Here is a 57127-nt window from a genome sequence, read left to right on the forward strand (position 1 = left end):
CTGAAAGAAGCGCTCGACAAAGTTATGCCAACAGAGTGCAGCAGCTATATGCGGCATTCCGGCTATGGCCCAACTTGATCTCGGATTACTCTAGGACGTGGGGGCCGGGCCGGTCCACCGCACCAGCATCGCCGTCAGGTCGTCGGCGCGCGGGGCGTCGCCGACCCAGGCATGCACGTCCGCCAGCAGCATGGACAGCGCCTCGTCCACCGTCCGGTCCGCGCCGAGGGCGTGCGTCGCGACATCGGTCAGGCGGTCCGACCCGTACACCGCGCCGGTCGGGCTCATGGCCTCGGTGATGCCGTCCGTGGTCAGCACCAGGGTCTGGCGCGGTCGCAGGGTGATCCGGGTTTCCTGGTAGTCGATGTCGTCCAGGAAACACAGCGCGGGTCCCCCGGCGGTGGTCACGACGGTGGCCTGGCCGCCATCGGCATCCACCAGCAGCGGCGGGCCATGGCCGGCATTGCACAGCGTGACCGTGCCGTCGCGCAGGTCCAGCACGCCCATCAGCGCGGTGCAGAACAGCATCTGGGGGTTTTCGCGGTCCAGGTCGCGGTTGGCCTGGCCGACGGCCGCAGCCGGCGAGCCCTTGGCGCCGTGGGCCGCGCTTTTGGACAGGGCCTTGCAGATGGCCATGAACAGGCTGGCCTGGATGCCCTTGCCGGAGACGTCGCCGACCACGAAGACCAGGCGATCGGCGTCGATGGGGAACAGGTCGTAGAGATCCCCGCCGACGGTGCGTGCCGGCTCCAGGGCGGCTGCGACGGCGACGCGCGGCTCCCTCGCCAGCACCCGGCGGGGATCGGGCAGCAAGGCCCGCTGGATGTCGCGCGCCGCGTTCATCTCGCCTTCAAGGCGGGCGCGGGCCTCGCTTTGGGTGCGCAGGTCGGCGGCCAGGCGCAGCTGCTCGCGCCGGCTCTCCGCCAGCCCGTTCGCCATCAGCACGGCCAGCACCAGCCCCTGGCCGACGGCCGGCAGGGTGCCGTCGATCAACAGGGCGGCCTGGGCGTGCGCCTGCTGGGCGCCGACCATGGTGGTCCCGGCGACCAGCACGAACAGCGGCCAGGTGTGCCGGACGTGCGGCCCCACCGCGCACAGCACCAGCGCGCCGCCGAGGCACAGGAGCGCCTCGATCCAGGGCACCCAGGCCGGGCGCCGCAGGGCGAGGCCCTGGACCAGCGCCTCCAGCGCCTGCATGTGCACCTCGACACCCGGGACTTCCGAATCAAGCGGCGTGCTGGCCAGGTCGCCGAGGCCGCTGGCCACCACCCCCACCAGCACCAGGCGCCCGGTGAACACCGAGGGATCGACGCTGCCGTCGAGGATGTCCACCGCCGACAGGTAGCGTTCGGGCGTCACGGGACCGAAGGGCACCCGGAACCCGCCGTCGCGGTCCAGGGGCACCGTCATCGGACCCAGGTGCAGGGAGCGCACGCCGCCCTCGGTGCTGGTCACGGTGGCGACGGGGTGTCCGATGACGATGCGGATCATCTCGGGCGCCAGGCCCAGGGCGATCTCGCCGTTCAGGTTGGCCAGGAACGGCAGGCGCCGGACCACGCCGTCGGCGCCCAGCAGCGGGTTGATGACGCCGTGGGCGGCGGCGCTGGTGGCGATCACCGCATGGCTGGCGATGGCGCTGTTGGCCTGGACCGCCAGGCGCCGATGGCTGTCCGGCCCCCGGCGCAGCACGGGGGTCAGGGGGGGGATGGCGTCGGGATTGGCCCAGCTTTCGGAGATGGCGGCGAAGCCCAGCACGGTCGGGGCCTTCGTCAGGGCCAGGGCCAGCAGGTGGTCGGTGTCGGGCGCGCCGCGCAGACCGTCCCGCAGCCGCGCGGGCAGGTCGGTGAGGGTTTCGGCCAGGGCCTTGGGCGACATGCGGTCCGGCTCGGCGAACAGCACGTCGACGCCGATCACGGTCGGGTCGGCCTGGGCGACGCGGTCCATCACCCGCGCGGTCAGCGACCGGGGCCAGGGCCATTGCCCCAGGGCGTCGAGGCTCTTGTCGTCCACCGCCACCACCACCACCGGGTCATCGACACGGGGCCGCGGCGACAGTGCCTGATAGAAATCGAACACGACGTTGCGCGGGATTGTCAGCACGCCCGGCTCCAGGGCCAGGACGGCGGCCAGCACCAGACCGAGGAGCGCGGCGGGCAGCCGTCCCCCGCGCCGCAAGAATGGCCGGCGCCGGGGGGGCGGATCCGGATCCGGGGTCGAGGCCGGGGCGGGGCCCGGATCGGCCGACCGTGGGGCGGCGGCCCGGTCAGATATCGAGGACGAGTCCGTCATGGGCCGTCACCACCTGCAGCGGGCGGCCACCGCCGCGATTGATTTCCTCGTAGCGCCGGGTCTGGTCCAGGATCCGGTCCAGCGTCGCGTCGTCGTGCATCGGCTCGTGGTGGAACAGAACCAGGCGCGAGACGCCCGCCATGCGGCACAGATCCACGCCGATGACGTTCGAGGAATGGCCCCAGTCCTCCTTCAGCGAGAACGTGTCGGCCAGCGAGTACATGGCGTCGAACACGACGGTGTGGGCGCCGGCCAGGCGGCGCACGAAGCCGTCCACCTCGGCCTTGTCGGCCATCTTGTGCTCGCTGTCGGTGGAGTAGACGACCGACCGGCCGTCTCGATCCACGCGATAGCCGAAGGACTCGCCGTCGTGGAGTTGCCGGAACGGTGTCACCGTGGCGCCGGCCACCGGCACGGGCTCGTCCGGGGTCAGGGTGATGAAGGCGATGTCCGCCTTGAACACCGAGAAGTCCACGGGAAACGACGGCTGCTCCTGTTGCCGGCGGAGCGCCATCTCCATGGTCTCGTGGCAGCCGTGAATGCGGATGCGGTTGCCGGGAATGAAGGCCGGCGCGAAGAAGGGGAAGGCGAGGATGTGGTCCCAATGCAGGTGGGAGAGGAAGATGTTGTAGGTCCGGGGGGTGCGGGCGCCGTGCCGGGCCAGGCAGTCGAGGCCGAAGCGGCGCGCCCCGCTACCCAGGTCGAACAGCAGGGACTCGGCATGGCCGGTGTCCACCTGGACGCAGGACGACTCACCCCCGTAGGTGCCCCGCAGGCCGAAGGGCAGCCGGGTGTCCAGGAACGCGTCCAGGTCGTCGGCCGGCGTCAGGCCGGCGCGCACCGCCGCCGCCACCGCGGCGCGCACCTTGCCGCGCACGCCCTGGGCGTTCAGGGCCGTGGGCAGGGAGCCGCGCGTGCCCCAGAAGACCACGCGCAGCGCCGGTTCGGTCCGATCGGCCGGGGCGTCGCCGTCCGGGGCGTCGCCGGGGTCACCTGGCGCCGGACGGGCCGTGTCGGAGGCGTCCTCGCCGATCAGGTAGGGCATGGCCTCGGCGCGGTCGGGAAACACCCGCAGCACCCGGTTGATGCCGGCGATCTCGAACACCTCGGCGACCAGATCGGCCAGGCCGCACAGGGCGATGCGCCGGCCGTCGGCGTGGAGCGTCTTGAAGCAGGCCACGATGGCCCGCAGGCCCATGCTGCTGGCATAGGGAACGGCGTGCAGGTCCACCAGGATGTGGCCGCCGTCGGCCTCCGCCTCCGCCAGCGCCGCGTCCAGCATGGGGGCGCTGTCCTGGTCGACGCGCCCCTCGGGGGTCACCACCGTGATGGTGCCCCGACGCGTGACGGTGATGTTCATGGGCCTTGTCTCCCTTTTCGTATCCACACGCCAGGAAAACCTTGCCTTCTCTTCCCTCGTCGACCTGTTCTCCGGCCGCCCTCTTGTGCCTTGGGGCCGGTGCCGGGTGCCCGCCGGTGCCGTGCCGGCGGGGTTCGTTCTTGGTCGGGCCTCCTCACTTCACCGGAAGATCATACACGCCATCCCAGTCCTCTCCCGGCGGAGTCCGGATCGCCGCCTCGACTCGCGGCAAAAGGGCGCGCGCCACCGGGTCTTGCGCCGCCAGATCGGCCAGCAGGGCGCGCGCTTCCGCGAAATCCCGCGCCCAGTAGCGGCTCAGCGCGCGTTCGTAGCGCCGGTGGGGGGCCTGCGCCTCTTCGTCGTCGGCGGCGGGGCCGCCGGTCGTCTCTCCCAGGGGTTCGTAAAGGGTGACGGCCTGCTGCCGGCCCTTGACGCGGATCTTGTCCACCAGGCGGAACCGCAGCGTCTCGGAGCACTGCTCGCGGGTCTTGTGGCTGACCAGGATGCGGCTGCCGAGTTGCTTGTTGGCGCTTTCCAGGCGCGCGGCCGTGTTGATGCCGTCGCCGATGACCGTGAAGCTGAGCCGGCGCTCGGCGCCGATGTTGCCCACCAGCATGGCGTCGCTGGAGACGCCGACGCGCAGGTCGAGGGATGGGGCGCCGGTGGCGCGGGTCATCTCCCGCGATAGGGCCATGACCGTCTCGCGGGCCTCCAGGGCGCCGCGGACGGCGCGGTCGGCGTGGTCGGGCTGATCGCCGAAGGTGCCGAAGGTGGCCACCACGGCGTCGCCCGAATACTGCGCCACGTAGCCGCCCTGTGCCTCCACCCTCTCGGCCACCGCGCCCAGCACCCGGTTGAGCAGCCGGCCCACCTCCTTGGGGTCGGCGAACTCCGACAGACTGGAGTAGTTGGCGATGTCGGCGATCCACACGGACAGGTCGCGGACCTCGCCGCCCCGGTCCAGAGAGCTTTCGTCCTCGGCGATCTTCTGGACCAGTTGCGGCGCCACGTAGCGTCCGAACGCCTCGCGCATGCGCTTGTGCTGGCGTTCCTCCAGCAGGTAGCGCACCGCGTAGGCGCCCAGCGCGGCCATCGCCAGCGCGCCCATGGGCAGGCCCAGCGGCAGCCACGTGCCGCCGACGAGGCCGACCAGGGCGGCGGCGCCCAGGATCGCCAGCCCGGCGGCGACCAGTCCCAGGGCCAGCCACAGTGGCGCATGGAGCACCGCCACGACCCCGGCGGCGCCGCTGACCCCGGCGACGACATGCCGGCTCCAGGCGGGGATCTCGCCGGGGGTCCGGCCGGTGAGCACGGCGTGGGCGGCGGCGGCATGCACGTGCACCCCGGGGACCGACAGCACCTTGGCATCCGACGCCGGGCGCGGCGTAAGCGCGCAGCCCGCATCCGGGTCGCCGGGCGTCCCGGCCGGCTGGAGCGCGGGCGCGGGGGCCTCCGGCGGCGCCAGGAACCGGGCGCTGGTCCACTTGCGGTCCTCGCTGGGAATGGTGCTGCCGAAGAACACCACGGTATCGGCGAAGGCGGCCGCCAGCGTCGCCGGGTCCGCCTTGGCGCAGCGCAGCACGTCCACCAGCGCGTAGGTGGGCAGGGCTTCGAGATGACGATCCGGGGCCAGCAACACCTGGCGCGGCAGGCTGGTTTCGCCCGCCCGCGCCAGCGCCGCGCCAGCCAGGGTGAACAGCGGCTTGGCGTCGTCCCGGGGAGCCAGGCGCAGCAGCGGCCGGGAGTCCCCGGGGGGCGGTGGCTGGAGCCAGTAGACCATGTTGACGCGGCGGATGATGCCGTCGCCGTCGGGGATCAGCTCCTGAATCCCCAAGCGTCCGGCCGGGCGAGCGGCCAGGGGACCCCAATAGGCGACGTCCGGCGCCACGGCGCGGTCACGCCCGAGCACCACCCGGGTCCCGTTGGCGGCCAGCGCGGTCTGGAAGCTGCGGTCCCAGCCGTCCAGGAACGCCCCGCCGCGAAAGGCGAAGACGAAGTCGAAGGCCAGCGCGCGCGCCCCGGCGGCGAACACGGCCTCGGTCAGGGCGCCGAACTGCGGTTGCATCATGGCGCGGGGACTGCTGGCCAGGTCCGGGGCCGCCAGGCTGCGCGGGTCGAGGGCGACCACCGCGACGGGTGATCTGTCTCGCGCGCGAGCCTCTTCGTCGGGCAGGAGGGCGGCCCGCCCCGTCACCACGGCATCCAGAAGCAGACCATCGAGACGCGAATGGGTGCCCATGGCGAGGCTCGCCAGGGCCGACAGAACCGCGCCGACCAGGACCGTCGCCAGTTTGTAGGGCCTGACCGTCATGGCCTGGACTCATCCTGCGGTGGCGGCGCCGGATCGCCGCGGGCGGGGCGTGCCGCCCGATCGCATCAGACCCGATCGCATCAGAACGGCATGGCCCGCAGGACGACACCACCCGGCACGCTCTCGCTTTCCAGGTCGAACGAGTCCGGGCATTCCGAGGCCTCGCGTTTCAGCACGGTTCCGCCCTTGTGGGTGATCACCTCGCCCAGCACCAGCATGCCGCCGGCCACGCGCACCAGGTCGCAGGTCTTCAGGTCGATGAACTCGATCTCCGCTTCATCGCTGAGGGCGATCTCCGTGCCTTCCGGCAGGGTGGTGTAGGCTTCCACCATCGGTTCGGTCGTGCCGATGGTGTCCAGCACCATGGCCGCCCCCGGCTGGTCCTGGCCCGGGGCCTGGCCCGGGTCTTGGGCCAGGGCCGGAGAGGCGGCCAGGGCCACGCTCGCGGCCAAGGCCAACGCGGCGATCCCGGGCGGGGTGCGGTGCGTCATCATGCGACTCCGTGCGTGATCGATCCGGCCGCCCGCGTCCAGGCCCGGATCATCGTGGGGCGTGACGCTGATCCTACCGCGTTGTCGCGGTCATGTCCGCTGTCACGTGGGCCGGCTTCGGACACCGGCGGTCCTGGTCAATGACGGTCGGTGCCAACGCCCGATCGGCCGCCACACCGTCGAGTCGGGGGATATCCGACCCACCGAGTCGCCCTTCGCCCGACTCGGGGCGAGTCCGCGTCGCCGGGACGGAGGACCCCGATTTCAGAGGGTTGCGGAGGATGCTGGACAGACAAGCGCCCCCGTCATACCAGAAGGCGGTGGTGTCGCACCCTGGGTGATCAAAGGCTTGGAGGCCGTGTGGCCTCCTGGTCCGGACGGTCCGGGCGATCACCGGGACCTCCGGCCGACGATGGCGAGGGGACCGGGGTGAGATGTCCTGAGAAACTGGGGGAGAGGCGCGACGTCATCGTCGAATGGACCAAACGGTCGCCGGAACCGGCGCCCGGGTCGTCGGCCATCGCCACGGGTCTTGTCACGTTCTGGAAGGGGTGGGGAAACCATGCGATCCAAGCTGTTGCGGTACACGGCCATCGCTGTTGTCGGGGCGGGCTTGCTGTCAGCCTGTCAGACCACGGGGTCAAACAAGTACGGTTACGACTACTCGGCCGATGTCTGTAAGGTGCAGCGCGACCGGCTTCTGGAACAGCAGGACTACTTCGCCGAGGACCTGATCAAGGGTGTGGTCGGCGGTGCCGCCGTGGGCGCGCTGGCCGGTGTGCTGGGGGCCGCCATCACCGGTGGCGACATCGGCGAGGGGGCGGCCATCGGCGCGATCAGCGGGGCCGTGGCCGGCGCCGGCGCGGCCTACTTCAACCATGTGCTGAAGGAGTCCGGCAACCAGTCGCGCCTGCTCAGCACCATCCTGCTGGACATGGAATCCGATGCCGAGCGCCTGGCGCGGACCCAGCGGGCGCTGGATGCCCTGATCGCCTGCCGTCGCGGCGAGGCCCAGACCATCCGCGCCAACGTGCGCGCCGGCACCATCGACGCGGCCACCGGCCGGACCCAGATGGCGACGCTGAACAAGAAGCTGCGCGAGGACCTGCGGGTGGCGCGCGAAATCAACGGCAACGTCGCCGAGCGCCGCACCGAGTTCCGCGTCGCCGCCGTGCAGGTGGGTGCGGTGCCCGGCAGCCGGCCCCCGCCGCGCACCTCGGTCAGCAGCGCGCCGCCGGCCGCCGCCACCGCCGCGCGGCCAACCGTGCAGGTGACCGCCGAGAACAAGCCCACGCAGGCGAAGATCGGACAGACCTACACCACGCTGGAAAAGCGCAGCGTGGCGGTGGACAGCAAGGTGACCGAACTGGCCTCGCTGGAGCAAAGCACGGCCGGGGATGGCGGGTTCAGCACGAGCTGGCTGCCCGGCGCGCCGGCCATCAGTCTGGCCGTGACGCCGATGCCCGCCAAGGTCGGCGCCTGCGGGGTCTGCTCCGGGTCGTGAGCCTGGCCTCCCGGTCGTCCCGGGTCCGCGTCCCGCCGGCAACGGCCGGGGCGCGGCCGGGATGGCGGGCGCGGACGGACGCGCGCGACGCGCGGGATCGACACAAAAAGTCCTCAATGATGGGGATATCGTGGTGTCTGTGACGGTCAAGGGCCGGCGGGTGCGCGGTGGAGACGGCAAACCAGGGGGGGCTGGTATGGCGGTCGGTGAACAAGGGCGCGCGGCGCGTGGATTTGACGGGATCGTGATCCCTCGCGGGGGGCGGTGGTGGCTTCTCTCGCGGCCGTGGGGTCCGGTCCCTGTGCTGCGCCTGGTTCCCCTGTTGGTCCTGCTGCTGGCCGTCGCGCCGGTGGCCCTGGCCCAGACCCAAGGCAAGTCCAAGACGCAGTCGGAGACACCAACGCCGGCAGGGACACAGACGCCGGTGTCCCTCTCGGCGCCGCCGGCCGAGGATCCCTTGCCTCCCGGCCTTCCGGGCGACCCCTTCCTGGTGCTGGATACCGGCATGCACACGGCGCCGGTCAGCGATCTCGTGGTGGACGCGGCCAACGGGCTGGTGGCCACCGCCGCGCTCGACAAGACCGTGCGGCTCTGGGACCTGGAGACCGGCCACCTGACCGGCCGCCTGACCGTGCCGTTGGGCGAGGGGCCGGAGGGCATCCTCCATAGCCTGGCCGTCGCCCCCGATGGCGGGCGCATGATCGCCGGCGGCTTCACCGGCTTCAGCTGGGACGACGGCGCTTTCAGCCTGTACACCTGGGGGTTGCCCGACCGGCGGATGATGCGCCTGAAGAACCTTCAGGCGGCCATCGCCCACCTGCGCTATCGCCCCGACGGCGAAATCTTCGTGGTCGGTTTTCTGTCCGGCGAGGGCATCGGCGTGTTCTCCAGCGGCGGACAGTACCTGGGCCAGGACCGCGACTATGACGGCGCGGCGGTGCGCCAGATCGCCTTCGCCGACGACGGACGGCTGGCGGTGAGCAGCGACGACGGCGTGGTCCGCCTGTACGACCGGGATCTGGCGGTGATCGCCAAGCGTGTCCTGGACGGCCCGGGGGTGCCCTTCGGGCTGTCGTTCTCCCCCCAGTCCGATGTCCTCGCCGTGGGCTTCTCGGGCGCCGCGCGGGTGGACCTTCTCGACGGCGCCACCCTGAAGAGCCGCGCCGGCCCCCCGCCGCCGCCCGGTGCCTCCGGCGATACCCCGTTGGTGCAGTGGATCACCGACGGCGGACGCCCGCTGGTGGTCGCCGCCGGAACCCGTGCCAGCGCCGACGGAGACAGTCTCGCCGTCGCCTATGATCCCGGCGCGGGCGCCTGGACGTGGAGCGTCGATATCGGCCGGGACTCGGCCTCGGCCCTGGCGGCGCGGCCGGGCGGCGGCCTGGTGTTCGCCACCGCCGATCCGGCCTGGGGGCAGGTGTCGGGCGACGGCCGCCTGCAGGTGCTCCATCAGGCCGGCATCGCCGACTTCCGCGATGTGGCCGACGGCACCTTCGGGCTGTCCGCCGATGGCCGGCGGTTGGTGATCGGCACCCGCCAGGGCGGCGTCGATCCGGTGACCCTCGACCTGGACCGGGGACGCGTGACCCCGGGCGGCGCCATGGACGCCGGCCTGCGCGGCCCCGACCTCAGTCTGCCGGCCGACTCCGAGGCCGACTGGCGCAACCGCACCGATCCCGTGTTCGGCCGCGTCGCCGTGGCCCTGGACCCGGGCGAGGCCGCCCGCAGCGCCGCGCGCCTGTCCGGGGGCGGCTATGTCCTGGGCAGCGACTTCACCCTGCGGCTGTTCGATGCCCGGGGCGCCGAGCGCGCGCGCAAGGACATTCCGGCCGCCGCCTATGGCGTGATCCCGGCCCGCGAGGCCCCCGTGGTGGTGGCCGCCCTGGGGGATGGCACGGTGCGCTGGTACTCGCTGGCGCCGGGCGACGATCTGGCCGAACTCGCGGCGGTCTTCTACCACGGCACGTCGCGGCGCTGGGTGGTGTGGACGCCCGAGGGCTTTTTCGCTCACTCCCCCGGCGGTGGACAGGATCTGGTGAGCCATGTGCTCAACCGCACCAAGGCCAAGAGCCCGCTGGTGGTGGACTTCGCCCAGGTCTATCGCCTGTTCCACCGTCCGGATCTGGTGTGGGCCTATCTCGCCGATCCGGCGGGCCAGCGCGACCGGCTGCGCGTCGCGCGGGCGGAGGTCGGCGATCTGCGCCAGTTGATGCGCCAGGCGCCCACGCCGGAGGTGGCCCTGGTGGCCCTGTGCGAGCCGACCACCGACGAGCGCACGCGCGGCTTCGTGCCGGTCGCGGTGTCGGCGAACGGAGCGACCCGGCCCGCCGCCGGTGGCAAGCCCCAGGGAGCCGGGACCGCGACCGCGCGTTGCCGGCCACCGGCGACCCTGACCCGGGCCTTTCGCCGCACCGGAGACCAGCGCTCCGAGGCGGTGGCCGCCGCCGCCGGCGAGACCTCCCTGGGTGTCCTGACCCTGGCGCCGGGGCAGGCGCGCGTGGGGCTGCGCTTCTCGGTCACCGACACCGGGGCCGGCATCGGCGCGATCGACGTGTTCCATGACGGGCGCAACGTGGGACGCGCCACCGCGACCACCCGCGCCTTCCGGCGCACCGGGCACGCCCAGCCGACGGCCGGGCCGGCGGCCGCGACCCATCGTCCGTCCGCCGCCGGGGGGGCGGGGGACGGTGAGGGTCCGCTCGTTCTGGAACGCGAGGTGGCCCTGGTGCCGGGTGTCAATCCCATCGAGATCCGCGCCTACAACGCCGCCGGTGTCTATGGCAAGGCGACCGTCACCCTGATGGTGCCCGATGCCCCCGAGGACAGCGCGCCGGCCGTCCCGGCCGCGCCGCCGGAGCGCCTGTGGCTGGTGTCCGTGGGGGTCAACGACTACGCCAACGATGCCAACGACCTGGCCTTCGCGGTGCCGGACGCGCGCGCGGTGGCCGCCGAGATCGGCACCCGCGCCGGTCCGTTCTATGACAGCGTCGAGGTGGTGGAACTGTACGACGAGGACGCCACGCGCCCGCGTCTGGAGGCCGCCCTGGCCGATCTGGCGGGTTCGGTCGAGCGCTCGGACAGCGTGATCCTGTACCTCGCCGGGCATGGCATGACCAACGACGACGGCCTGTACCAGTTCCTCACGCCGGAGGCGTTCACGGTCGAGGGCGAGACCGGCCTGGACCAGAACCGGCTGGTGGAGCTTCTGGGCGAGATCAACGCCGGCCGCAAGATGGTGTTCCTGGACACCTGCCACGGGGGCGCTTTCGAGGTCGGCACCATCTCCGGCAACCTGTACAACGAAACCGGCAACTTCATCCTGGCCGCCGCCGCCAGCCAGGAAGAGGCGCTCGACTCCTACGACGGGTCCAACGGCGTGTTCGCGCATGCCATCCTGTCGGGCCTGCGCGGCTATGCCGCCGTGGGCCGCGAGCGCACCGTCAGCGCGCTCACCCTGGGCGAGTTCGTGCGCGAGGAGGTGAGCCACCTGGCCGCCGAGAAGGGCCACGCGCAGCGCGCCGTGTTCCAGGGCGACGATACCAACCGCTTCCCCTTGGGCAAGGCCGACGATCCATGATGCGCCCTCCGTCCCCTCCGCGATCCCGCCTGTCGATGACCGCCGTCGCGCTGGTCGCCTCGGCGACGGCCCTGGCTGCCGGCCTCGCGCCCGCCGTGGCCTGGTCGGCCGACCGGGCGCTGTTCATCGGCATCGACGACTACGCCTTCGATCCCCTGGACCTGCCGCCGGAGTCCTCGACCCGCGATTCGCGCGCGCTCGCCGATCTGGCCCGCGACCACCTGGGGTTCCCGGCCGATGGCATCCGCCTTCTGGAGAACGAGGAGGCCACCCACGACGGCATTCTCCAGGCCATCGACGACTGGCTGATCGCCGGCACTCAGCCGGGCGACCGGGTGATCCTGGCCTATTCCGGCCACGGCACGCATGTGGACGACGATGACGCGGACGAGGCCGACGGCCAGGACGAGGCCCTGGTGCCCTGGGACACGGGGCTCGATCCGGCCACCGGCGCGCCGGTCAACCTGCTGCGCGACGACCTGCTGCGGGCGCGCCTGACCCGGCTTCGGGACCGGGACGTGCTGGTGCTGGTCGATTCCTGCCACTCGGGAACCATGACGCGGGCCTCCGGCGCGCCCGACGATCCGGATCGCGTGATCACCCGCGACGCCGTGGGCCTGCGCGAGGCGGCGCGGCGTGCCGGCGCGTCCATGGAACCGGCCGGGGGCGGCGGGGTCGCGCCCGGCGTCCCGACCCGCGCCGCCGGCGGCAAGACGGTAGGTGGAGGCGAGGGCGAGGGCGAGGGCGAGGGCGAGGGCGAGGGCGAGGGGCTGGTGCCCATCGAGTCCATGACCCACGCGCGCGTGTTCTCCGCCGCCGCCGCCCACGAGGTAGCCTACGTCGACCCCGGCGTGACACCCCAGCAGGGCGTCTTCACCCGCGCCCTGATCAGCGCCGTGGCCGAGGGCGCCGCCGACAGCAACGGCAATGGCATCCTCAGCAATGCCGAGGTGCTGATGCACCTGCGCCGGGAGTCTCAGGGGTTCTGTCGGCGCACCCGCCAGTGTCCCAGCCTGACGCCGACGCTGGAGACCGCCAGCGCCTTGATTGGCCGCGATTTCCGGAGCGGAGCGCAGGCCGACGACCGCCAGCAGGCGACCACCGACCGGCTGGCGTCCGCGCCCTCGGCCGACCTGACCCTGACCATCGAGCCCGCCGAGACCGCCCATCTGGGCGATCACGTGCGCTTCCACGTCACCTCCTCCATGGACGGACACCTGGTGGTGCTGGACATGAACGCCGCCGGCGAGGTGGTGCAGCTCTACCCCAACATGTTCTCCACCGCGTCCGGCGGCACCAGCACCATCGACGCCGGCCAGACCATCACCATCCCCGATGACTCCTACGGGTTCGTCTTCGAGGCGCTGCCGCCGGTGGGCCGGGGCACCCTGGTGGCCATCGTCAGCAGCGCGCCCCTGGCCCTGGACGGGTTGCTGGAAGAGAACGACCGTCTTGGGACCATCGCCGATCCGGATGCCTATGTGGATCGCCTGGCGAGCGCCCTGTTGTCGGGCGCCGCCGGACCCGGAAGTGGCCCCAAGGGCAAGGAGTCGCCCGGTGACCTCTCGTGGGGCTACACCACCGCGGCCTATGCCATCGAACCCTGATGAACCCCGAGGCGCATGACCATGGACAGCACGGTTTCCGCCCAGCCTGGATACGCGGTCCGGCCCGCCGGTCCCCGCCTGACGCGTGCCCGGGCGCCGGTGGCGGCGCTGGTCCTGGCGGTGGCCGCCTGGGTGGGGAGTGGGCCGGGCGGGATGGGGATGGCCCGGGCCGCCGAGGCATCGCCGGCCGGGACCATGCCAGCCCCGGAGACCGAGACGGGAACCGTGAGCGCCGCCATGGACCGGCTGGGCTGGCGGCTGGTGTCCAGCCTGGGAACGGAGGACGCCGGGGCCAACGTGCTCGTGTCGCCCTGGGGCCTGGCCAGCGTCATGGCGGTGCTGGACATGGGGGCCACGGGGACGACACGGGGCGCCTTGACCGAAGCCTGGACCGGCCGTGCCCAGGCCGCCGGCGCGGTGCTGGCCTCCATGAGCACCCTGCGCGGCCAGGTCAGCGGGGCGGACCGTGGCGACACCGAAACCGAAGCCGAAGCCGAAACCGATACGGGGGCCGAGCGGGCCTTCGCCGATGCCAACGGCATCTGGATCGCCGAGCCGATGGCGGTCCAGGCGCCCGTGGCCGAGGCCGCCGAGGCCGCCCTGGGGGTCCAGGTGGCCAGCGTGGACTTCACCGACCCGGCCACCGTCGCCGCCCTGAACGCCTGGGCGACCGCGCGCACCGATGGCGCCATTCCGGTCCTGCTGGCCCGCGCCGATCCCGCGCGCCAGGCGGTGGTGGCCAACGGGCTGCACTTCGCCGCGCCCTGGACCCATCCCTTCGCCCGGGCCCAGTCTCACGACGGTACCTTTGTCACCGAGGCCGGGGACCGTCTGCCCGTGACCTTCATGCGGGGCGTGCTGCCCGACCTGATGGTGGAACGGACGGTCCGGTATGACCGCGTCGCGCTGCCGCTGGCCGGGGGCGACGTGCTGCTGCGCCTGACCCGGCCCACCGATGGCCATACCCTGGAGCAGGCCCTGTCCGACATCCGGGCGGCGGCGTCCGGGGACGCACCGGCCGCAAGCCCGCGTCGCGTGGACCTGACGTTGCCGCGCTTCGCCGTCACCGCCGGCGGCGACCTGACCCCGGCCCTGCGCGCCGCCGGGCTGGGCCTGCTGTTCGACGGCAGCGGCGACTTCTCCGACCTGGCGCCCGGCCTGACCCGCTTCGACAGCCTCAGCCAGCGGGTCCGGCTGTCGGTCGACGAGGCGGGCCTGGAGGCGGCCGCGCTGACCGTGGCGTCCAGCACGCGCGGCCTGCCCAAGGAGGCCGACCTGATCCTGGCATTCGACCGGCCGTTCCTGGTGGACCTGGTGCATGAACCCTCGGGCGCGGTGCTGCTCTGCGGGGCCGTGCATCGGCCCGGCGAGGACGCGCCGGGGGATCCATGACACACCGCGAGACTTCTCCCCACCCCGTCAGGAGGACGACATCATGCTAGGTTCGCTGTTCCGCTGGCCGGGTCCCGCGCGGCTGATCCTGACGCTGGCCCTGTTGTCGGGTGCCGGGCTGACGGCGGCGCCCGCCGCCGTGGCCTGCGACGACGTGACCGCGCGTACCCAGGCGGCCTATCAGGCCGGCGATCTGGAGGCCCTGCGCGCCGCCCATGCCGAGGCCGAGGCCACCCCGGCCTGCACCGACGAGACGCTGGCCTGGATCGGCAAGGCCATCATCACCACGGCCCTCAAGACGGTGCAGCAGGACGTGACCGCCGGCGGTTCCCTGGCGACGCATGCCGGGATGTTGCGCGCGACACGGTCGTACGGGCGCGACTGGCGGCTGGAAACCTGGCTGGGGGATATCGCCTTCGAAGGCGGCGACTTCACCGAGGCGGCGCGCGCCTACCAGGAGGCGCTCAACACCCTCAACGACGAGGGCCTGACCCCCCGCGCCCCGGATGTCGGCGTGATCGAGGAGGTCTACAAGAAGGCGGAGATGGCGCGGCTGGCCGCCGACGACTACGTGGGGGCGCCGGTGACCCGCTCGGGCGAGCCCGGCGGACTGGCGGCGACCAGCTATCGCGGCTTCCAGCCGTCGTCCCGTCTGGTGCCGGTGGAGTTCGAGTTCGGCTCCACCCTGGTCACGCCCAAGGGGCTGCGGGCCTTGCGGGAGTTGCGCGACGTGCTGGTGGCCACGGGCGCGCGGTCCGTGACCCTGGTCGGCCATACCGATCCGGTGGGCGGCATGGCGGCCAACGACCGGCTGTCCATGAACCGTGCCCGGGCCGTCGCCGACGTCCTGCTTAACGAGGGCTTCCAGGGCGAAATCCTGATCATTGGCCAGGGCGAGCGGGAGCCGCTGGACTGGATGGCGCCGATGACCCGCCGCCAGTACCACCAGACCCTGCGGCGGGTGGAGGTGCGCCTGTGATGTCCCCCGGGTGGCGTGGCGCGTGGACCGGCGCGGCGGCGCTGGCGGCGGTGTCGCTGGGGGGGCTGCCGGCCGTGTCGTGGGCGGCCACCGACGACGGGGCGCTGCGGGCGCTGGTGGTCGGCATCAACGCCTACAGCGCGATCACGCCGCTGGAGGGCGCGGTGAACGACGCCCGCGCCATCGCCGAGTCCCTGCGGACCGTGGGCGTTTCGGATGTCACCGTGCTGCTGGATCAGGCGGTGTCCCGCGACAGCCTGATGGGCGCCTGGGACGACCTGATCACGCGGTCCCAGCCGGGCGACGTGCTGCTGTTCACCTATGCCGGCCACGGCGGCCAGGAGCCGGAGCGGGTGCCCGGCTCGGAGGAGGACCGGAAGGACGAGAACTTCCTGCTCACCGGCTACAGCGACGCCGCGCCCGACAACCACGAGCGCATCATCGATGACGAGATCAGCGCCCTTTTGCGCCGCGCCCAGGGTCGCACCGTGGTGTTCATCGCCGATTCCTGCCATTCGGGAACCGTGACCCGGGCCTTCGATCCGCGCGCGGCGACACACCGCACCCGCTTCACCAACGTCGGCCCCATCGAGGACGACATGCTGCCGCCGCCGCCGTCGCCGACCGATGCGTCCAACGCCGAGCGGCCGGGGGAGACGGGCGACGCCGGATCGTTGGCGCACGTGCTGTTCGTGGCCGGCGTCGACGAGGACAAGCAGGTCCCCGAGGTGACCATCAAGGGCCGTCAGCACGGGGCGCTCAGCTACAGCGTCGCCCGGGCCCTGATCGGCGAGGGCGATCGCGACGGCGACGGCCGGGTGACGGTGGCCGAGTTCCAGCACTACCTGCGCCAGGGGGTACGCGTGTACACCGATGGGCGCCAGTCCATTCGCCTGGACGTGGGCGCGGACGTGCCGGTGACCCGCTCCCTGGCCAGCGTGGCCGGCGGGGCGGTGCCCGGCATGGGCGGAGATCCGGTCGATGGCGGCGGTTTCGCCCTGGCGCCGGTGCCGGCCGCGCTGCCCACGACGCCCGAACCGGTGGCCCTTCACATCCTCGACGACGGAGGCGTGTCGGACGCCCACCAGGTGATCGACGAGGCGCCGGTCCGGCTGGTGCCGGATCCCTCCGACGCCGATCTGGTGTGGGACCTGGGGGCCGGCGCCCTGGTGTCCAGTCTGGGCGATGTGGTGGCGACCCTGCCGGCGGGACCCGAGGACGAGCGGCGCGCGGCGGCGGCGCGGGTGCTGACCAAATGGGCGCTGATCGAGACTCTCAAGACTTGGCCGGAGTCCAAGCGGCTGATCATGGACCTGTCCCCGGACAACGGCCTGCACCATGTGGGCGATCCGGTGACCCTGAGCGTTTCGGGCCATACGCTGCCCTATCTCGTCCTGTTCAACCTGGATCCCTTCGGCGGCCTCAATCGCGTGTTTCCGGTGCCGGACCTGGGCGACCGCCTGGATGCCCACGCCGATGGTCGCGCGCTCGACCTGTCGATGGAGGTGTACCGGCCCGTCGGCGGCGACCACTTCGTGGCCCTGGCGATAGACCAGCCACCGCTGGCGTTGTATGACGCCCTGGCATCCCTGGACGGACGGCCCGTGGATACCGTCGGGCTGCTCACCGTGCTGCGCCAGGCGGTGGACGGACGCCGCCACGAAATGGGTCTGCATGGGGTGTTCACGGCGGAGGAGTAGGATCCATGGCTGATGGGGAGAACGCATGGGCGTCGTCCTGGTCCGCGCGTTGGCCTGCCGCCCCGTCCTCCGTCCTGTCGGTCCCCAGGTCCGGTTCGCGCCGCCGTCCGTGTGATGGCACCCGGGCCGCGCTTTGCGGCGTCCGGTGACCGGCGCGGGGGTCGCCAGGCGGCTCCCCGGGAGTCGTCCGCGCCCCCGCCACTTCTGTCGCCCGTCCCCGGCCGTCCGTCTGGCACTCCTGAGGGTCCCTGACGGGGACCGATGGACTCCGGGGCCGACCCCCGTTCCAGCCGTTGACGTCGGTCACGCGTTTCGCGTGATGGATGGCGGTCGGGTGGTGTCCGCCAGTGAGGATGGTGGGCACAGCGGTCTTGACGGCGAAATGCAACCCAGTCGGACATCCCCTTTCTTGATCGTCTTGCACTTGCGAGTTACACAGGTCGAGGGCGATCATCGACATCACTGCACGCTGGACGTGCATATTTAGGGGAGGCGCCGTTGACCGAGGAACTGAGCCCGCGTCGAGTGCGTGGTCGTCGAGACATTGCCCTGGAACGCCACGTGGGACGAGAAATGCGGACCTTGCGGGAACGACACGGGATTTCCCGCGAGGACATGGCGCGGCGCATGGGGCTCAGCAGCCATCAGTTGAAGAAACTGGAAGACGCCGCCGTCATCATTCCGGTGGCCCGGTTGCAGGTCGCGGCCGAGGTTCTGGGGGTGTCGGTGGGCGACTTCTTCCCGGACGAGACCCCGGAGGTGGCGCCCCAGGTGGACTCCTCGCCCATGGAGCACCCGCAGACACGCGACCTTATCGAGGCATACTATGCCGCGCCCACGAGCGTGCGGGCCTCCTTCTCGGCGCTGCTGACCAGCCTGGCGCGGCGCTGAGCCCAGCCTCCGCGTCTATGGCCGGGGCGCCCATCATGCCGAGCGCAGGTGGGCGCCGCAGGCGGCGCGGCCCCGTCTTTCCAGATAGCGCTGGTGGTAGTCCTCGGCGGGCCAGAAGGGTCCGGCGGGCTCAAGGATCGTGGCGATGGGGCGGCGGACGCGGCCCGACGCCGCCAGGGCCTGCCTGGAGGCGGCGGCCGCCTCGGCCTGCGCGGCGTCGTGGGTCTGGATCAGGCTGCGGTACTGGCTGCCGATGTCCGGCCCCTGGCGATCCACCTGGGTCGGGTCATGGCATGCCCAGAACACCGCGAGCAGGCCGTCATAGTCCACCACGGACGGGTCGTACTCGACGCGCACCACCTCGGCGTGCCCCGTGGTGCCGGTACAGACCATCTCGTAAGTGGGCTCGGGCCGGTGGCCGCCGGCGTAGCCGACGGTGGTGTCCACCACGCCGTCGGTGTTGCGGAAGGCCAACTCGACCCCCCAGAAGCAACCGGCGCCGAATGTGGCGAAGCGGGTGGTCATGGGCGTGCTCCTCTGCGTGTCCGGGGCGCGCGGATCGGCGGGCTCCGGTCAGGGTCAGGCGACGGCGGCGTAGGCTTGCAGTTCGGCCAGATCCAGCACCTCAAGGGCGCGCTCGTGGGTGGCGTCCAGCACCACCGGCGGCGCCAGCCCGACCTCGAACGCCTCCAGCCAGCGCGAGGCGCACAGGCACCACCGGTCGCCCGGCTGCAAACCCGGGAAGCCGAACTCCGGGCGCGGTCGCAGCAGGTCGTTCCCGCAGCGTCGCGAGAACTCCAGGAACTCCAGCGTCATCACCGCGCACACGGTGTGCGAGCCGTGATCCTCGCGGCAGGTGTTGCACGATCCGTCGCGGAAGAATCCGGTCAACGGACGCAGGGAGCAGGGTTCCAGGGCCTGGCCCAGCACGTTGCGCGGGCTCGTCTGGGGGGTGTCCATGGACAGACGTCCTCCGCCGGATGAAGGGCCGATGCGGGGCCGATTCTTTGGAATGATGTTAAGAAGAGATGTAGCGGCGCGGTGACCGATGTCAATCCCCGGTGCCCGCCCCGGTCTCAGCCCCGCCGTCCGGCGATGTGCCGCCGTCCAGGGTCGCGGCCAACACCCGCTCCACCATGCCCTGACTCAGGTCGCGGGTGATGAACACCAGGCGCGAACGCCGGTCCTCGGCGCCGGTGACCGGGTCCAAGGGCCAGCGGGGCAGCGCCGCCGGGGGATGGAACACGTGCTGGACGCCATGCAGGGCCAGGGGGTGGTCGAGCCCGCGCGCGGCGACGATCCCCTTGATGCGCAGCAGGTCGGTGCCCCGCGAGGCGATCAACAGCTCCAGCCCCGACAGCAGCGCGTCCCAGTCCAAGGGGGTGGTCCAGGTCAGGCAGAAGGCGCGGATGCGGTCGTCATGGCGGTTGGCGTCTTGGTGGTGGTGTTCGTGATCGTGATGCTCATGGTCGTGATCGTGATCATTATCGTGGTGATCATGCTCATGGGCCTGGGGGTCGGCCAGAGCCTCGTCGCGCAGCCAGCCGGCCACGTCCGGGTGCTTGTCCCCAGCCCGGAACAGGCCGCAGTTGAGCAGCCTCGCCGGATCAACACGCCCGTGGTCGGCGCGCAGGCGCGGAGCGCCCGGGTTCAGGCGTGCCAAGCGCTCTTCGAGGGCGGCCACCGCCTCGGCGGGGGCCAGGTCGGTCTTGCTGAGCACCAGACGATCGGCCACGGCCGCCTGTTTCACCGATTCCATCTGGCGGTCGAGGGTATCCGCCCCGGCCACCGCGTCGACCACCGTGACCACGCCGTCCAGCCGGTAGTGGTTGGCGATCAGCGGATCGCTCATCAGGGTGTGCAGGATGGGCGCCGGGTCGGCGAGGCCCGTGGTCTCGATCAGCAGGCGGCGGAACTCCGGGATCTCCTGGCGTACCCGCCTCAGGAACAGGTCGCGCAACGCCGTGACCATGTCGCCGCGCACCGAGCAGCACAGGCAGCCGGAGTTGAGCAGCACCACGTCCTCGCTGACATGGCGCACCAGCAGGTGGTCGATGGCCACGTCCCCGAACTCGTTGACCAGGACGGCGGCGTCGGCCAGGTCGGCATGCTCCAGCAGGTGGTTGAGCAGCGTCGTCTTGCCGCTGCCCAGGAAGCCGGTCAGCACGGTGACGGGCAGGGTGGTCATGACGAGGCGTCCTTGGGGCCGTACAGGGTCTCCGGGTCGGCCTCGGGCGCGGCGATCACCGTCAGGGCCGCGTCGGGCGTCTCGGCTTGCAGGTAGAAGCAGGATCGCCGCCCCGTATGACAGGCCACGCCCACCTGATCGACCAGCAGCAGCAAGGCGTCGCCGTCGCAGTCGAGCCGCAGGGCCTTCAGGGTCTGCACCTGCCCGGAGGTCTCGCCCTTGCGCCAGGGCCGCCCGCGCGAGCGCGAGAAGTAGCAGACCCGGCCGGTCCGCAGGGTCTCGTCCACCGTTTCACGCGTCATCCAGGCCATCATCAGCACCTCGCCGGTGTCGTGCTGCTGGGCGATGGCCGGCACCAGGCCCTCGGCGGTGAAGCGGATGGCGTCGAGGGCGGGGGTGGCGGGGTCCACGTCGGTCATGATCCTGGGGTCCTTCGGAGCAGCGGGGCGGGCCTGGCGCGCGGGGCGCGGACCGCGACGGGGCGGTCGTTCCCACGGTCCGCGCCCCGGCTCGGCGTCACGGTCGTTGAGCCGGCCCGGGGCAGCGGCTACCCTGCACGCATGCACGGGGACGTCAAGGGCCACGGACCCGGCCTGAACCCGCGCGAAGGGAAGAGGGGGCGCTCGTCATGGTCTCGTCGATCGAAACAATCGCGCACCTGCTGGCGCCCATGAAGCCGGAGACCTTCTTCGCCGACTACTTCGGCCGCAAGCCCTGCTACATCCCCGGGCCACCGCACAAGTTCCGGGGCACCATGACGTGGGATGTGCTCGGCGACCTGACCAGCATGACCGGCATCTGGTCGTCCGAATCGCTGATGATGCTGTCCCACACCGAGAAGATTCCCGCGCAGGCGTACTGCGTGCCGGGCGTGGACCGGCGCCAGGCCAACAGCCTCAATCCCGACCCGGAGAAGGTGCTGGCCCTGCTGCGCCAGGGGGCCAGCCTGGTGCTGAACCGCCTGGAGACGCTGACGCCGCCGCTGCGGTCGGTCACGCGGGTGCTGGAGGAGGCGCTCAACGCCCAGACCCAGATCAATCTGTATTGCTCCTGGGAGAACAACAAGGCGTTTCGTCCCCATGAGGACACGCACGATGTCTTCGCGCTGCATTGCGAGGGCGAGAAGGACTGGGTGATCTACGAGGGCAAGGCGGACCTTCCCATCAATCATCCCGATTACAAGCTGACGCGTGAGCAGCGCGAGGCCATCAAGGGCAAGCCCTTGATGCGGGTGACCATGACGCCGGGGGACGTGCTGTACATCCCGCGCGGTCAGCTCCACGACGCCCTGGCGCGCGAGGGCTGCGTTCATCTGGCCTGCGGCACCAGCCGCATGCTGGGGATGGATCTGGTCACCCTGGTGTGGCGCATGGCCCTGGCCGACCCGCTGTTCCGCGCCGACGTGCCGGCCGCCGGCGACGAGCAGGCGGCGTTCCTGGAGCAGGTGGGTGAACGCCTGGCCCGCCTGATGACCAGCGCGCCCGTCCGCGAGGCGGTGGCCGAGTACCAGCACGGCAACCGGGCCGTGCGGGGCGCGTATCGCTTCCCGGTCACGCCGGACGACATGGCCGCCGCGGAGTGATACCAGCGGCGGATGAGTGTGGCACATCCGCCGCTGGGATTATGACGCGTCCCGCGCCGCCATGCGCGCGAAGCCCGCGTCCAGGTCGGCGATCAGGTCGGCCGGATCCTCCAGGCCCACGTGCAGGCGCAGCGACGGCCCGTCGTGCGTCCAGGGGGCGGCGGTGCGGGTGATCGACCGGGTGGTGTCGATCACCAGGCTTTCGTAGCCCCCCCAGCTGAAGCCCATGCGGAACAGCGCCAGGCCGTCCAGGAACGCGGCCATCGCGTCCGGCGACGGCCCCGGCCTCAGCAACACCCCGAACAGGCCGCAGGCGCCCGAGAAGTCGCGCCGCCACAGGGCGTGGCCGGGGTCCTCGGGCAACGCCGGGTGCAGCACGCGGGCCACCTCCGGCCGGCCTTGCAGCCAGCGGGCGACCGCCAGTCCGTTCGCCTGGTGCTGGCGCAGCCGCACCGCCAGCGTCCGCAGGCCCCGAAGGCCGAGATAGGCCTCCTCGGCGCCCACGGAATAGCCCAGTTGCACGGCCGTGGTCTTGACGCGCTCGAACAGGGCGCGGTCCCGCATGGTGACGGTGCCCAGCATGGCGTCGGAATGGCCGACGATGTATTTGGTCGCCGCCTGGATGGACAGGTCCACGCCGTGGTCGAAGGGCCGGAACAGGATCGGGCTGGCCCAGGTGTTGTCCAGCAGCACATGCGCGCCGCCGGCATGGGCGGCGGCGGCCAGGGCGGCCACGTCCTGGGTCTCGAAGGTCAGCGACCCCGGGCTCTCCAGGAACACCACGCGGGTGTTCGGGCGCATCAGCGCCGTGAGGCCCGGCCCGTCAATCTGGGGATCGTAGTACGTCGTTTTGATTCCCATATTGCAAAGCAATGTGTCGCACAGGCTCCGGCTCGGCCAGTACACGGAATCGGTCATGAGCATGTGGTCGCCGGCCTTGAGAAGGGCCATCAGCGCGCCGGTGACCGCCGCCATGCCCGAGCAGACCGACACGCACCAGTGGCCGCCTTCCAGCTCCGCGACGGTTTGGTCCAAGGATTGCGTAGTGGGGGTACCCATGCGGCCATAGTACACGGCGTCAAGCTTATGCGCCTGTTTGGCCGCCATATCGTCCACCGTCGGAAAGGTGATTGTGGACACATGGTACACAGGCGGATTGACGGCCCCGTGATGGTCCGTCGGCCGATGGCCGGCATGAACAATGCGCGTGTCGCGCGCATGGGAAACGGCCTCCGGGCCGACGGTAGGGTCTGTCATGGGGCGTGGGCTCCAGGTTTCGGGTCGGGCGTGATCGCGACGATCCCTCACCATCCTGGATCGCATGCGCCGATGCAATGGGCCGCGACGGGCGGTCCGAGGGCCCGCCCCGGGGCAGACGCCGGGCGGATCCGGACGACGATCGGGGGTCCGGTCGCGCGGGGCTTCCGGGATACACCCGAAGCCTTGCATCAATCGGATAGGAGATGCGCCAAAAGAACGATGGTGTAGGGGTTTTCACCGCCTTATTGAGCACGCCTTCAGTCTAAGGGGGGTCTCGAAGATCTCTCGTACCGCATATGGAACATTGTTTTCTTTATGCCAAAGGACAAGGCAACCCCTGGTATCACGCTCTTTTGCTAGTGTATCCTGGTACCCGATCGCCGTTTCTCGGACCTCTTGGAAGAGGGCCGTCTTTTCTCTGGACAGGGGTGCCTGCTCTTGATAATGTTGCGCTGCAAAATAGATGGAGTCGTGCGGCGCCCGTGGTCCAGCTTGTCCTGGGACGCTTTCTCGACCGTGAGAGCCGGTGGAAAGGTCCTCGAGTCTGTCTTGTCCCTGAACGGAGATCACCCACGATGAGCCATACGCCGACGTCCTACCACGCCTTCAACCTGTTCACCCTGACGATGGAAAGTCGCTATGGGGCGCGGTGGCGTGACAATGTGGCCCCCGAAACCATTGCCGCCATGGCCGACGAGATCGCGCTGGGCTTCGGTGCGGTGGCCGAAACGCCCACCAGCACCCAGTCCGGCGGCAGCGCTCCCACCGTGTGGCGTCTGCCGGACGGCTCGCATGTGCGCACCGGCCACTTCGGCCTGAAGATGGAGCTGGACGAGGAAGAGCAGCGCGCCGTCGGCTGACGCCGCCGCGTCTTCGGGATCCCGTTCTTCGCCCGATGCTGGAGTGTGAGGACGGCCCGCCGACCCTGGTTCAGAGCCGACAGGTCGCCTCCGTCCCCCGAGACCGACAAGGCCCCCAAAAAAGGGGATCCCTTGTCGGTCTCGGTGCGTTTGAGCCTCAGGGGCAATCCTCAGGCGTCCGGGGCCGATGTCACGGGCAGGTCCGGGCGATCGCCCCACTCGGCCCAGGATCCGTCGTAGACGGCGACATCAAGCCGCCCGATCCTGGCGAAGGCCAGGGCCATGTAGCAGGCGGTCACCCCCGACCCGCACGACACGACCAGCGGCCGCCCCGGATCCACGCCGGCCTGGGTCAGCCGGTCCCGGATTTCCTCGTCTCCCGCCAGTTCGTTGTACGGCCCGGTCTGCACCTCGCCGAACGGCAGGTTCAGCGCGCCCGGCATGTGACCGGCGCGAGCCACCGGGCGCGGCTCCGGCGCCTCGCCCCGGAAGCGGGCGGCGGCGCGCACGTCCAGCACCTGCGCCGAGCTCGTGCGCAGATGCCGGACCACCGCCTCGGCATCGGCCAGCAGGGGCGCCTGAACCCGGGGCGTGAAGTGGCGCGGGGACGGATGCGCCGGCCGGTCGTCCAGCGGGCGGCCCTCGGCCCGCCACTTGGGCAGGCCGCCGTCCAGCACCGACACCTCGGCGTGGCCGAACACCCGGAACATCCACCACACCCGCGCCGCCGCGCAGGCGCCGCCCACATGGTCGTAGACCACCACGTGACAGCCGTCGCCCAGCCCCAGGTCGCGCGCGCGCGCCGAGAACACGGCCTCCGACGGCATCATGTGGGGCAGCGCGGTGTCGGGATCGGCGATGGCGTCGATGTCGAAGAACACCGCGCCGGGGATGTGCTCGCGGGCATGGTCGGCGGCCGGGTCGGCGGGGTCGCCGGGCATGTAATGGCGGGCATCGACCACGCGCACGTCCGGCGCGGATAGGTGATCGGCCAGCCAGTCCGTGGTGACCAGGACGCCGGGTTGGGAGACAGGCGGGGACGGGGGCATGAACGGGACTCTCCGGGTCGGAACCGAGTCTGGGATGGAGCGGGAACCGGGGGGACGACGCGGGCGGTGGCGCGGGTGTCGGCGAAAGACTCAGGTGCCCGCCGCCATCCAGGGCGGAAGGGGCAGGTCGTGATTCTTGAGGAAGGTGGCGTTGTAAAGCTTGCTCTGATAACGGGCGCCGCCGTCGCACAGGATGGTGGCCACGGTATGCCCGGGGCCCAGCGCGCGGGCGACGCGCATGGCGGCGGCCACGTTGATCCCGGCCGAGCCACCCAGCACCAGGCCGTCATGCATCACCAGATTGAACAGCACGTCCAGGGCCTGGGCATCGCTGATGCGCAGGGCGTCGTCGATGGGCGCGCCCTCCAGGTTGGCGGTCACCCGGCCCTGACCGATGCCCTCGGTGATGGAGCTGCCCTCGGCGCGGGGCGTGCCCTCGGTGATCCAGGCGTGCAGGCCGGAGCCGTGCGGGTCGGCGAGCACGACGCGAATGGCCGGGTCATGGGCCTTCAGGGCCAGCGCCACCCCGGCCAGGGTGCCGCCGGTGCCCACGGCGCAGGTGAAGGCGTCGAGCCGGCCGCCGGCCTGGCGCAGGATTTCGGGTCCGGTGGTCCGGCGATGGCCCTCGCGGTTGGCCACGTTGTCGAACTGGTTGGCCCAGAAGGCCCCGGGAGTCTCCTCGGCCAGGCGCCGTGACACATGGACGTAGTTGCCCGGGTCCTTGAACGGCTTGGCCGGGACGAGGCGCAGGTCCGCGCCGCACATCCGCAAGGTGTCCTTCTTTTCCTGGCTCTGGGTCTCCGGCATGACGATGAGGGTGCGATAGCCCAACGCGTTGCCCACCAGGGTCAGGCCGATTCCGGTGTTGCCGGCGGTGCCCTCGACGATGGTGCCGCCGGGCGTGAGCAGCCCTCGGGCCTCGCCGTCGCGCACCAGGGCCAGCGCCGCGCGATCCTTGACCGAGCCGCCCGGATTCAGGAACTCCGCCTTGCCGAGAATGGTGCAGCCGGTCTCGGCCGAGGGCCAGGACAGGCGGATCAGGGGCGTGTCGCCGATGGCGGACAGGAAGCCGTCGCGGATGTCCATGGGATCCGGTCTCCGGGGGCGGGAAGCCGCCGGCGGCATCGCCGGGGAGAAGTGAGGACAAATGACGTAGCGCCCAGGCGCGCGCCAATCAAGACGGGATGTGCCGCCCCGGGCCGGTGCCGGTGTGACGCGGCGTTGTCCCGAGCGCCGACAGCCGTCGTCTGGCGATGTGTGAGTCGGGGTTCAATCCAGGGGGGAGACGCCTGGTCGGCGGTCTCCACGAACCCCGCGTGTCCGGGAAGACCTGCCGACCGCGGGCGGAGGAGGGGTCTCCTCCGCCCGCCCTGCGGGTCAGTGCTCGTTTTGCTTGAAGTAGGCCCGGCTGACCGCGAAAACCGTGCCGCTGAGTGCGATGATCGCGATCAGGTTGGGAATCGCCATCATGGCGTTCATGATGTCGGCGATGGTCCAGATCAGGCCAAGCTGGCCCACGGCCCCGACCACAACCGCCAAGACCCAGAGAATCCGGAACGGCAGCACGATCTTCGGGCCGAAGATGAACTGGGCCGCGCGCTCGCCGTAGTAGCTCCATCCCAGGATCGTGGTGAAGGCGAACACCACCAGGCCGATGGTGACAACCCAGTCGCCGCCCGGCAGGCCCGTGTTGAAGGCCAGCGCCGACAGCTCCGCGCCGGTCTTGCCGCTGGTCCAGACGCCGGTGGTGATGATCACCAGGGCCGTCATGGAGCAGACGATGATGGTATCGATGAAGGTGCCGAGCATCGCCACACAGCCCTGGCGCACCGGGTCGTTCGTCTTGGCCGCCGCGTGGGCGATCGGCGCGCTGCCGAGGCCCGCCTCGTTGGAGAACACGCCCCGGGCCACGCCGAAGCGGATGGCCGCCAGAAGGCCCGCGCCGGCGAACCCGCCGGCCGCCGCCGTTCCGGTGAAGGCGTCGGTGACGATCATGGACAGGGCCGCCGGGACCTCGGCGTAGTTGACGATCAGGATGATGGCCGCGCCGATGACATAGAGGATGGCCATCAGGGGCACCAGGTGCTCGGCGACGCGGCCGATGCGCTTGACGCCACCGATGATCACCAGGAAGGTCAGGGCGGCCAGCACCAGGCCCGTGGCGATGACGGGAACCCCGACGGTGCTTTCCAGCGCCTGGGCCACGGAGTTGGACTGCACGGTGTTGCCGATGCCGAAGGCGGCGATGGTGGCGAACAGGGCGAACAGCCAGCCCAGCCAGCCCCAGCCACGGCCCAGCCCGTTGCGGATGTAGTACATCGGGCCGCCCACGTAGCGCCCGTTGACATCGGTTTCGCGGTAGCGGACGGCGAGCACCGCCTCGGCGTACTTGGTGGCCATGCCCACCAGCGCGGTCAGCCACATCCAGAAGACCGCGCCGGGTCCGCCCAGGTAGATGGCCGTCGCCACGCCGGCGATGTTGCCGGTGCCGATGGTGGCCGACAGCGCCGTCGTAAGCGCCTGGAACGGCGTGATTTCCCCCTCGTGGCCGGCGTCGACCTTGCGGCCGCCGAGCATGAGCCGGAAGCCGTAGAACAGCTTCCGTTGTGGGAGGAAGCCAAGGCCGATGGTGACGTAAAGGCCGGTTCCGAACAGGAGAACCAGCATGAGGGGTCCCCAGACGACGCCGCTCACGTCGCCCAGAAAGGATGAGAAAGCTTCCATGTGAGACGAACCTCCCGTTCAACGGCCGCCGCCGATGTTCTGCTAAAGCGATAACCCAATTTGGGTACGGGGTATTGCGGAAGAGTCCTTGTCTACAGGTCACGCCCACCCCATCGCAACCCCCCGTCGCAACCCTTGAGGCGGGGTGGCGGCGCCCTTGGCGCGACAAAGACCGCGTGATGATCGCCCGCGCGCCGCCGGGACCGAGGCAGGCCCGACCGCCGGTCTCGGGCGGTCGGTGACACGACTGTGGTCGAGTCGGCGCGACGGCCATGGGGCGAGTCGGTCGCCAAGGGTGCGGAGACCGAGGGGGAGCGGGGGACCGGCGCGCCCGAACAGCGGCCGGCCGGCGGTGTCACCGCCGCGTGTCCGGGGCTTGTCCCTGCGATAGACCCGGGGCTAGGGTGACGGCATCCATGTTCCCTCCCCCCTGACGGAGCCACCCCGCGCATGACCGCCCCCACGTCCGAGCGCATCGTCATCACCTACCACGTCACCGGCGAGGCGTCCGCCATCGATGCCCGCGCCCAGGGCATCGCCGTCGAGCAGAGCGTGGAGATGCCCCTGGAAGCCGTCACCGACGCGCGGGTGACACGCGACATCGTGGGCCAGGTTCGCGGTGTGCGCGACCTGGGCGAGGGCCTGTTCGAGGTCAAGGTGGGGCTGGCGGTGGAGACGACGGGGCTGGAGGCAGGCCAACTGGTCAACATGATCTACGGTAATACCTCCATCAATCCGGACACCGTCCTGGTGGACGCCGTGTTCCCCCAGGCGATCCTGGACGCCTTCGGCGGGCCCCGCCAGGGCATCGCCGGCCTGCGCGCCCGCGTGGGCGTGACCGACCGGCCGCTGACCTGTTCGGCCCTGAAGCCCCAGGGCCTGCCGATCCCCGGCCTGGCCGATCTGGCGGCGCGGTTCACGCGCGGCGGCGTGGACTACATCAAGGACGACCATGGCATCGCCGATCAGGCGTACAGTCCCTTCGATGCGCGGGTCCCGGCCATCGCCGCCGCCGTGCGGGCGGCTCGGACCGAGACCGGCCACCCCACCCGCTACATCCCCAGCCTGACCGGCAACCTGGATGAGTTGCGGTCCCGGATTCGCCTCGCGCGAGACGAGGGCCTGGATTCGGTGATGATTCAGCCCATGATCGCCGGCTTTCCCACCGTCCACACCCTGGTGCGGGAAAATCCGGACATGGCCTTTTTCAGCCACCCGACCATGACCGGGGCGCAGCGCATCGGCGCGCCGTTCCTGCACGGCACCCTGTTCCGCCTGCTGGGCGCCGACGCGGTGATCTATACCAACCACGGCGGCCGCTTCCCGTTGCCCAAGGACACCTGCCTGGACCTGGGCCGGCGCGCCACCCGCGCCTGGGGCGGCCTGAAGCCGTCCATGCCGGTGCCGGCGGGCGGTATGACGCCCGACCGGGTGCCGGAGATGATCGACTGCTACGGCAACGACGTGATGCTGCTGATCGGCGGTGGCCTGCTACTGGCCGGCGAGCGGCTGGTCGAGGAAACCCGGGCGTTCCAGGACCATGTGGCCCGGCTGGCGGGCGCGGTCTCGGCCCGGGCCGTGGCGGAGTAGGCCCCCATGACCGATACGCCCACGCCCGGCCTGCGCAGGCCCTCGGCGCCGTTCCGCTGGGAGGGCGTGGACGTCCTCGCCTACAAGGAAGAGGGCGGCGCGCCGTTCAAGGCGGTCTCCCGGCAGGTGCTGTTCGCCGAGCCCGTGTTGTCCTGCGAACTGCGCTACTTCGAATGCGACCCCGGCGGCCACACCACCCTGGAACGCCACGAGCACGCCCACGCGGTGATGCTGTTCCGGGGTGGCGGCCTGTGCCTGCTGGGCGACAGGGTGCGCCGGGTCGCGGTGCCCGATCTGGTGCTGATCCCGCCCATGACCTGGCACCAGTTCCGCGCCGGGGCCGACGATCCTCTCGGCTTCCTGTGCATGGTGAACGCGGACCGTGACCGGCCGCGCCTGCCGACCGAGGCCGATCTGGCCGCGTTGCGCGCGCTGGGGCCGCGCGTGGCGGCCTTCCTGGACGGTGACCTGGCCGGCGCCGATGGGCGCGACGACGCTCTTGCGGAGGATCGGGGCTGATGGAGAGCGTCGGCCGGCTCAACGATCCGGCCACGACGGTGCTCGTCGAGCGCCGGGAGTCCGCCTTTCGCGGCTACTTCCACATCGACCGCTATGTGCTGCGCCACGCCTTGTTCGGTGGCGGCATGATGGAACGGCCCATCACCCGCGAACTGCTGGAACGGGGGCACGCGGTGGCGGTGCTGCCCTACGATCCGGTGCGCGACGTCGTGGTGCTGATCGAGCAGTTCCGCATCGGCGCCCTGGCGGCGGACATGGGGCCGTGGCTGCTGGAGGTGGTGGCCGGCATCATCGACGAGGGGGAGACGGCCGAGGCCGTGGCCGTCCGCGAGACCCGGGAGGAAAGCGGCTGCCGGGTCACGATGCTGGAGCCGGTGGCCCGCTGGCTGTCGTCGCCGGGCTGCACCTCGGAGACGGTGGCGTTGTTCGTGGGCCGGGTGGACGCGGGCGCGGTGTCGGGTGTTCACGGCCTGCCCGACGAGGGCGAGGACATCCGCCCCCTGGTGGTGTCCGCCGACGCGTTCCTGGATTTGTTGGCCGAGGGGCGCCTGGACAACGCCACCATCCTCATCGCCGCCCAGTGGCTGGCGCTCCACCGCGCGCGCCTGCGGGCGCGATGGCTGGCGGCGTGACGCGACACTCGACCCTGGCCGCGCGCCGGTCACGGGGACACGCCGCGACGCGGGTCCCGCTGGCCTCGATCAGCCCGGCGGCGTCTCGCGCAGGCCCATCGCCAGGTTCCGATTGATCGAAATCAGGATGGTCAGATCCTCGGGATCGTGGTCGCGCATGGCCTTTGTGGTCTGCTGGTCAACGAAGATGCTCAGGCTCATGATGTTGGCCTTGATCTCGTTGGGCAGCTTGTTGGCGGGGTCGGTGATGTCCGCCTGCATGATGGTCCAGAGCAGGTGATTGAACCGCAACGCCTGCTTGAACAGGACGCGGTCGGCGGAGTTTTTCTGGGCGTCATCCATCATTTGGGCGGCTTTGCCGAAGGCCATCGCCTCGACTTCCCGGGGCGTCATGTTCTGGCGCTGCGCCGACTGATACGCCTTGACCTGTTCCTTGATCATTCCTCGAGATCTCCGATTCGTAATCGATGAGCTTCTTGCAGATCTTCAACGCCTTGTAGTGATCGCCCTCAATGATCCTTCTGGACATTTCGACCGACAGATCAACGCCACGCTCATCGACCGACATGTCAAGGATATGCCGCAGTAACGGGAAATAAAAATCATGAAACGTCGGTTGGTTTGACGGATCAAGATACATACTCAAGATCATGTAATAAATTTGTTTTGCTGGCGTGTCGGCGTCTTCCTTTCGCAGGATGTCTTTCTCACGAACCACAGGCACTCTATTGTGGATCACCAATTCAGCCTTGCCATGTCCATTAGAAATGACGGCTGTACCAACGATGATCTTCTCATTCGGTTTCAGGGTCAGCTTTAAAGGCATCGTGACGCACCGAGGTTTACATTGTCTTACCACACCGATGCGCCACGCTTCCGTCACGCCGGCGTGATCGCGGGAGTCCGCGTCATGCCGGGCGATCATCGGGAGCCGTGCCGCACCGATCGCGATGTCGTGGATCACGATACGGCAAGTCTCCCGGGCTTGTCCTGCCGATTCGGCTCGCCCTGCCCATCCCTCGCCGCCCCGGCGGCGGGGATCACCGACGGCGGCGTGCCGTCTCGCGCGCCGGTCCGGGTGACCGTGGTCAGACCTCGATATTGGTGAACGGGCCGCGATAGATGCTCTGCATGATGGTCTTGTACCGCGTGATCTCACCGGCCGACTGCGACAGGCTTTGTTCGACGGCTTCGAACTGACGCCGGGTCTCGTCCTCGATCTCCTCCACTTCCTTCTGTTGCTTGGCGAAGATCTCGGCGAGATCCGTATCGACGCTGCTCAGATCCCGCTGAACCCGGTCCACCAGCGGTGTCACCTCGATATCGATCTGCTTGAGCTGGAAGGACACTTGGTTCAGGTAGCGGTCGGCGTCGCGCACCGCCTGACGCATGCCCTCGAAGTCGGTGAAGTCGTCGTAGTACCAGGCCGGCATGATGCCCAGGCCGCCCTTCTGCACGGTGCCCGTGAAGGGGGTCGTGCCATCCAGGTCGAACTGGATGGAGCCATCGTCCGACACCACCAGATTCTGGACTCGCGTCCCGTTGTGGGTGATCGTCCCCTCCAGTTCCTCGCCGCCGGGTTCGTCCACGGCCTGCATCACGTTGGCCGACGGCTCGTTCTGGTAGGACAGGCCCTCGGAGGCCCCGGTGCCGATGAGGTTGAAGCTGGAGCCGAGGTACAGCCCCTGGAACGTCGCGTCGACTCCGAACTGGCTCACCTGCACCACCTGTGCCGGGGGTTCCAGCGTCTCGGGGTCGACGCGGCCAACCAGGTTGTAGGTCTGGGAATAGCGATCGGCGATGCTGTTGATCTCTTTGAGACGCGCGTTGAACTGCTCGACGTAATACCCCCGGTTGTCGGGATTGTCTTCCGCCCTGTTGATGAACGACCGCATCTCCAGCAGGATGCTTCGCACGTCCGAGACCTGCTGTTCGCCGTTGCTCACGGCGGTCTGCACCGCCGTCAGGTCCCGCTGACGGCCGGTCAGGGTGCCCCGCTCGGCCTGAAGGGATTGGGTGTCGGCCGCGTAACTCTCGGTGATGGCGTCGGTTTTCTTGCGCATGTCGGTGTACATGCGCTCGGCGATGCGCAGCGTGTTCAACTGCGTCGAGGACGACGCCAACAGGCTGCTCGCCCCGCCGCTGCTCAGTGCATTCACCATGGTCTATCCCTCGCTCGGTTTTCTACCGCAGCGCGCCATGCGGACGGCCGCAGGGACTGATACATTTGGAGGCTACCACGGATCGCGTCGACAGGAAACAGACCCGGAATAGCCTCGTCCGATTTCGTGGCCCGGTCCCTTCGGTGCCCGGGCCGGCCACGGACGTCGCCGGTCGTGGTCCATGGCCGGTGGTCTCAGGCATCGTCACCGAAATGGCGGAGGGTGGCGATCAGCGCCTCCACCTGCGTTTTGCGCTCGGAGTCGTCGCGCTGATTGGTCGTGAACTGCATCAGCCGCCCTTGCAGCCACTCGGTCACCGGGCGCTGCTCGTCGGCCAGGTCGGTGTCGCGGAAGGCGGGTTCCTTGTGGATCGGTTTCCAGGCGGCGTAAATGCCGTCGCCGCCGTTGGCCGCGAAGACGCGCCGGAACGCCTGCCAGGCGATGCCGTGGTCCACGCCGTCGAATCGGGCCGCGAAGGTGTAGTGGCTGTTGACCGCGCCCTCGGGCGTGGCCTGGGGACGCAGCAGCGTCGAGCGCTCCAGCACTGCCCGGAAGGCCGTGCCCATGGCGATGCGCAGGTCGATGAAGGAGCGCATCCGCTCGATCTGCGCCAGCGCCACCGCCGCCGGCAGTCCGCCCAGGCGATAGTTGTAGCCCCGGCGGTCGTGGCGGGCCCAGTCGGGGTCCTGAAGCTTGTCGCGGTCCACCCGCACCTTGCCCGAGCTTGCCGTCAGATTGCGGAATCCCAGGCCCCCGAATTTCCGGATCGACTCGGCCAGCGCGGGGTTGTCGCAGCCGATCATGCCGCCCTCGCCGCACGACAGGTGCTTGGAGTTCTCGAACGACCAGGACCCCGCGTCGCCGATGGTGCCGCCGACCCGGCCCCTCGCGTCCGTCCCCAGATAGCACTGGGCGCAGTCTTCCAGCACCGTCAGGCCGTGGCGCGCCGCCAGGTCCATCAGGGCGTCCATGTCGCACACCTGGCCATACAGATGCACGGCCATGATGACCCGCGTGCGATCGGTGATGCGGCGGGCGACGTCGGACGGATCCATCAGGAAGGTGTCCCGGTCCACGTCGGCCACCACCGCGCGCCCGCCGGCGTGAAACGGCGTGAAGCCGCACATGGCCGGCGACAGCGCCGGCACGATGACCTCGTCCCCGGGACCGACCCCCATGGCCACCAGCGCCGCGTGCAGGGTGCTGGTGCCGGAGTTGAAGCCGATGGCGTGCGACAGGCCCATGGTCTGGGCGAACAGGGTCTCGGCGCGTTCGTTCATGCTGCCGTCGGCGCCGGCCGAGAAGCCGTTGTTGAGAACCTCGGCGAGGTAGCGCAACTCGTTGCCGGTAAAGCGCCAGCCCGGACCGGCGGGATCAATGATCAGCATGGGTGTCGACTTTCCGGTTGAAGGCCGCTTGGTTGTCCAGATAGTCCTGCTGCCGGCCCCAGTTGATCCGCCACCAGCCGCGCGCCAGCGCGGTTCGCACGATGGTCGGACCGGGGGCGTCCACGGGAAGCTCGGCGTACATGGCCCGGAAGAAATCCGCGTCCTCGGCGTAGTCCAGCGTCAGGCGCACGGTCGCCGCGCGCTCGTGCTCGTGAAGCTCGGGGTAAGCAAGTCTCAGGCCAGCGCGGGCGATGAACACGTCGATCACGTCGGTGTCCTGGGCCGGGTCGGGCGCCAGGGCGGCCAGGCGGTCCAGGGCGTCGCGCGTGTAGGCGGCCGTGAACAGGCCGCACACGATGTCGTCGGGCGCGCGCCAGGCATCGGCGTCCGACGTGGCCATGGCCGCCAGCACCCGCCGGCCGATGGCATAGTCGAACGCCAGGTCGTCGCCGTCGACCATCAGCACGCGGTCCAGGCCCAGGGACTCGGCGCAGTCCCGCCAGCGGCGCAGCTTGTTGAGCCGCGCGCCCCGGAACACGGCCGCGCCCTCGCGCCCGGCCAGCGCGGCGACGGGATCGTCCGAGGGATCGTCGCTGGTGGCGACGACGACCGGAACCCCCGTGAGCGCCGCCCGCCGCAGGACGATCTGCAAGGCCGTCAGGTCCGCCGTGATCGGCAGCAGGCACTTCCCCGGCAGGCGGGAGGAGGTGGCGCGCACCGTCACGAGAGCGGCGGCGCCGGAGGCCGCGCGGCTCAGAACCATTGCTGCAACCTCTCCAGCGCGATGGCGAAGCCCTCGCCGTCGTTCTTGTGGCCCTGCCAGATCTCCGGGATGAACGAGACACCGGGCGCCAGGTCGTCGGCCAGGGCGGCCAGCCGGTCGAAGGCGATCTCGCCGGTGCCGATCTGGAGCCCCTCGCCGTCGGTGCCGCGCGCGTCCACCAGGTGCATGTGGCGGGTGAACGGCAGCACCGTGGCCGCGAAGTCGTCGAAGGACCATCCGAAGTAGGTGCACGCCAGCTTGGAGTGCGAGGTGTCCAGGCACAGGCGCAGTCCGGTGGCCCGGCAGAAGGCCGTGCTGCTCTCCGCGTCCAGGAACAGGTTGTGGTGAAGCTGCCCCCCGAACAGCCACGGGAACGGCGGCATGGTCTGCGGCAGGATCTCCACACCCTCGCGGTCCACGCGGGACAAGGCGTCCGCCACGCGGTCATAGCGGCGGTCGCGCTCCGCCCGGTCGACGAAGCCGTCCCGGGAGAAACCGCCGACGTTGACGATGATCGGCGGCCGCGTCGCGCGCTCGAACCAGGGTGTCAGCGCCCGGCAGACGTCGACGACCCGCTGGAGTTCGTCGATGGAGCGGTCGCGCGTGGCGGCATCGGTGCTGGCCAGGTCCAGCAGGAAGTCGTTGGCGAACACCTCCGGCGCGTGCACCACCAGGTCCAGCGGCAGCGGCTGGTCGAGGTAGTCCGACAGCCGCAGATCCATGTCCTTGAAGCTCAGGTGGAACTCCAGCAGGTCCGGATTGGAGATGTCGGCCAGGCCGCGATAGTCGTGATAGCGCACCGGGAAGCCCCAGGGCCGCCGGAAGGCATAGGTGGCCAGCGCCACCCGGTCGGCCTCCAGGTCCGAGGGATAGAAGAAGGCCATGGCCGGCACCGCCCTCTTGGCGCGGCGGCCCACCAGGCGGTTCTTCTGGTAGGGCGGCAGTCCACGCCCCGGACAGCGCACCAGCACGTCATCGGCCGCGATCAGCTCTCCGGCGGCGATGGCGCGGGCGGCCACCAGGCTCTTGCCCAGGGCCTCGCGGTTGATGAACTCGCCCTGGCTGATGCGCCGCACGCCGTCGCCCATGGCGTCCTCAAGCTGGCGGATGGCGTCCACCATGGCCTGGAACTCGGCCGGCAGCAGCGAGACCCGGTGATCGTTGCCTTCCCGGGCGCGGTCGTCGGTGAAGTGCTTCTCGACGACGCGGGCACCCAGCGCCACGGCGGCCAGCGGCACGTGATAGCCGCGCTCGTGCCCCGAGTAGCCCACGGGGCAGGCGCCCAGGGTGCGCAGCCGGGACAGGAAGGACAGGTTGATGTCCTTGAACGGCGGCGGATAGGCGGCGTTGCAGTGGAGCAGCACCCAGGGGCTGGGCAGTTGCTGAAGCACGGCGACGGCGTCGACGATCTCGGATTCAAGCGACATGCCCGTGGACAGCAGCACCGGCTTGCCCAGGGCGGCCACCGCCCGGATCAGGTCGTGGTTCACCAGGTCGGCGGAGGCGATCTTGTAGGCCTCCACGCCCAGCCCTTCCAGGATCTCCACCGAGCGCTCGTCGGAGGGCGTGCAGAACGGCAGCACCCCCACCTTGCGGGCGTGATCGAAGGCGCGGCCCAGGTCATCGGGCGAGAGCTGGAAGCGCGACACCTGGTCCAGCACGTATTGCGACCCCAGGTCCTCGTCGTGGTCGTTGCCGGCGTCGCGGTACAGCGTGGACAGGTCGCGCAACTGGAACTTGACGCAATTGGCGCCGGCGCCGGCGGCCAGGTTGATCAGCTCGATGGCGCTGTCCAGGCTGCCGTTGTGGTTGTTGCCGATCTCGGCGATCACCACCGTCGGCGCGCTGTCCGAGACCTCGAACGGACCGATGCGAATCGGCGGCTGAAGGCTGCTGGCGATGGCCTGCACGCGGCCCTGGGTGTCCAGCAGCGGCACGTAGAGAATGCGGTCGGAGAACAGGCTGTTGATGTACTCCCCGGCGTCGGACACGCGGGCCGCCGTGAAGGTGCGGTTCATCGCCTGACTGACGGGCGCCTCCAGGGCCGGGTTGGGCGCCGACACGATGAAGCGGCGGAAGTCCCCGTCCGTCAGGCATCCGCACAGCACGCCGTGCGTGTCGACCACGAAGACGACGCCGCACTTGTTGGAATCGATTTTCTGGAGCACCTGGAGCAGCGGCGTGCCGTCCAGCACGAGATAGGGAGCCGTATGACGCGTGATGTGCATGGTCACCATCCTGGTGGCATCGACGGGCCCGCGCCCGCCTGGAGCACCGATCGCGGCGCACATCCCAGGTGTACGCCAAAGACCCTACCAAATGGTTCTCGTGGCGATGGCCCGTCGCCGCGCCCGCGCTGTGAGGGGGGGCGTCAGACCCAGTCCGCCAACCCCCTCCAGCGGGCCAGCACCAGGGCCGACAGGGCCGCCAGTTGCTCGAACTCCGGGGACGTCAGCGCCGCCCGGACGGCCGGGGGATCCAGCAACCGCACCTCCAGCCCGGGCTCGGGCGCCCGCCCCGTGGGATGAACGTCCAGCGCGAGGAACACATGCAGGCGCATGGTGTCGCGGTCGATGGCCAGTCCGCCGACCCCGAGCGCGTGCCACGTGCCGCCGCCCAGTCCGGTTTCCTCCAGCAGTTCGCGGCGCGCCGCCTGTTCGGGCGTCTCGCCCGGGTCGATGGCCCCGGCGGGGATCTCCAGGCTCATGCGCTCGCGCGCCGGGCGCCACTGACGCACCATGGCCAGGCGTCCGTCGGTGGTCCGCGCCAGGATCAGCACCCCGTCGGGCGCCACCACCCGGTACCAGTCCTCGCCGCGCCACGGCACCGCCTCCACCTGAAACCAGGGCGTGGACAGGAGGGGGCGGGACCTGGTCACCGGCCGTCGTCCGCCGCGTTGTAGAGGAGGGTGCTGCCCTGGGTGTCCAGGCCGAAGGGCACGGCCATCAGGTCGGACAGCGCCTGGCACACGGCCTCGTGACGGTCGGGCGGGACATGGAACAGCATGAAGCCGGACGACCCCGCCCCCAGCAGCTTTCCGCCCAGCGCCCCGGCGGCCAGGCCGCGCGCGTAGATGTCGTCGATGGTCTCGTTGGCGATGCCCTCGCTCAACTCCCGTTTCAGGCGCCAGGTCTCGTCAAGCATGCGGCCGAAGTCGTCCAGGTCGCCGTCGCCCGTCAGGATGCCGGCCGCCTGATCCACCATGGCCCGCATGCGCCGCAGGTGGGCCGTCCGCTGGTCCATGTTCCGCACCACCTGGGCCGCCAGGTTGGAGGCCAGCCGGGTGCGGCCGGTGTAGAACATCATCAGCCGGTCGCGCAGGGCCTCGAACCGCGCCGGGGGCAGGGCCAATGGCTCCACGTCGATGCCCCCGTCGGTGCCGAAGCGGATCACGTTCATGCCGCCGACGGCCGCCGCCACCTGGTCCTGGGAGCCGACGCTGTCCTGTAGCCAGTCCTGTTCCAGTTCGATGGCCCGGCGGTAGAGGGTCGGCTTGTCGGGCCTGGCGCCATGCAGCGCCGACAGGGCATGGATCAGCCCCACGGCGAAGGCGGAGGACGAGCCCATGCCGGTGCGCGCGGGCAGGTCGCCCTGGTAGATCACCTCCACGCCCCGGCCGCCCTCGAACTCCAGCATGCGCAGGCCCTCGCGGACCGCCGGATGCAGGATTTCCGAGATGCTGGACACGGTCTCGATATGCGCCCAGACGACCCGATAGGCATCGGGAAAGAACGGCGGCAGGTAGCGGCAACTGATGTAGCAGTACTTGTCCACGGCGGTGGACAGCACGGCCCCGCCCTCGCGCCGGTACCAGGCGGGATAATCCGTTCCGCCGCCGAAGAACGAGACGCGGAACGGCGTGCGTGACACGACATGCGTCATGATCTGGATATCCGGTTGCGCTGGTAGGCAAGAAGGTCCCGCAACGTGTCCTCGGGCGGGATCTCGGGACACCATCCGGTGGCCTCGCGGAAGCGGCTGGTGTCGGGGATCTGCAGGGTTACGTCGGAGGGGCGCAGGCGCGCCGGATCCACCGCGTGTTCGATCGGGCAGGTGGCGAAGCCCTTGAGGATCTCCAGGATCTCGCCCACCGTCAGGGTGCGGTCGCCGCCGATGTTGTAGACCTCGCCCGGCGTGCCCTTCTCCAGCAGAAGCCAGTAGGCGCGCGCCGCGTCGCGCACGTCGGCCAGGGTGCGCACGCTGTCCAGGTTGCCGACCTGGACCGGGTTGGGCCGCCGGCCGGCCTCGATCTCGGCGATCTGCTTGGCGAAGGTGCTTTCGGCGAACACGTCGCCCCGGCGCGGCCCGGTGTGGGTGAACATGCGCGTGCGCAGGGTCTTCAGGCCGTAGGACAGGAAGTACTGCAAGGCCATCATGTCCTCGCCGACCTTGGACACCGCGTAGGGGCTGGCCGGGCGCAGCGGGTTGGTCTCGCGGATGGGCACCTCGTCGGCGGTCACCTGGCCGTAGACCTCCGACGACGAACAGATGTGAATGCGCGGGTCCAGGTCGGCCCAGCGCACCGCGTCCATCAGATTGGTGGTGCCGATGACGTTGGTGTGCAGCGTGTCCGCCGGCGCGGTGAAGCTGGTCACCACGTAGGACTGGGCCGCCAGATGAAACACCCGGTCTGGACGCGCCGCCTTCATGACGGTGATCAGCGAGGTCAGGTCGCGCAGGTCCCCCTGGTGCAGGGTCACCCGTCCCGTCAGGTGGGCGATGTTGTCGATGGGGCTGCGCCAGCGCACCAGCCCGTGGATCTCCACGCCGGGATGATGACCAAGGATGTAGTCGGCGAGGTGGCTGCCGACCATGCCGGTGATGCCGGTGATCAAGACACGCATGGGTTCTATCCTGCCAGGGTCGCGCGGTACCAGTCCACGGTGTCCTTCAGCCCCGTGGCCAGGTCGTAGGTCGGCTGGAAGCCGAGCACCGCGCGGGCGCGGCCGACGTCCACCAGCCGGCGGGGGATGGTGGTTGGCTTGGAGGCGTCGTACTGGACGTCGGCGTCGGCGTAGTCGGCCGCCGCCAGGATGGCCTGGACCACGTCGCGGATGGTCACCACCGTGCCCAGGCCGATGTTCACCGGCTCGCAGGTGGCATGCTTCTCCATCATCAGCAGGCAGCCGGCGATCATGTCCTTCACGTGCAGGAAGTCGCGCATCTCCTCGCCGCTGCCCCACACCACGAACGGGGCCTCGCGATCCAGCGCCCGGCGGATCAGGGCCGGGATCACGTGGCTGGTCTTGGGATCGAAGTTGTCGTGGGGACCGTAGATGGCGGTGGGCCGCACCAGCGCCACCTTGGTCTTGGAGCGCTCCGCCAGGAACTCGGCCATGCGCTCGATGTAGCGGCGCATCCAGCCATAGCCGAAGTAGACCGGATGCACGGGACCGTCCCACAGTTCGTCCTCGTGCACCGGATGCTCGGTCGCCGGATAGGCGGTGGACGAGCTGAACACCTGGATGCGGTCCACCTCGGCCCGCCAGGCGGCCTGGAGCACGCGCGCCGTCAGCACCACGTTGTCGGCGATCGGTCCCATCGGATCGTGGACCGTCACCCCGGCCGCCGACACCGCCCCCGCGCAGTGGTACACATCCTGGATGCCGTCCATGGCGGCGACGGCCTGGTCCACGTCGGTCAGGTCGGCCTGGACCGTCTCGACGCGCGGATCGGTGACGATGGGCGGCCGCCGGTGGACGGTGATACGCACCCGGGCGCCGGCGGCCAGCAGGGCCTCGACCATGTGGGTGCCGACGAAGCCGGTGCCGCCCAGCACCAGAACGCGGCGGTCGCGGTGGAAGTCTGAGCCGGTGGTCATGACATCTCCTCGGCAAAACGGGTGACCGCCGCCCGGATGCCGGCGGGATCCAGGCCCAGGGCGGCGCGGACATCGTGCACCGTGCCGTAGCCGCCCACGAAATCGTCCTCCAGGCCGTGATAGGCGGTGCGCAGGCCGCCCACCTCGTTGATGGCCTCGCGCAGGCCGTGCCCGTCGTGCACCACCAGGATCGCCGTGTCGCGGAAGCGGGCGACGGTGGCGCGGTCGATGGGCTTCAGGGTGTGGTGGGTGACCAGGTTGACCGACAGGTCCCGGCAGCCCTCCAGCACGGTGGCGACCAGCGGCCCGGCGGTCATCACGGTGACTGGCGCGCCCTCGTCGCGCAGCACCAGGGCCTCGCCGAAGCGCACCGGCCCCAGGTCCAGGTCGTGCGGATGGTCGGACAGGCGGAAATACGTGGGCCGGCCGTTGGCGTACTGACTGCGCATCAGCACGTCCACCTCGTGCTCCGACCCCGGCTGGATCACCTCCATCCCTGGGATCAGCCGCAACAGAGGCAGGTCGTAGTAGGCGTGATGGGTGGCCCCGTCCCAGGCGTAGTCGAAGGACGCGCCACAGGTGACGATGTTGCCGCCGAAGCGGTTGTAGCCCATGTCCAGCTTGATCTGCTCGAAACAGCGCTCGGTCAGGAAGGGGGCGATGGTGTGCACGAAGGGGTGCAGGCCCCGGGCGCTCATCCCGGCGGTGACGCTGATCAGCGTCGGTTCGCAGATGCCCATGTTGTGGAAACGGGTCGGATGGGCCTGCTTGAAGGCGAAGAACTGGTAGACGCTGACGTCGCCCAGAATCACCACGACGCGCTCGTCCTCGGCGGCGAGGGCGCCGACCGTGTCCCTAAACTGCCGGCGCATGAAGTTCCTCCAGAAGCTTGGCCAGGGTCTCCGCGTCCGGGGACTTGCGGTGCCACTCGTACATGTTGTCCTCCAGGGTGCGGCAGCCCTTGCCCTTGACGGTGCGCGCGACCACCGCCCGCACGCCCCGGGCCGGGCGCGTCAGCGCCTGGGTCAGGGCCGCCACGTCGTGGCCGTCCACGCCGACGGTGTCGCAGCCGAAGGCCGCCAGCCGCTCCGCCGGGTTGGGGATCTGCAGCGCGCGTCCCTGGGAGCGGTTGTCGTCGTAGAGGAGGGTGAGGTTGTCCAGGCCGCGATCGACGGCCACCATGACCGCCTCCCACACCGTGCCCTCGTTGGACTCGCCGTCGCCGACCAGGGTGTACACCCGCCGGTCGGTGCCGAGGATCTTCTCGGCCAGGGCCATCCCCGTCGCCAGGCCGATCCCATGGCCCAGCGAGCCCGTGGAGACCTCCACCCCCGGCACCTTCAGGCGGTCGGCGTGGCAGCCGAACATGGTGCCGCGGTTGCCGAAGCGGGCCACGGGGCCGGGATCGTAGTACCCCAGCGCCCCCAGCACCACGTAGTGGGCCAGCGACGCGTGCCCCTTGGACAGCACGAACAGATCGCGGCCGTCCCACTCCGGGCGGGCCGGGTCGTGGCGCATGACACCGTAGACGGCGCACAGCATCTCGACGATGGAAAAGCAGGTGGGCACATGGCCATGGCCGCTGTCGTGCGCGATGCGCAGGATCTCGGCCCGCAGGGCGGTGGGGTTCGGGGTCATTCGATCACCACAAAGGAGACGCGGGCGGTGATGGGAAGGCGCTCGACCCGCAGGCTGTCGAACCCGAGCACCTCGCGCACGGCCACGGTCTCGCCCGGGAAGATGTCGTCGCACAGTTCGTCGAACACCAGGACGCTGCCCTTGAACAGGTGCGGGCGGATGGCCTCCAGGGCGGCCCTGGTGGGTTTGTAGATGTCGAAATCGAACACCGCGAGCGACACCAGCGTTTCCGGATGATCGGCCAGGTAGCGAGGTACCGTCTCCAGGGCGTCGCCCTTCACAAGCTCGAACTTGCGCAGGTGGGAGATCGGGTTGAGGGCCTCCTGGCAGGCCAGGACGCGCGCCAGGGCATCCTCGTAGCCCTCGGGCACCGAGAACGAGCCGTCGGCGGTGCGCGAGGTCGCGCCGTCCTCGTCCGACACGCCCTTGAAGCCGGCGAAGGTGTCGAAGCCGATGATCTTGCGGTGGCGGTTGAAGGGCTCGTAGATGCCGCGCAGGGCGGCCATCAGGGACAGGGTCTGCCCCCAGCGCACGCCGAACTCCATGATCACGCCGTGGGTGTTCAGGATGCGGCGATAGATTTCGTGGAAGAACAGGATGCGGGACAGGGACTTGGACGTCAGATAGAGACCGAGGTTGGCGAGAAGCTCATCGTCCGGCAGGGGCGTGTCCTTCACCATGCCCGTCAGCAGGCCCTGCGCGTTCTTCTCGTCCTGGCTCGACAGGACAATGGCGTCGTGTTGCTGTGTCTTCATCGTGTCCATGTCCGTTGGTTGTCGCGCCACCAGGCCACCGTGCGGCCGATGCCGTCCTCGGGAGAGATCTCGGCCCGCCAGCCCAGCAGCCGCTCGGCGCGGCCGCAGTCAAGACGCCGATGGCCGAGCGTGGTGGGCGCCTGGCCCTGGTGGACGATGCGGCCGGGGGCATGGCCGGCGGCCCGGCAGGCCCAGGCGGCCACCTCGCCGACGGTGACCGTGCGGCCGGCGCCGATGTTGAGCACCAGGGCGCCCTGACGCGCGTCGGCGTCGGTCTCCAGGTCGCGCCAGTGCTCGCGGCCCAGCAGGGCCACCACCGCGCGGGCGAAGTCGTCCACATGCAGGATGTCGCGGCTGACTTCCGGCGCGCCCCAGATCACGAACGGATCCTGGCGCTCCACGGCCTTGCGCACCAGGGCGGCGACGAAGTTGCTGCGCTGGGGATCGAAGCGGGCGTGCGGGCCGTAGATATTGGCCAGCCGCAGCACGCAACAGGGGTGTCCGGTGGTCCGGCGCCACAGGCGCGCCAGACTCTCGCCGTAGCGCTTGGCCCAGGCGATGCCAAAATGCGCGGGGGCCGGATCCCGGTTCAGGTCCAGGTCGTCCTCGGACAGCGCGCCCGCGTCGTCGGCGTACACGGTGGCGGTGCTGACGTAGACGAGGCGTTCCACGTCGTGGGCCGCCAGCGCCTCGAACGCCGCCATGTCCAGGGCCACGGCGTGGCGCGCCTGCTCCCACGGCCGCGCGGTCATGTCGGCGGCGCCGCCGGTGCGCGCGGCCGCCAGAACCGCCGTCCGGCAGCCGTCGGCCACCGCCCGCGCCGCGTCGGGGTCGGTCAGATCGGCGCGGACATAGGTCACCCTGGGATCGTCGAGGAAGGCCCCGTCCTCGCCCCGATGCGGCACCCGAACCCGCACCCCGGGCGCGGCGTCCAGCAGGTGGCGCACCACGGCCGACCCTCCCAAGCCCGTGCCACCGGTCACCAGGACATCCGTCTCGTCAAGGAAAGGGCAGGCAACAGCCATGACCAAGCTTCTCCGCATTCTGCGGGGGCGGTGCTCCGGATCATGCCAGACCGACCACCCCATGGCCCAGACCATGGGGCGCCCGGCTGTCCGGTGCCGCACCAGGATTCCGCAGTCGGGTTAACAATGGGTGAGGGACCCGCATTTTTGCATGCATCCGAAACGGACCGCTCCGCCGGCCATCCTGGCCCAGCGTGCAGGCCGTGGCGTTCGCCACCCTGGACTGGGTCGACTGGTTCAACGCCCGCCGGCTTCTGGGACCGATCGGAAACATACCGCCCGCCGAAGCCGAGACCCGCTACTATCAGGCTCTGCGGGAGGTCGAACGGGCGGCATAGGACTCAAACAATCCTGCCTCCGGCAAACCCGGGGCGGGTCAGCGTGGTCCCAGGGCGTTTTCAGCGGCCGCCCATCCGTGATATCGAGGGCGGCTCAGGCACAAGGGCGGGCTGCGGCCCGGGCGCCCGGCGTTCACAGGAAAAGCACCCCGCATCATGACGTCCCCCGTTCTTTCATCGAAGACAAGCGCGGCCCGCGCCGTGTCATCCGAGGTCGCGTCCGCGACCGCGACCGATATCCTGGATGTCGCCCGGCGCGTGCTCCGCGCCGAAAGCGAGGCCCTGGCCCACCTTGCCGAGTCCGTGGGGCCGCCGCTCGGCGCGGCCGTGTCGCTGATCCAGGGATGCAAGGGCCGGGTCACCGTCACCGGCATGGGCAAGAGCGGGCACGTCGGCCGCAAGATCGCGGCCACGCTGGCCTCGACCGGCACCCTGGCGCAGTACGTCCACCCGGCCGAGGCCAGTCACGGCGACCTGGGCATGGTCTGCCGTGACGATGTGGTCCTGGCCCTGTCCAACTCCGGCGATACGCCCGAGTTGAACGATATGATTGCCTACACCCGCCGCTTCGGAATCGGCCTGATTGGCTTGACCAGCCGCGCCGAGGGCGCCCTGGCCCAGTCCAGCGACGTCGCCCTGGTGCTGCCGCCGCATCGCGAGGCCTGTCCCCTGGGCCTGGCGCCGACCACGTCCACGACCATGATGCTGGCCCTGGGTGATGCCCTGGCGGTGGCGCTGCTGGAAGCGCGGGGCTTCTCGGCCCGGGACTTTCAGGTGTTCCACCCCGGCGGCCAGTTGGGGCGGGCGCTGTTGCGGGTGGCCGACCTGATGCACACCGGCGCGCGCCTGCCGCTGGTGACGGCCGATACCCCCATGTCGCGCGCCCTCATCGAGATCTCCAGCAAGGGATTCGGCTGTGTTGGCATCCTCGACGACACCGGTGCGCTGATCGGCATCATCACCGACGGCGACCTGCGGCGGCACATGGCCGATGGCCTGCTGTCCCGGCCGTCGGCCGCCATCATGACGGCGTCGCCCCGGACCGTGACCTCGACGACGCTGGCGGTGGAGGCCCTGCACCTGATGAATGCCAGCGACCGCCCGTTCATGGCCGTGTTCGTGGTGGACGATGGGAAACCGGTCGGCGTGCTGCACATGCACGACCTGTTGCGGGCGGGCCTGGCTTAGATCAAGATTGGTCGGCGCGGCGGCGTCCGGTGGGGGCGCCCGGCGTTGGCCCGTCCGCTTCAGGGCACCGGCGCGCGTCGCCGGTCCGGGCGTGGTCCGATGGTCCGGCCCGCGAGTCGCGATGCCCGCCGGCGGAGGCCCCGGCCACGGTCCATGGACCATGGACGACGGGCCATGCGGGCATGGACGGGCACGGGCCCAAGGGTGCCAAAGGGTACCACAGTGGTGATGACCCCAAGATGGTAGTGGATCGACCCGATCGAGGCCGCACGGGCGTTTCCCTGGACGCACCGGTGCCGGCGTCAACACCGGCGCCGGGCGGGCCGCATGGACGTGGCGGGCGACGCGGGGGCGTGACCCCGACCGAACCCGGGGCGACGCGGGGCTACTCCCGGTTCGTCACCCTGATGAAGATCCTGCTGCCCGGACTGGCCGCCGCCATCTTCGGGACGATGCTCGCATGGCCGCAGATCGCGGCGCGGACGGAGAGCTTCATGGTCGGTTTCGCGCAACTGGATCCGCGCGAGACCGATCCCCGTACGCTGGTCAATCCGCGTTTTCATGGCCTGGACGATAAGGAGCAGCCCTACACCCTGATCGCCGCGTCGGCCGTGGAAGGGGCCGACAACCCCGACCGCGTGGACCTGATGCGGCCGCAGGGGGACATCCTGCTGCGGGAGGGCCGCTGGATCGCCTTGAACGGCCGGACCGGCGTCTATTCGAAACTGGAGCGAACCTTGGACTTGAGCGGAGACGTGATCCTTTACAGAGACGACGGGTTCGAGTTTCAGACGGACCAGGCGCACGTGGACCTGCTGACCAGCGCCGCCCACGGCGACCAGCCGGTGAGCGGCCAGGGGCCGGACGGCACCATCCGGTCCGAGGGCTTCGAACTGGTGGACGGCGGCGCCGTGGTCCACTTCACCGGCCGGGCCAGGATGGTGTTGCGGGCCGACGGCGGGGGGATCGCGCCATGATCCCGGTGCCTCCCGGTCCGTCCGCGCCGTCCGGCCGCGCCGAGGCCGGCCGTGCCTCTCGGGGCGTCCTGCCGGCGCGCGCCGTCTTTGCCGTCCTCGCCGTCGCCTTGGGGCTCGCCGGGGCTTCGGCGCCGGCGATGGCGCAGACCGCCGCGCTGAGCGAAGGCGGCGACGCGCCCATCGAGGTGACCTCGGACGAGGGCATCGAGTGGCGCCGCGACGAAAAGCTCTACATCGCCCGGGGCAACGCCGAGGCGGTGCAGGGCGACGACCGGGTCTACGGTGACGTGCTCGTGGCCCACTACCGCGAGACGCCCGAGGGCGCGACCGAGGTCTGGCGCATGGAGGCGCGGGGCAATGCCCGCATCGTCACCCCCGACCAGACGGTCACCGGCGGCGTGGCCATCTATGAGGTGGACAAGGATGTCCTGGTGGTGCGCGGCGGCGACCTGCGCCTGAAGACCCCGACCGAGGTGGTCACCGCCATGGAAAGCCTGGAGTACTGGGGCGCCAAGCGCATGGCCGTGGCCCGGGGCGATGCCCTGGCGCGCCGTGCCAACGGCGATGTCATCCGCGCCGACGTGCTGACCGGATACTTCGGCGAGGCCGCCGCGACGGACGCGCCGGATGCCGCGTCCAGCGCCGCCGCCGGACCGGCCGGGGCCACCGGCGACCTGGAGCGCATGGAGGGGTTCGGCGAGGTGATGATCACCACCGCGAAGGAGGTTGTTCGCGGCGACCGGGCAGTCTATGACGTGCCGGCCGGGATCGCCACCGTGGTCGGCGGGGTCACCATTTCCACCGAGACCGATCAGTTCGCGGGCGAGCGGGCCGTCATGAACCTGAACACCGGGGTCAGTACCCTGCAGGGTGGTGCCGGCGACGGCCGGGCGCGGGCCCTGATCGCGCCCTCGCGCCCCGACGTCGACGACGGCGCGGGCGACGGCAGGCCCTGATCAGCGGCGCGGGAGATCAGCCCTTGGAAGGCACGGTGGACCGGTACCTGGACGACAACGCCGCGACGGAGCCCCCGGTTCCCCAGGCGGGCCTGGCCGCGCGGGCGCTGGGCAAGCGCTATCGCCAGCGGCCGGTGCTGGACGCCGTGAACATCAGCGTGCGCCGGGGCGAGGCGGTCGGCCTGCTGGGACCCAACGGGGCCGGCAAGACGACCTGTTTCTACTGCATGACCGGCCTGGTGGTGCCGGACGCCGGGAACATCCTGCTGGACGGCGAGGACATCACCGCCCTGCCCATGTATCGGCGCGCCCGCATGGGGATCGGCTACCTGCCGCAGGAGGCGTCCATTTTCCGGGGCCTGACGGTGGAGGGCAACATCCGCGCGGTCCTGGAACTGGTGGAGCGCAATCGCGGCGTGCGCGAGGACATCCTCGCCAATCTGCTCTCGGAGTTCTCCATCAGCCACTTGCGCAACAGCGCCGCCCTGGCGCTGTCCGGCGGCGAGCGGCGCCGGGTGGAGATCGCGCGCGCCCTGGCGACGCACCCCGGGTTCATCCTGCTGGACGAGCCCCTGGCCGGCATCGACCCGATCGCCGTCGGCGACATCCGCGACCTGGTCGCCCACCTCAAGCATCGGGGGCTGGGCGTTCTCATCACCGACCACAACGTGCGCGAGACCTTGGATATTGTGGACCGCGCCTACATTCTTCATGAAGGTCGGGTTATGATGGAGGGACACCCTTCGGAGATCGTCGCCCATGAGGGCGTCCGTCGGGTGTACCTGGGAGACCGGTTCAGCCTGTAACCATCCAGCGGAGGTCCTCGCACCGCATGCCGCTCGCACCACGGCTCGATCTCCGGCAGACCCAGGCCCTGGTGATGACGCCGCAATTGCAGCAGGCGATCAAGCTGCTGCAACTGTCGAACCTGGACCTGAGCGCCTACGTCGAGCAGGAACTGGAACGCAACCCGCTGCTGGAGCGGGACGATCGCGCCGCCTTCGAGGCCCCGGCGGAGCGCGAGGACACGCGCGCCGACGCCGGCGAGACCGCGATCCTCGACACGGTCGGTGGCGACGAGGCCGGCGCGCCGTCGCTGGACCAGGACTACAACACCGATCGCGACGAGGCCGGGGCCGGCGACATGGTGGGGCCCAACGGCGACGGCTCCGGACTGGATGCCCTGGGGCTGTCGGCCAGCAGTTGGGGCAGCGCCGGCCCGGGGGGCGGAGGGCACGGCTTCGAGGGGGACGAGCGCGGCCTTGAGGAGACCCTGGGAGACCGCCGCACGTTGCGCGATCACCTCGCCGAGCAGATCGCCGTGGACCTTCCCGACTCGGCGGACCGGCTGATCGGCACCTATCTCCTGGGGCTGCTGGACCCTTGCGGCTATCTCACGACGCCGCTGGAGGAGGTGGCCACGACCCTCGGCGCCCCGCTGCCGCGCGTCGAGCGGGTGCTGGCCCGCCTGCAGGCGCTCGACCCGCCCGGGCTGTTCGCCCGCTCGCTGCGGGAATGCCTGGCCCTGCAACTGGCCGACCGCGACCGGCTGGATCCGGCCATGCAGGCCCTGCTGGACAACCTGGAGATGCTCGGCCGCCGCGACATGGCGGGCCTCCTGGAGGTGTGCGGCGTCGATGCCGAGGACCTGCGCGACATGGTCGCCGAGGTGCGCGCCCTCGACCCCAAGCCGGCGCTGCGCTTCGATGGCGAGCCCATCCAGACCGTGGTGCCCGATATCCTCATGCGCGCCAACCCGGAGGGCGGCTGGATCCTGGAACTGAACGGCGAGACCCTGCCCCGGGTACTGGTCAACCGTCGCTACCTGGCCCGGGTCAACCGGGCCACCGCCGGCGACAAGGCGGCGCGGGGCTACCTGACGGACTCGCTGCAGACCGCCAACTGGCTGGTCAAGGCCCTCGACCAGCGCGCCACCACCATCCTCAAGGTGGCCACCGAGATCGTGCGCCAGCAGGACGCCTTCCTCGCCCATGGCATCCAGCACCTGCGCCCCTTGATCCTGCGCGACGTGGCCGGCGCCATCGGCATGCACGAAAGCACGGTCAGCCGGGTGACCAGCAACAAGTACATCGCCACGCCCCGGGGCCTGTTCGAGCTGAAGTACTTCTTCACCCAGGCCATCAACAGCAGCGCCGGCGGCGAGGCCCATTCGGCGGAGGCCGTGCGCTTCCGCATCAAGGCCCTGATCGATGCCGAGCCGGCGGCGGCGGTGTTGTCCGACGACCGCCTGGTGACCCTGTTGCGGGCCGAGGGCGTGGACATCGCCCGGCGCACCGTCGCCAAGTATCGCGAGGCCATGCGCATTCCGTCCTCGGTGCGGCGCCGGCGGGAGAAGATGGCCCTGGCGGCGGACGAGTGAGACGCGCCGTCACTCGGACACCGACAGGGACCACCGCGCCTCCGGGGTCCAGTGCCCCCAGTGCCGGCTGGGGCCGCCGGTGACGCGCAGCGGCGGCAGCGGCTGGCGGGCCAGCGTGCCCGGCCCGTCGTGCAGCACCGCCACGCCATGCCAGAGGCCCGGGTTGAGGCGCGGTGCCGGCAGCGTCAGGCGGACCGTGACCGTCTGGCCGGCGTCGGCGGACAGGGGCGCGTCCGTCAGGTCGCTGGCCAGGCCGCTCACCCGGGTGCCGTCGGCGGCATAGAGCGGCACGCCGACGAACAGCGCCCGCGCCGGCGCGCGCAGCGGCGCCCGTAGCCGCAGGCCCAGGGGCGCGCCGAAGGGCCGCGTGTCCACCGCCGCCCCGCTGCCATCCGTCCAGGTCAGATCAAGGGGCCCCACCCGCGCCGCGTCGCGGTGAAACGGGCGCAGGAAGGCCGGGGGGCCGTCCGCCGCCGGCCCGGCCAGAGACGACGGGGTGCCGGCCGGGCTGGACGCGTCCGCGCCCTCCGCCAGTGTCCGGTACACCGACAGCCCCGTCTCGGTGGCGCCGTCGAAGGCCACGCGCCCCCGGTCCAGCACCACCACGCGGTCGCAGAACCGGGCCACCTCGGCGAGATTGTGCGAGACCAGCAGGATGGCCGCCCGCTCCCGCACCACCATCATGCGCGCGAGGCACTTTTGCCGGAACGGGAAGTCGCCCACCGACAGCACCTCGTCCACCAGCAGCAGGTCGGGATCGCAGTGGGCGGCGATGGCGAACCCCAGGCGCAGGGCCATGCCGCTGGAATAGCCGCCGACGGGCCGCTCAAGGGCGTCTCCCAGACCACTGAAGGCGGCGATGGCCGGCGCGGCGGCGGCCATCGCCCGCCGGTCCCGCCCCAGCAGCGCGCCGACGGTGGCGATGCAGGCGTGTCCGCTCAGATGCGGGGCCAGGCCGGCCGTCAGGTCCATGAGCGTCGCCAGCCGTCCGCGCCGATGGACCGTGCCGGCGTCCATCGCCAGATGCCCAGCCGCCACCCGCAGCAGCGTGGTCTTGCCGGCGCCGTTCAGCCCCACCACGCCCACGGCCTCGCCGCGCCGCACGATCAGGGACACGTCCTCCAGTGCCGTGACCACGCCCGGCCCTTCCGCCAGCGGCGCCGGGTCGCCGCCGGCCAGGACCCGCAGCACCTGCCGCCCCCAGGCGCGGCGATCGCGGGTCGGGGTCGCGGCGAAACGCCGGCTGACATCCCGCAGGGTCAACAGGGCGGCGGGATCGGCCGTCGTCACGGGGCCATCTCCCGCAGGCGCGGCGCCAGACGGACGAAGGCGCGCCCGGTCACCAGCGCCAGCGCCACGCCGCCCAGGCTCCAGGCGGTGAGCGCCAGGCCCAGCCCGGCCGGCACCGCGCCGTGCGCGGCCATGCTCCGCAGCACGTCGGTCCACAGCGCCAGGGGATTGAGCACCGTCACCGCCCAGGCCCAGGACGCGTCCGGCAGGGGGAACAGCACCAGGCCCGGCAGCAGGGTCAGCCGCAGGGTGGTGGCCGCGCCCGTGGTCAGGTCGGGCCAGGGCACCGCCCACACCGCCAGCGCGAGGCCAAGGCCAAGCGCGAGCGCCAGGGCCAGCGGCAGCAGCGCCAGCGCGGCCAGCAGGCCCGGCGGGTCCAGGCCGCCGGCCACGGCCCAGGCCAGCGGCAGCAGGACGACCCCGCGTGCCCCGCTGCGCTCCGCCGCCTCCAGCAGGCCGGCCAGCACCGCCGCCGGCGGCGCGTGCACATCGGCGCGATGCGCGCCGAGGCCCCGGGCCGGCGCGAGGATGACGTCGATGAGCAGGCTCCAGGTCAGGTACCCCAGGGCGGCGTAGGCCACGGCGGGAAGGCCGTCGGGCGGGGACGGCAGGGTCCCGGAGGCCACCAGCGGCAGATACACCAGCAGCGGCCCGAGCGGTGCTCCCCATGTCCCCGGACGACCCAGGGGATGCCGGACCCGGCGCGCCAGACGCGCCTGCCGGGCCAGGGCCCATCCGGCGCGACCGTGGTGATAGGCCGGGACCGTTTCCCCGCCGCGCGCGACCATGGTATCTCCCTCCTGCGAGCTCGCCTGCCGTGTCCCCAACCCATGGTCCCTACACCTACAGGCCGGGCGCGCCGACGTCGAGCCCCGCCGTCCGGATCGCCGTCGCCTGGGCAAGGCGGACGTGCTCGCGAGCCGTGGTCGCTTGCGGGCACGAGATCTGGACCGATCCGCGACCCGTTTCGGTCATGGGCGGTCTCCCTCGTGATTTGGGTGTTTCTCCCGGTGTTGCGCCTTATGGATGGACGGCGTATCGTGGGCTCATCCTGACAAAGGAAAGAGTGGTGATCCGACAAGGCAAGCATAAGACATGCAGCGGAAGAATCTAGTGTTGTAAATCAGGTTATGAAGATTTTATTGTGATTGTTCTTCAATATATTTGACCGTGTGGAGGGCAACATGTTTCCATGGTATAAAGGTCTCTGGGCGTTTTATACGTTGCTGACCCTGGTCCTGACGGCGCTGTCGTACGGCGTGAGCCGGATTGTCTTTGTGCCTATTGTTGCTATTCCGGACTTCGCGCTGCCGCGCGGCTTCACGCTTGGGGTGGCGTTCGTGTTCGCGGCAACCGTTGTTTTCCTGCTGCGCCACGGAATGCGACTGTGGCCGGAGTTGCCGGCGCTGTTGCGGCCGTCGATCGCGAAAATCATCGTCACCATGATAGTGTTTTTATTTGTACCCTTTGGGAACCTTGCATTTATGCCGTTGATTATGGGGTTGCATGTAGCCTTTTTCATTGAGGATTTGCGAACTGTTTTGTCGCCACAAGACTTGTCTGATTTGGATCGGATGCCTCGTGTTCTGATTCACTTTGGTATATTGCTGCTTGGCGCCGCCTTCGCCTACCTGATCACGACGTTGTCGTGGCGGTCGTCACGGCGCCGCTATGGGGCGTGGGAGATTGTGCCGCTTGGGTATCTGGCCGCCTACACGTTTACCTTGCTGGTGTGGCAGCGGCCGTACATGTGAGACGGAGCGGTGCCAGGGCGAGCGTTTGGTGCGCGCACGGGGTCGGTCGGCGATACCGCTGTTCCGCGATGGCCCAAAAAAACGGCCCCGGCGGCGCATGCCTCCGGGGCCGTTGTCGATGCCGGCCCCCCGCCCGCGCCGAGACCGACGCGGGTGGGGAGTGTGGCTACTCTAGTGCGGCGACGCATTCAAGGGAATCCCCCTCGACTGCAAACGTCGCTGCACAAGACGTTGTTTCTCGTGCACTTTCGATCCAGACAAAAGAATGCGGACTGCATCTTTTGTCTGGATCAGCGCACTAGCGGTCCACCTCGGCGCCCTGGCCCTTGAGCAGCACCGACTGCGCGGCGGCCAGGCGGGCGATGGGCACGCGGTAGGGCGAGCAGGACACGTAGTCCAGGCCGACCCCCTCGCAGAACTGGATGGACGACGGGTCGCCGCCGTGCTCGCCGCAGATGCCGAGCTTGATGCCCGGGCGGGTGGCGCGGCCGCGCTCGGCGGCGATGGAGACCATCTCGCCCACGCCGTCCACGTCGATGGACTGGAACGGATCGCGGGGATAGATGGCCTTCTGGGCATACACCTCCAGGAACGGCGCCGAATCATCGCGCGACATGCCCAGGGTGGTCTGGGTCAGGTCGTTGGTGCCGAAGCTGAAGAACTCGGCCTCCTCGGCGATCACCCCGGCCTGCAGGCAGGCGCGCGGCAGTTCGATCATGGTGCCGACGTGGTAGGGGATCTCCGTGCCCTTGGTGGCGAAGGTCTCCTTGGCCACCTTGTCCACCAGGCCGCGCAGCAGCTCCAGTTCCCGGCGCGACGAGACCAGCGGGATCATCACCTCCGGCAGCACCGTCTGACCGCTGGTCTGGGAGACCTCGACCGCCGCCTCGAAGATGGCGCGGGCCTGCATCTCGTAGACCTCGGGGTAGGAGATGCCCAGGCGGCAGCCGCGATGGCCGAGCATGGGGTTGGCTTCCTGCAGCATGGACACGCGGCTCTTCACCTCGGCCACGTCCACGCCGGCGGACTTGGCCACCTCGCCGACCTCGGAGTCGGTGTGCGGCAGGAACTCGTGCAGCGGCGGATCCAGCAGGCGCACCGTGATGGGCAGCCCCTGCATGATGGTGAACAGCTCCACGAAGTCCTTGCGCTGATAGGGCAGCAGGTGTTCAAGCGCGGCGCGGCGGCCGGCCTCGTCCTCGGCCAGGATCATCTGGCGGATGTGGATGATGCGCTTGGGGTCGAAGAACATGTGCTCGGTGCGGCACAGGCCGATCCCCTCGGCGCCGAACTTGCGGGCGGTGGCCGCGTCCTCCGGCGTCTCGGCGTTGGCGCGCACCTTCATGCGGCGCACCGCGTCGGCCCACTCCATCAGGTCGGCGAAGTCGCCGGACAGCTCCGGCTGCAGGGTCGGCACCTCGCCCAGGAACACCTCGCCCTTGGCGCCGTCCAGGGTGATGATCTCGCCTTCCTTCACCACCGTGCCGCCGACGGTCATGGTCTTGGCGTTGGCGTCCACGCGGATCTCGCCGGCGCCGGCCACGCAGGGCACGCCCATGCCGCGCGCCACCACGGCGGCGTGGCTGGTCATGCCGCCCCGGGTGGTGAGGATGCCCTGGGAGACGTGCATGCCGCCGATGTCCTCGGGCGAGGTCTCGACGCGCACCAGGATGACCTTGTGGCCCTTCTGCACCCAGTCCTCGGCCTCGTCGGCGGTGAACACCACCTGGCCGGAGGCGGCGCCGGGCGAGGCCGGCAGGCCCCGGGCCAGCAGCTTACGCGGCGCGTCGGGGTCGAGCATCGGGTGCAGGAGCTGGTCCAGCTGCTCCGGGGCGACCCGCATGATGGCTGTTTCCTTGTCGATCAGGCCCTCGTTGCAGGTGTCCACGGCGATCTTCAGGGCGGCGGCGGCGGTGCGCTTGCCGTTGCGGGTCTGGAGCATCCAGAGCTTGTCCTTCTGGATGGTGAACTCCATGTCCTGCATGTCGGTGTAGTGCTTCTCCAGCCGGTCGCGGATGCCCACCAGTTCCGTGTAGGTCTGGGGCATGGTCTCTTCCATCGACGGCAGGTCGGAGCCGCTCTTCTTGCGGCCGGCGATGGAGATGCTTTGCGGCGTGCGGATGCCGGCCACCACGTCCTCGCCCTGGGCGTTGACAAGGTACTCGCCGTAGAAGGCATTCTCGCCGGTGGACGGGTCGCGGGTGAAGCAGACGCCGGTGGCGCAGTCCTCGCCCATGTTGCCGAACACCATGGCCTGGACGTTCACGGCCGTGCCCCAGTGGCCCGGGATGTTGTGCAGGCGCCGGTAGGTCTTGGCGCGCTGGTTCATCCAGCTGCCGAACACCGCGCCGACGGCGCCCCAGAGCTGCTCCACCGGATCCTCGGGGAACTCGCTGCCCAGCTGCTCCTTGACCTTGGTCTTGTAGATCCCCACCAGGGTCTTCCAGTCCTCGGCGGTCATCTCGGTGTCCAGGGTGTAGCCCTTGTCTTCCTTGTGGGCCTCCAGGATTTCCTCGAAATGATAGTGGTCCACGCCCAGCACCACGTCGGAATACATGGTGACGAAGCGGCGGTAGCTGTCGTAGGCGAAGCGGGCGTCGCCGGAGCGGGCAATCAGGCCCTGCACCGTGGTGTCGTTCAGGCCCAGGTTCAGGACCGTGTCCATCATGCCGGGCATGGAGGTGCGCGCGCCGGAGCGGACCGAGACCAGCAACGGGTTCTCGGCGTCGCCGAAGGTGGCGCCCATGATGGTCTCGATGGCCTTCACGGAGTCCATCACCTGCTGGCGCAGGTCACTGGGGTAGGTCTCCCCGTTTTCGTAATAGTAGGTGCAGACCTCGGTCGTGATGGTGAAGCCGGCGGGTACCGGGATGCCCAGGTTGGCCATCTCGGCCAGGTTGGCGCCCTTGCCCCCCAGAAGATTCTTCATGTCGGCGCGGCCCTCGGCCTGGCCGTCTCCAAAGAAGTAAACCCACTTGGACATAGTTCCTTACCCCTCGATCTTGGAGAAATCGGCCACGCGGCCCATGGCCATCTGAATACGCGACAGCAAGCGCAGTCGGTTGCGTCGCAGGGACGGGTCATCCGCGTTGACCGTCACGGCGTCGAAAAAGGCGTCCACGGGCGCCCGCAAGCGGGCCAGGGACGCCATGGCTGAGTCGAACCGTTCGGCCTCGACGGCGCGCCCGGTGGCCTCCATGGCCTGATCCAGGGCGGCCACCAGGGCCTGTTCCTCTGGGCTCCGCAGCAGGTCGGCGGAGAGACCGGCCTGATCGTCGATGGCCCCGTCTTTCCGTTCCTCGATGCGAACGATGTTGGTGGCACGACGGTAGGCCGTCAACAGGTTCGCGCCATCCGCGCTATCCACGAAGGCGGCCAGGGCTTCCACGCGGGTCAGCAGACGCACCAGATCGTCCTCGCCGCCCAGGGCGAAGACGGCGGCGATCAGGTCGTGACGCACGCCCCGCTCGCGCAAGTGCACCTTGAGGCGGTCGGCAAAGAAAACGAGCAGGTCGTCAAGCGCCGAGTCGGGGGCGGAACGGTCCATGGACTGCGCCTGGTAGGCGGCGCGCGCGGCCCGGAAGGCGGGCAGCAGCGGTACCCGGGCGCCGGTTTCCACGATCAGGCGGATGACCCCCAGCGCGGCGCGGCGCAGCGCGAAGGGGTCGCGCGACCCGGTGGGCTTCTCGTCGATCAGCCAGAAGCCCACCAGGGTGTCGATCTTGTCGGCCAGGGCCACCACCACCGAGACCGGCGCCGTCGGACAGGCGTCGGCCGGTCCCTGGGGCGCGTAGTGTTCGGCGATGGCCGTGGCGACGGCGGGCGACTCGCCGTCATGGGTGGCGTAGTCGCGGCCCATCAGGCCCTGAAGCTCGGGGAACTCGCCGACCATGCCGGTCGTCAGGTCGGCCTTGCAGAGCAACGCGGCGCGATCGCAGGCCGCCGGATCGGCGCCCGGGATCAAGGGCGCCAGATGAGCGGCCAGGGCGCGCAGGCGCTCCATGCGGTCGTGGTCCGTGCCCAGGCGGGCATGGAACACGCGGGCGCGCAGCCGGTCGACGCGCGCGGCGAGGGGGTGCTTGCGGTCCTGGTCCCAGAAGAAGCGGGCGTCGGACAGGCGGGCGCGCAACACCCGCTCGTTGCCGGCGACGATGCGGGCACCGCCGTCCTTGGCGGGCATGTTGGAC

At 70.4% G+C, this 57127-nt stretch carries 49 protein-coding genes and 1 pseudogene (1 of these 50 cut by a window edge); 19 read left to right on the top strand and 31 right to left on the bottom strand.

The annotated features are described in order from the left end of the window. Positions 1-90 precede the first annotated feature (90 nt). The 4 genes from GGD89_RS15275 to GGD89_RS15290 form a co-directional block, all read right to left on the bottom strand. Positions 91-2175, bottom strand: coding sequence for a CHASE2 domain-containing protein (locus tag GGD89_RS15275; RefSeq protein WP_184046836.1), 2085 nt, complete (start codon positions 2173-2175; stop codon positions 91-93). An 88-nt stretch (positions 2176-2263) separates the two neighbouring features. After that, entirely contained in the window at positions 2264-3649 is a 1386-nt protein-coding gene (locus GGD89_RS15280) for an anti-sigma factor antagonist (RefSeq protein ID WP_184046838.1), read from the bottom strand. A 154-nt stretch (positions 3650-3803) separates the two neighbouring features. Then, the gene (locus GGD89_RS15285; protein WP_184046840.1) at positions 3804-5960 is read right to left on the bottom strand and encodes a CHASE2 domain-containing protein; all 2157 of its coding nucleotides are present in this window, start codon (positions 5958-5960) and stop codon (positions 3804-3806) included. A gap of 80 nt (positions 5961-6040) precedes the next feature. Further along, positions 6041-6451, bottom strand: coding sequence for a hypothetical protein (locus GGD89_RS15290; protein ID WP_184046842.1), 411 nt, complete (start codon positions 6449-6451; stop codon positions 6041-6043). A gap of 562 nt (positions 6452-7013) precedes the next feature. Between GGD89_RS15290 and GGD89_RS15295 the strand changes: the two genes are divergently transcribed. The 7 genes from GGD89_RS15295 (at position 7014) to GGD89_RS15325 (ending at position 18101) form a co-directional block, all read left to right on the top strand. Next, positions 7014-7955, top strand: a complete 942-nt coding sequence (locus tag GGD89_RS15295) for a hypothetical protein (protein ID WP_184046844.1) — start codon at positions 7014-7016, stop codon at positions 7953-7955. A 301-nt stretch (positions 7956-8256) separates the two neighbouring features. Continuing rightward, positions 8257-11532: a caspase family protein gene (locus GGD89_RS15300; protein WP_184046847.1), complete on the top strand. Its 3276-nt coding sequence runs from the start codon at positions 8257-8259 to the stop codon at positions 11530-11532. A 35-nt stretch (positions 11533-11567) separates the two neighbouring features. Beyond that, complete coding sequence (locus GGD89_RS15305) at positions 11568-13139, top strand: caspase family protein (protein ID WP_184046849.1); 1572 nt, start codon at positions 11568-11570, stop codon at positions 13137-13139. A gap of 15 nt (positions 13140-13154) precedes the next feature. Next, entirely contained in the window at positions 13155-14531 is a 1377-nt protein-coding gene (locus GGD89_RS15310) for a serpin family protein (protein ID WP_184046851.1), read from the top strand. A 43-nt stretch (positions 14532-14574) separates the two neighbouring features. Continuing rightward, positions 14575-15510: an OmpA family protein gene (locus GGD89_RS15315; protein ID WP_184046853.1), complete on the top strand. Its 936-nt coding sequence runs from the start codon at positions 14575-14577 to the stop codon at positions 15508-15510. After that, positions 15510-17210: a caspase family protein gene (locus GGD89_RS15320; protein ID WP_184046855.1), complete on the top strand. Its 1701-nt coding sequence runs from the start codon at positions 15510-15512 to the stop codon at positions 17208-17210. Before GGD89_RS15315 ends, GGD89_RS15320 begins: the two co-directional genes overlap by 1 nt. 573 nt (positions 17211-17783) lie before the next feature. Continuing rightward, complete coding sequence (locus GGD89_RS15325; protein WP_281396735.1) at positions 17784-18101, top strand: helix-turn-helix domain-containing protein; 318 nt, start codon at positions 17784-17786, stop codon at positions 18099-18101. Positions 18102-18134: 33 nt separating this feature from the next. On the opposite strand, the gene msrA is transcribed toward GGD89_RS15325, so the two are convergent. From msrA to hisI, 4 genes are all read right to left on the bottom strand, one after another. Beyond that, on the bottom strand, positions 18135-18626 hold the full coding sequence (gene msrA / locus GGD89_RS15330) for a peptide-methionine (S)-S-oxide reductase MsrA (protein WP_184046859.1): 492 nt from the start codon (positions 18624-18626) through the stop codon (positions 18135-18137). A 54-nt stretch (positions 18627-18680) separates the two neighbouring features. Further along, positions 18681-19061, bottom strand: a complete 381-nt coding sequence (locus tag GGD89_RS15335; RefSeq protein ID WP_184046861.1) for a DUF2237 family protein — start codon at positions 19059-19061, stop codon at positions 18681-18683. A gap of 91 nt (positions 19062-19152) precedes the next feature. Next, a complete protein-coding gene (locus GGD89_RS15340) occupies positions 19153-20289 on the bottom strand; it encodes a CobW family GTP-binding protein (RefSeq protein WP_184046863.1) in 1137 nt (378 codons plus the stop codon). Next, entirely contained in the window at positions 20286-20708 is a 423-nt protein-coding gene (hisI, locus tag GGD89_RS15345; RefSeq protein ID WP_184046865.1) for a phosphoribosyl-AMP cyclohydrolase, read from the bottom strand. Before hisI ends, GGD89_RS15340 begins: the two co-directional genes overlap by 4 nt. A 209-nt stretch (positions 20709-20917) precedes the next feature. On the opposite strand from hisI, the gene GGD89_RS15350 reads away from it, so the two are divergent. Continuing rightward, complete coding sequence (locus GGD89_RS15350; protein ID WP_184046867.1) at positions 20918-21871, top strand: JmjC domain-containing protein; 954 nt, start codon at positions 20918-20920, stop codon at positions 21869-21871. Between the two features lie 39 nt (positions 21872-21910). On the opposite strand, the gene metC is transcribed toward GGD89_RS15350, so the two are convergent. After that, the gene (gene metC / locus GGD89_RS15355; RefSeq protein WP_184046869.1) at positions 21911-23128 is read right to left on the bottom strand and encodes a cystathionine beta-lyase; all 1218 of its coding nucleotides are present in this window, start codon (positions 23126-23128) and stop codon (positions 21911-21913) included. Positions 23129-23706: 578 nt separating this feature from the next. Here metC and GGD89_RS15360 point away from each other — a divergent pair. Further along, positions 23707-23991 carry a hypothetical protein gene (locus tag GGD89_RS15360; RefSeq protein WP_184046871.1) on the top strand — a complete coding sequence of 95 codons (285 nt, stop codon included), beginning with the start codon at positions 23707-23709 and terminating at the stop codon, positions 23989-23991. 170 nt (positions 23992-24161) lie between these two features. Here the strand turns inward: GGD89_RS15360 and sseA are convergent, their stop codons facing one another. The 3 genes from sseA to GGD89_RS15375 form a co-directional block, all read right to left on the bottom strand. Beyond that, on the bottom strand, positions 24162-25040 hold the full coding sequence (gene sseA, locus GGD89_RS15365) for a 3-mercaptopyruvate sulfurtransferase (protein WP_184046873.1): 879 nt from the start codon (positions 25038-25040) through the stop codon (positions 24162-24164). Between the two features lie 90 nt (positions 25041-25130). After that, the gene (locus GGD89_RS15370; RefSeq protein ID WP_184046875.1) at positions 25131-26126 is read right to left on the bottom strand and encodes a cysteine synthase A; all 996 of its coding nucleotides are present in this window, start codon (positions 26124-26126) and stop codon (positions 25131-25133) included. 291 nt (positions 26127-26417) lie between these two features. Beyond that, positions 26418-27764, bottom strand: a complete 1347-nt coding sequence (locus GGD89_RS15375; protein ID WP_184046877.1) for an alanine/glycine:cation symporter family protein — start codon at positions 27762-27764, stop codon at positions 26418-26420. 450 nt (positions 27765-28214) lie between these two features. Between GGD89_RS15375 and GGD89_RS15380 the strand changes: the two genes are divergently transcribed. The 3 genes from GGD89_RS15380 to GGD89_RS15390 are packed head-to-tail and all read left to right on the top strand — an operon-like array spanning position 28215 to position 30505. Continuing rightward, complete coding sequence (locus GGD89_RS15380; RefSeq protein ID WP_184046879.1) at positions 28215-29354, top strand: RuBisCO large subunit C-terminal-like domain-containing protein; 1140 nt, start codon at positions 28215-28217, stop codon at positions 29352-29354. A 6-nt stretch (positions 29355-29360) separates the two neighbouring features. Next, the gene (locus tag GGD89_RS15385; RefSeq protein WP_184046881.1) at positions 29361-29873 is read left to right on the top strand and encodes a cupin domain-containing protein; all 513 of its coding nucleotides are present in this window, start codon (positions 29361-29363) and stop codon (positions 29871-29873) included. Next, positions 29873-30505 (top strand): NUDIX domain-containing protein, encoded by a 633-nt coding sequence (locus GGD89_RS15390; protein ID WP_184046883.1) that lies wholly within the window; start codon positions 29873-29875, stop codon positions 30503-30505. Before GGD89_RS15385 ends, GGD89_RS15390 begins: the two co-directional genes overlap by 1 nt. A gap of 69 nt (positions 30506-30574) precedes the next feature. Here GGD89_RS15390 and GGD89_RS15395 read toward each other — a convergent pair whose 3' ends face one another. From GGD89_RS15395 to GGD89_RS15460, 14 genes are all read right to left on the bottom strand, one after another. Continuing rightward, positions 30575-30874 carry a flagellar biosynthesis regulator FlaF gene (locus GGD89_RS15395; RefSeq protein ID WP_281396733.1) on the bottom strand — a complete coding sequence of 100 codons (300 nt, stop codon included), beginning with the start codon at positions 30872-30874 and terminating at the stop codon, positions 30575-30577. Continuing rightward, positions 30840-31469, bottom strand: a complete 630-nt coding sequence (locus tag GGD89_RS15400) for a flagellar biosynthesis repressor FlbT (RefSeq protein WP_343058621.1) — start codon at positions 31467-31469, stop codon at positions 30840-30842. The genes GGD89_RS15395 and GGD89_RS15400 overlap by 35 nt, the downstream gene beginning before the upstream one ends. A 124-nt stretch (positions 31470-31593) precedes the next feature. Continuing rightward, the gene (locus GGD89_RS15405; RefSeq protein WP_184046887.1) at positions 31594-32667 is read right to left on the bottom strand and encodes a hypothetical protein; all 1074 of its coding nucleotides are present in this window, start codon (positions 32665-32667) and stop codon (positions 31594-31596) included. Positions 32668-32861: 194 nt separating this feature from the next. After that, the gene (locus GGD89_RS15410) at positions 32862-34055 is read right to left on the bottom strand and encodes a DegT/DnrJ/EryC1/StrS family aminotransferase (RefSeq protein WP_184046889.1); all 1194 of its coding nucleotides are present in this window, start codon (positions 34053-34055) and stop codon (positions 32862-32864) included. Next, entirely contained in the window at positions 34042-34818 is a 777-nt protein-coding gene (locus GGD89_RS15415) for a cytidylyltransferase domain-containing protein (RefSeq protein WP_184046891.1), read from the bottom strand. Before GGD89_RS15415 ends, GGD89_RS15410 begins: the two co-directional genes overlap by 14 nt. Next, positions 34809-37046, bottom strand: coding sequence for an N-acetylneuraminate synthase family protein (locus GGD89_RS15420; RefSeq protein WP_184046893.1), 2238 nt, complete (start codon positions 37044-37046; stop codon positions 34809-34811). The genes GGD89_RS15415 and GGD89_RS15420 overlap by 10 nt, the downstream gene beginning before the upstream one ends. Before the next feature lie 143 nt (positions 37047-37189). Continuing rightward, positions 37190-37696 (bottom strand): NUDIX hydrolase, encoded by a 507-nt coding sequence (locus GGD89_RS15425; protein ID WP_343058622.1) that lies wholly within the window; start codon positions 37694-37696, stop codon positions 37190-37192. After that, positions 37693-38700, bottom strand: coding sequence for a GHMP family kinase ATP-binding protein (locus GGD89_RS15430; RefSeq protein ID WP_184046895.1), 1008 nt, complete (start codon positions 38698-38700; stop codon positions 37693-37695). The genes GGD89_RS15425 and GGD89_RS15430 overlap by 4 nt, the downstream gene beginning before the upstream one ends. Continuing rightward, a complete protein-coding gene (locus GGD89_RS15435) occupies positions 38697-39662 on the bottom strand; it encodes a GDP-mannose 4,6-dehydratase (protein ID WP_184046897.1) in 966 nt (321 codons plus the stop codon). Before GGD89_RS15435 ends, GGD89_RS15430 begins: the two co-directional genes overlap by 4 nt. 5 nt (positions 39663-39667) lie before the next feature. Further along, a complete protein-coding gene (locus tag GGD89_RS15440) occupies positions 39668-40639 on the bottom strand; it encodes an NAD-dependent epimerase/dehydratase family protein (RefSeq protein ID WP_184046899.1) in 972 nt (323 codons plus the stop codon). Then, positions 40636-41511, bottom strand: coding sequence for a transketolase family protein (locus tag GGD89_RS15445; RefSeq protein ID WP_184046901.1), 876 nt, complete (start codon positions 41509-41511; stop codon positions 40636-40638). The genes GGD89_RS15440 and GGD89_RS15445 overlap by 4 nt, the downstream gene beginning before the upstream one ends. Next, complete coding sequence (locus tag GGD89_RS15450; RefSeq protein ID WP_184046903.1) at positions 41495-42277, bottom strand: transketolase; 783 nt, start codon at positions 42275-42277, stop codon at positions 41495-41497. Before GGD89_RS15450 ends, GGD89_RS15445 begins: the two co-directional genes overlap by 17 nt. Further along, the gene (locus GGD89_RS15455; protein ID WP_184046905.1) at positions 42274-43032 is read right to left on the bottom strand and encodes a crotonobetainyl-CoA--carnitine CoA-transferase; all 759 of its coding nucleotides are present in this window, start codon (positions 43030-43032) and stop codon (positions 42274-42276) included. Before GGD89_RS15455 ends, GGD89_RS15450 begins: the two co-directional genes overlap by 4 nt. Further along, on the bottom strand, positions 43029-44057 hold the full coding sequence (locus tag GGD89_RS15460; RefSeq protein WP_184046907.1) for an NAD-dependent epimerase/dehydratase family protein: 1029 nt from the start codon (positions 44055-44057) through the stop codon (positions 43029-43031). The genes GGD89_RS15455 and GGD89_RS15460 overlap by 4 nt, the downstream gene beginning before the upstream one ends. A 173-nt stretch (positions 44058-44230) precedes the next feature. On the opposite strand from GGD89_RS15460, the pseudogene GGD89_RS15465 reads away from it, so the two are divergent. From GGD89_RS15465 to rpoN, 6 genes and pseudogenes are all read left to right on the top strand, one after another. After that, positions 44231-44395: pseudogene (locus tag GGD89_RS15465) on the top strand (IS3 family transposase); the annotation flags it as partial. Positions 44396-44551: 156 nt separating this feature from the next. Then, complete coding sequence (locus tag GGD89_RS15470; protein ID WP_184046909.1) at positions 44552-45583, top strand: KpsF/GutQ family sugar-phosphate isomerase; 1032 nt, start codon at positions 44552-44554, stop codon at positions 45581-45583. A 353-nt stretch (positions 45584-45936) separates the two neighbouring features. Then, positions 45937-46560: an LPS export ABC transporter periplasmic protein LptC gene (gene lptC, locus GGD89_RS15475; protein WP_184046911.1), complete on the top strand. Its 624-nt coding sequence runs from the start codon at positions 45937-45939 to the stop codon at positions 46558-46560. Further along, positions 46557-47516, top strand: coding sequence for an LptA/OstA family protein (locus GGD89_RS15480; RefSeq protein ID WP_184046913.1), 960 nt, complete (start codon positions 46557-46559; stop codon positions 47514-47516). Before lptC ends, GGD89_RS15480 begins: the two co-directional genes overlap by 4 nt. Before the next feature lie 35 nt (positions 47517-47551). Next, positions 47552-48322, top strand: coding sequence for an LPS export ABC transporter ATP-binding protein (gene lptB, locus GGD89_RS15485; RefSeq protein ID WP_343058623.1), 771 nt, complete (start codon positions 47552-47554; stop codon positions 48320-48322). 26 nt (positions 48323-48348) lie between these two features. Further along, entirely contained in the window at positions 48349-49896 is a 1548-nt protein-coding gene (rpoN, locus tag GGD89_RS15490) for an RNA polymerase factor sigma-54 (RefSeq protein ID WP_184046919.1), read from the top strand. Positions 49897-49905: 9 nt separating this feature from the next. Here rpoN and GGD89_RS15495 read toward each other — a convergent pair whose 3' ends face one another. From GGD89_RS15495 to GGD89_RS20420, 3 genes are read right to left on the bottom strand one after another with little or no spacing between them, the layout of a single operon-like run. After that, positions 49906-51186, bottom strand: coding sequence for an ABC transporter ATP-binding protein (locus GGD89_RS15495; protein ID WP_184046922.1), 1281 nt, complete (start codon positions 51184-51186; stop codon positions 49906-49908). Then, positions 51183-51974 carry a hypothetical protein gene (locus tag GGD89_RS15500; protein ID WP_184046925.1) on the bottom strand — a complete coding sequence of 264 codons (792 nt, stop codon included), beginning with the start codon at positions 51972-51974 and terminating at the stop codon, positions 51183-51185. Before GGD89_RS15500 ends, GGD89_RS15495 begins: the two co-directional genes overlap by 4 nt. Before the next feature lie 55 nt (positions 51975-52029). After that, a complete protein-coding gene (locus GGD89_RS20420) occupies positions 52030-52161 on the bottom strand; it encodes a hypothetical protein (protein ID WP_281396734.1) in 132 nt (43 codons plus the stop codon). 209 nt (positions 52162-52370) lie between these two features. Between GGD89_RS20420 and GGD89_RS15505 the strand changes: the two genes are divergently transcribed. Continuing rightward, the gene (locus GGD89_RS15505) at positions 52371-52940 is read left to right on the top strand and encodes a hypothetical protein (RefSeq protein ID WP_184046928.1); all 570 of its coding nucleotides are present in this window, start codon (positions 52371-52373) and stop codon (positions 52938-52940) included. A 298-nt stretch (positions 52941-53238) separates the two neighbouring features. On the opposite strand, the gene ppdK is transcribed toward GGD89_RS15505, so the two are convergent. Continuing rightward, a complete protein-coding gene (ppdK, locus tag GGD89_RS15510; RefSeq protein ID WP_184046931.1) occupies positions 53239-55923 on the bottom strand; it encodes a pyruvate, phosphate dikinase in 2685 nt (894 codons plus the stop codon). A gap of 6 nt (positions 55924-55929) precedes the next feature. After that, a protein-coding gene (glyS, locus tag GGD89_RS15515) for a glycine--tRNA ligase subunit beta (RefSeq protein ID WP_184046934.1) crosses the window boundary here: on the bottom strand, positions 55930-57127 show its 3' portion. Its footprint extends 977 nt past the window's final position; 1198 of the gene's 2175 nt are visible here — the last part of the coding sequence; its start codon lies off the right edge, out of view; the stop codon is at positions 55930-55932.

The organism is Roseospira visakhapatnamensis (assembly GCF_014197915.1).
Lineage (GTDB): Bacteria > Pseudomonadota > Alphaproteobacteria > Rhodospirillales > Rhodospirillaceae > Rhodospira > Rhodospira visakhapatnamensis.

Bases quoted from the DNA above. Each gene is read 5' to 3' on its own strand.
- GGD89_RS15385 (WP_184046881.1), top strand. From the start codon at position 29,361: ATGACCGATACGCCCACGCCCGGCCTGCGCAGGCCCTCGGCGCCGTTC.
- GGD89_RS15470 (WP_184046909.1), top strand. From the start codon at position 44,552: ATGACGTCCCCCGTTCTTTCATCGAAGACAAGCGCGGCCCGCGCCGTG.
- GGD89_RS15370 (WP_184046875.1), bottom strand. From the start codon at position 26,126: ATGGACATCCGCGACGGCTTCCTGTCCGCCATCGGCGACACGCCCCTG.
- msrA (WP_184046859.1), bottom strand. From the start codon at position 18,626: ATGACCACCCGCTTCGCCACATTCGGCGCCGGTTGCTTCTGGGGGGTC.
- rpoN (WP_184046919.1), top strand. From the start codon at position 48,349: ATGCCGCTCGCACCACGGCTCGATCTCCGGCAGACCCAGGCCCTGGTG.
- GGD89_RS15435 (WP_184046897.1), bottom strand. From the start codon at position 39,662: ATGCGTGTCTTGATCACCGGCATCACCGGCATGGTCGGCAGCCACCTC.
- GGD89_RS15335 (WP_184046861.1), bottom strand. From the start codon at position 19,061: ATGGACACCCCCCAGACGAGCCCGCGCAACGTGCTGGGCCAGGCCCTG.
- GGD89_RS15375 (WP_184046877.1), bottom strand. From the start codon at position 27,764: ATGGAAGCTTTCTCATCCTTTCTGGGCGACGTGAGCGGCGTCGTCTGG.
- ppdK (WP_184046931.1), bottom strand. From the start codon at position 55,923: ATGTCCAAGTGGGTTTACTTCTTTGGAGACGGCCAGGCCGAGGGCCGC.
- GGD89_RS15450 (WP_184046903.1), bottom strand. From the start codon at position 42,277: ATGACCCCGAACCCCACCGCCCTGCGGGCCGAGATCCTGCGCATCGCG.
- GGD89_RS15500 (WP_184046925.1), bottom strand. From the start codon at position 51,974: ATGGTCGCGCGCGGCGGGGAAACGGTCCCGGCCTATCACCACGGTCGC.
- GGD89_RS15380 (WP_184046879.1), top strand. From the start codon at position 28,215: ATGACCGCCCCCACGTCCGAGCGCATCGTCATCACCTACCACGTCACC.
- GGD89_RS15410 (WP_184046889.1), bottom strand. From the start codon at position 34,055: ATGCTGATCATTGATCCCGCCGGTCCGGGCTGGCGCTTTACCGGCAAC.
- GGD89_RS15405 (WP_184046887.1), bottom strand. From the start codon at position 32,667: ATGGTGAATGCACTGAGCAGCGGCGGGGCGAGCAGCCTGTTGGCGTCG.
- GGD89_RS15480 (WP_184046913.1), top strand. From the start codon at position 46,557: ATGATCCCGGTGCCTCCCGGTCCGTCCGCGCCGTCCGGCCGCGCCGAG.
- GGD89_RS15390 (WP_184046883.1), top strand. From the start codon at position 29,873: ATGGAGAGCGTCGGCCGGCTCAACGATCCGGCCACGACGGTGCTCGTC.
- GGD89_RS15325 (WP_281396735.1), top strand. From the start codon at position 17,784: ATGCGGACCTTGCGGGAACGACACGGGATTTCCCGCGAGGACATGGCG.
- GGD89_RS15320 (WP_184046855.1), top strand. From the start codon at position 15,510: ATGTCCCCCGGGTGGCGTGGCGCGTGGACCGGCGCGGCGGCGCTGGCG.
- GGD89_RS15505 (WP_184046928.1), top strand. From the start codon at position 52,371: ATGTTTCCATGGTATAAAGGTCTCTGGGCGTTTTATACGTTGCTGACC.
- GGD89_RS15415 (WP_184046891.1), bottom strand. From the start codon at position 34,818: ATGGTTCTGAGCCGCGCGGCCTCCGGCGCCGCCGCTCTCGTGACGGTG.
- GGD89_RS15290 (WP_184046842.1), bottom strand. From the start codon at position 6,451: ATGACGCACCGCACCCCGCCCGGGATCGCCGCGTTGGCCTTGGCCGCG.
- GGD89_RS15315 (WP_184046853.1), top strand. From the start codon at position 14,575: ATGCTAGGTTCGCTGTTCCGCTGGCCGGGTCCCGCGCGGCTGATCCTG.
- GGD89_RS15340 (WP_184046863.1), bottom strand. From the start codon at position 20,289: ATGACCACCCTGCCCGTCACCGTGCTGACCGGCTTCCTGGGCAGCGGC.
- GGD89_RS15420 (WP_184046893.1), bottom strand. From the start codon at position 37,046: ATGCACATCACGCGTCATACGGCTCCCTATCTCGTGCTGGACGGCACG.
- GGD89_RS15360 (WP_184046871.1), top strand. From the start codon at position 23,707: ATGAGCCATACGCCGACGTCCTACCACGCCTTCAACCTGTTCACCCTG.
- hisI (WP_184046865.1), bottom strand. From the start codon at position 20,708: ATGACCGACGTGGACCCCGCCACCCCCGCCCTCGACGCCATCCGCTTC.
- GGD89_RS15285 (WP_184046840.1), bottom strand. From the start codon at position 5,960: ATGACGGTCAGGCCCTACAAACTGGCGACGGTCCTGGTCGGCGCGGTT.
- metC (WP_184046869.1), bottom strand. From the start codon at position 23,128: ATGACAGACCCTACCGTCGGCCCGGAGGCCGTTTCCCATGCGCGCGAC.
- GGD89_RS15350 (WP_184046867.1), top strand. From the start codon at position 20,918: ATGGTCTCGTCGATCGAAACAATCGCGCACCTGCTGGCGCCCATGAAG.
- GGD89_RS15455 (WP_184046905.1), bottom strand. From the start codon at position 43,032: ATGAAGACACAGCAACACGACGCCATTGTCCTGTCGAGCCAGGACGAG.
- GGD89_RS20420 (WP_281396734.1), bottom strand. From the start codon at position 52,161: ATGACCGAAACGGGTCGCGGATCGGTCCAGATCTCGTGCCCGCAAGCG.
- GGD89_RS15310 (WP_184046851.1), top strand. From the start codon at position 13,155: ATGACCATGGACAGCACGGTTTCCGCCCAGCCTGGATACGCGGTCCGG.
- sseA (WP_184046873.1), bottom strand. From the start codon at position 25,040: ATGCCCCCGTCCCCGCCTGTCTCCCAACCCGGCGTCCTGGTCACCACG.
- GGD89_RS15460 (WP_184046907.1), bottom strand. From the start codon at position 44,057: ATGGCTGTTGCCTGCCCTTTCCTTGACGAGACGGATGTCCTGGTGACC.
- GGD89_RS15395 (WP_281396733.1), bottom strand. From the start codon at position 30,874: ATGGCCTTCGGCAAAGCCGCCCAAATGATGGATGACGCCCAGAAAAAC.
- GGD89_RS15280 (WP_184046838.1), bottom strand. From the start codon at position 3,649: ATGAACATCACCGTCACGCGTCGGGGCACCATCACGGTGGTGACCCCC.
- GGD89_RS15445 (WP_184046901.1), bottom strand. From the start codon at position 41,511: ATGCGCCGGCAGTTTAGGGACACGGTCGGCGCCCTCGCCGCCGAGGAC.
- GGD89_RS15440 (WP_184046899.1), bottom strand. From the start codon at position 40,639: ATGACCACCGGCTCAGACTTCCACCGCGACCGCCGCGTTCTGGTGCTG.
- GGD89_RS15305 (WP_184046849.1), top strand. From the start codon at position 11,568: ATGACCGCCGTCGCGCTGGTCGCCTCGGCGACGGCCCTGGCTGCCGGC.
- GGD89_RS15295 (WP_184046844.1), top strand. From the start codon at position 7,014: ATGCGATCCAAGCTGTTGCGGTACACGGCCATCGCTGTTGTCGGGGCG.
- GGD89_RS15430 (WP_184046895.1), bottom strand. From the start codon at position 38,700: ATGACGCATGTCGTGTCACGCACGCCGTTCCGCGTCTCGTTCTTCGGC.